General features: G+C 38.6%; 38 protein-coding genes and 2 pseudogenes. 24 read left to right on the top strand and 16 right to left on the bottom strand.

The genetic code is table 11. The features are described 5' to 3' along the window. Positions 1 to 769: 769 nt before the first annotated feature. Positions 770 to 2008, bottom strand: coding sequence for a HupE/UreJ family protein (locus HNP81_RS19230; RefSeq protein ID WP_182503698.1), 1239 nt, complete (start codon positions 2006 to 2008; stop codon positions 770 to 772). Between the two features lie 300 nt (positions 2009 to 2308). On the opposite strand from HNP81_RS19230, the gene HNP81_RS19225 reads away from it, so the two are divergent. After that, complete coding sequence (locus tag HNP81_RS19225; protein WP_182503697.1) at positions 2309 to 8017, top strand: Ig-like domain-containing protein; 5709 nt, start codon at positions 2309 to 2311, stop codon at positions 8015 to 8017. A gap of 454 nt (positions 8018 to 8471) precedes the next feature. Here the strand turns inward: HNP81_RS19225 and HNP81_RS19220 are convergent, their stop codons facing one another. Beyond that, complete coding sequence (locus HNP81_RS19220; protein ID WP_246399474.1) at positions 8472 to 8585, bottom strand: LuxR C-terminal-related transcriptional regulator; 114 nt, start codon at positions 8583 to 8585, stop codon at positions 8472 to 8474. Positions 8586 to 8811: 226 nt separating this feature from the next. On the opposite strand from HNP81_RS19220, the gene HNP81_RS19215 reads away from it, so the two are divergent. Next, positions 8812 to 9555 (top strand): SDR family NAD(P)-dependent oxidoreductase, encoded by a 744-nt coding sequence (locus HNP81_RS19215; protein WP_182503696.1) that lies wholly within the window; start codon positions 8812 to 8814, stop codon positions 9553 to 9555. A 121-nt stretch (positions 9556 to 9676) separates the two neighbouring features. Here HNP81_RS19215 and HNP81_RS19210 read toward each other — a convergent pair whose 3' ends face one another. Beyond that, positions 9677 to 11146: a LuxR C-terminal-related transcriptional regulator gene (locus HNP81_RS19210; RefSeq protein WP_182503695.1), complete on the bottom strand. Its 1470-nt coding sequence runs from the start codon at positions 11144 to 11146 to the stop codon at positions 9677 to 9679. Positions 11147 to 11673: 527 nt separating this feature from the next. Here HNP81_RS19210 and HNP81_RS19205 point away from each other — a divergent pair. Both HNP81_RS19205 and HNP81_RS19200 read left to right on the top strand, forming a co-directional pair. Further along, positions 11674 to 12951: an MFS transporter gene (locus HNP81_RS19205; RefSeq protein ID WP_182503694.1), complete on the top strand. Its 1278-nt coding sequence runs from the start codon at positions 11674 to 11676 to the stop codon at positions 12949 to 12951. Between the two features lie 48 nt (positions 12952 to 12999). Further along, complete coding sequence (locus HNP81_RS19200; protein WP_182503693.1) at positions 13000 to 13752, top strand: SDR family NAD(P)-dependent oxidoreductase; 753 nt, start codon at positions 13000 to 13002, stop codon at positions 13750 to 13752. 789 nt (positions 13753 to 14541) lie between these two features. Here HNP81_RS19200 and HNP81_RS19195 read toward each other — a convergent pair. Then, positions 14542 to 15246 carry a helix-turn-helix transcriptional regulator gene (locus HNP81_RS19195; protein ID WP_028394131.1) on the bottom strand — a complete coding sequence of 235 codons (705 nt, stop codon included), beginning with the start codon at positions 15244 to 15246 and terminating at the stop codon, positions 14542 to 14544. Positions 15247 to 15468: 222 nt separating this feature from the next. On the opposite strand from HNP81_RS19195, the gene HNP81_RS19190 reads away from it, so the two are divergent. The 9 genes and pseudogenes from HNP81_RS19190 to HNP81_RS24055 form a co-directional block, all read left to right on the top strand. Continuing rightward, positions 15469 to 15843 carry a RidA family protein gene (locus HNP81_RS19190; RefSeq protein WP_182503692.1) on the top strand — a complete coding sequence of 125 codons (375 nt, stop codon included), beginning with the start codon at positions 15469 to 15471 and terminating at the stop codon, positions 15841 to 15843. Positions 15844 to 16087: 244 nt separating this feature from the next. Further along, positions 16088 to 17437, top strand: a complete 1350-nt coding sequence (locus HNP81_RS19185; RefSeq protein ID WP_246399472.1) for a GntT/GntP/DsdX family permease — start codon at positions 16088 to 16090, stop codon at positions 17435 to 17437. A gap of 47 nt (positions 17438 to 17484) precedes the next feature. Then, complete coding sequence (gene dsdA / locus HNP81_RS19180) at positions 17485 to 18858, top strand: D-serine ammonia-lyase (protein WP_182503691.1); 1374 nt, start codon at positions 17485 to 17487, stop codon at positions 18856 to 18858. Between the two features lie 1083 nt (positions 18859 to 19941). Next, positions 19942 to 21876, top strand: coding sequence for a BglG family transcription antiterminator (locus HNP81_RS19175; RefSeq protein ID WP_182503690.1), 1935 nt, complete (start codon positions 19942 to 19944; stop codon positions 21874 to 21876). 210 nt (positions 21877 to 22086) lie between these two features. Further along, entirely contained in the window at positions 22087 to 22416 is a 330-nt protein-coding gene (locus HNP81_RS19170) for a PTS sugar transporter subunit IIB (protein WP_182503689.1), read from the top strand. Between the two features lie 44 nt (positions 22417 to 22460). Continuing rightward, the gene (locus HNP81_RS19165; protein WP_312859708.1) at positions 22461 to 22784 is read left to right on the top strand and encodes a PTS lactose/cellobiose transporter subunit IIA; all 324 of its coding nucleotides are present in this window, start codon (positions 22461 to 22463) and stop codon (positions 22782 to 22784) included. A gap of 77 nt (positions 22785 to 22861) precedes the next feature. Further along, entirely contained in the window at positions 22862 to 23950 is a 1089-nt protein-coding gene (locus HNP81_RS19160; RefSeq protein WP_182503688.1) for a DUF871 domain-containing protein, read from the top strand. 198 nt (positions 23951 to 24148) lie between these two features. After that, positions 24149 to 25426, top strand: a complete 1278-nt coding sequence (gene celB, locus HNP81_RS19155) for a PTS cellobiose transporter subunit IIC (RefSeq protein ID WP_182503687.1) — start codon at positions 24149 to 24151, stop codon at positions 25424 to 25426. A 28-nt stretch (positions 25427 to 25454) separates the two neighbouring features. After that, positions 25455 to 25808: pseudogene (locus HNP81_RS24055) on the top strand (hypothetical protein); the annotation flags it as partial. 322 nt (positions 25809 to 26130) lie between these two features. Here HNP81_RS24055 and HNP81_RS19150 read toward each other — a convergent pair. Beyond that, complete coding sequence (locus HNP81_RS19150) at positions 26131 to 26418, bottom strand: hypothetical protein (protein ID WP_182503686.1); 288 nt, start codon at positions 26416 to 26418, stop codon at positions 26131 to 26133. A 682-nt stretch (positions 26419 to 27100) separates the two neighbouring features. Here HNP81_RS19150 and HNP81_RS19145 point away from each other — a divergent pair. From HNP81_RS19145 to HNP81_RS19135, 3 genes are all read left to right on the top strand, one after another. After that, positions 27101 to 27808 (top strand): coiled-coil domain-containing protein, encoded by a 708-nt coding sequence (locus tag HNP81_RS19145; RefSeq protein ID WP_182503685.1) that lies wholly within the window; start codon positions 27101 to 27103, stop codon positions 27806 to 27808. Positions 27809 to 29221: 1413 nt separating this feature from the next. Further along, positions 29222 to 31576, top strand: a complete 2355-nt coding sequence (locus HNP81_RS19140; RefSeq protein ID WP_182503684.1) for an ABC transporter permease — start codon at positions 29222 to 29224, stop codon at positions 31574 to 31576. 151 nt (positions 31577 to 31727) lie between these two features. Next, the gene (locus tag HNP81_RS19135) at positions 31728 to 32495 is read left to right on the top strand and encodes an ABC transporter ATP-binding protein (RefSeq protein ID WP_182503683.1); all 768 of its coding nucleotides are present in this window, start codon (positions 31728 to 31730) and stop codon (positions 32493 to 32495) included. A 545-nt stretch (positions 32496 to 33040) separates the two neighbouring features. Here the strand turns inward: HNP81_RS19135 and HNP81_RS19130 are convergent. Then, positions 33041 to 33313: an Arm DNA-binding domain-containing protein gene (locus HNP81_RS19130; protein ID WP_220478656.1), complete on the bottom strand. Its 273-nt coding sequence runs from the start codon at positions 33311 to 33313 to the stop codon at positions 33041 to 33043. A gap of 516 nt (positions 33314 to 33829) precedes the next feature. Between HNP81_RS19130 and mtnK the strand changes: the two genes are divergently transcribed. Continuing rightward, positions 33830 to 35035 (top strand): S-methyl-5-thioribose kinase, encoded by a 1206-nt coding sequence (gene mtnK / locus HNP81_RS19125; RefSeq protein ID WP_182503682.1) that lies wholly within the window; start codon positions 33830 to 33832, stop codon positions 35033 to 35035. A 362-nt stretch (positions 35036 to 35397) separates the two neighbouring features. Here mtnK and HNP81_RS19120 read toward each other — a convergent pair whose 3' ends face one another. From HNP81_RS19120 to HNP81_RS19075, 8 genes are all read right to left on the bottom strand, one after another. After that, positions 35398 to 35625, bottom strand: a complete 228-nt coding sequence (locus tag HNP81_RS19120; RefSeq protein WP_246399470.1) for a LysR family transcriptional regulator substrate-binding protein — start codon at positions 35623 to 35625, stop codon at positions 35398 to 35400. Positions 35626 to 35725: 100 nt separating this feature from the next. Beyond that, on the bottom strand, positions 35726 to 36508 hold the full coding sequence (locus HNP81_RS19115; protein ID WP_182503681.1) for an alpha/beta fold hydrolase: 783 nt from the start codon (positions 36506 to 36508) through the stop codon (positions 35726 to 35728). Positions 36509 to 36656: 148 nt separating this feature from the next. Beyond that, positions 36657 to 36977, bottom strand: coding sequence for a hypothetical protein (locus HNP81_RS19110; RefSeq protein WP_028394120.1), 321 nt, complete (start codon positions 36975 to 36977; stop codon positions 36657 to 36659). A gap of 58 nt (positions 36978 to 37035) precedes the next feature. After that, complete coding sequence (locus tag HNP81_RS19105) at positions 37036 to 37251, bottom strand: hypothetical protein (RefSeq protein WP_182503680.1); 216 nt, start codon at positions 37249 to 37251, stop codon at positions 37036 to 37038. A gap of 21 nt (positions 37252 to 37272) precedes the next feature. Next, on the bottom strand, positions 37273 to 37800 hold the full coding sequence (locus HNP81_RS19100) for a tetratricopeptide repeat protein (RefSeq protein ID WP_182503679.1): 528 nt from the start codon (positions 37798 to 37800) through the stop codon (positions 37273 to 37275). A 198-nt stretch (positions 37801 to 37998) separates the two neighbouring features. Continuing rightward, complete coding sequence (locus HNP81_RS19095; RefSeq protein WP_182503678.1) at positions 37999 to 38178, bottom strand: hypothetical protein; 180 nt, start codon at positions 38176 to 38178, stop codon at positions 37999 to 38001. 107 nt (positions 38179 to 38285) lie between these two features. After that, a complete protein-coding gene (locus tag HNP81_RS24050; protein ID WP_246399469.1) occupies positions 38286 to 40070 on the bottom strand; it encodes a hypothetical protein in 1785 nt (594 codons plus the stop codon). Next, positions 40046 to 40282: a hypothetical protein gene (locus HNP81_RS19075; RefSeq protein WP_028394116.1), complete on the bottom strand. Its 237-nt coding sequence runs from the start codon at positions 40280 to 40282 to the stop codon at positions 40046 to 40048. The genes HNP81_RS24050 and HNP81_RS19075 overlap by 25 nt, the downstream gene beginning before the upstream one ends. Before the next feature lie 179 nt (positions 40283 to 40461). On the opposite strand from HNP81_RS19075, the gene HNP81_RS19070 reads away from it, so the two are divergent. The 6 genes and pseudogenes from HNP81_RS19070 (at position 40462) to HNP81_RS19045 (ending at position 45318) form a co-directional block, all read left to right on the top strand. Next, positions 40462 to 40629, top strand: coding sequence for a hypothetical protein (locus HNP81_RS19070; protein ID WP_182503677.1), 168 nt, complete (start codon positions 40462 to 40464; stop codon positions 40627 to 40629). A gap of 8 nt (positions 40630 to 40637) precedes the next feature. Then, complete coding sequence (locus tag HNP81_RS24765; protein ID WP_182503700.1) at positions 40638 to 40835, top strand: adenylyl-sulfate kinase; 198 nt, start codon at positions 40638 to 40640, stop codon at positions 40833 to 40835. Positions 40836 to 41139: 304 nt separating this feature from the next. Further along, positions 41140 to 42483, top strand: coding sequence for a phenylacetate--CoA ligase family protein (locus HNP81_RS19060; RefSeq protein ID WP_182503676.1), 1344 nt, complete (start codon positions 41140 to 41142; stop codon positions 42481 to 42483). 33 nt (positions 42484 to 42516) lie between these two features. Further along, a complete protein-coding gene (locus HNP81_RS19055) occupies positions 42517 to 43752 on the top strand; it encodes a phenylacetate--CoA ligase family protein (RefSeq protein WP_182503675.1) in 1236 nt (411 codons plus the stop codon). Positions 43753 to 43828: 76 nt separating this feature from the next. Then, positions 43829 to 44665 (top strand): annotated as a pseudogene (locus HNP81_RS19050) (bifunctional 3-deoxy-7-phosphoheptulonate synthase/chorismate mutase); the annotation flags it as partial. Between the two features lie 56 nt (positions 44666 to 44721). Further along, on the top strand, positions 44722 to 45318 hold the full coding sequence (locus tag HNP81_RS19045) for a 4-hydroxybenzoate synthetase (RefSeq protein WP_182503673.1): 597 nt from the start codon (positions 44722 to 44724) through the stop codon (positions 45316 to 45318). 122 nt (positions 45319 to 45440) lie between these two features. Here the strand turns inward: HNP81_RS19045 and HNP81_RS19040 are convergent, their stop codons facing one another. Next, the gene (locus tag HNP81_RS19040; RefSeq protein WP_028394112.1) at positions 45441 to 45719 is read right to left on the bottom strand and encodes a hypothetical protein; all 279 of its coding nucleotides are present in this window, start codon (positions 45717 to 45719) and stop codon (positions 45441 to 45443) included. Positions 45720 to 45873: 154 nt separating this feature from the next. Beyond that, positions 45874 to 46140 carry a hypothetical protein gene (locus HNP81_RS19035; protein ID WP_182503672.1) on the bottom strand — a complete coding sequence of 89 codons (267 nt, stop codon included), beginning with the start codon at positions 46138 to 46140 and terminating at the stop codon, positions 45874 to 45876. A 196-nt stretch (positions 46141 to 46336) separates the two neighbouring features. Between HNP81_RS19035 and HNP81_RS19030 the strand changes: the two genes are divergently transcribed. After that, positions 46337 to 47579: hypothetical protein (locus HNP81_RS19030; protein ID WP_220478652.1), on the top strand; the 1243-nt coding region annotated here is incomplete at its 3' end.

Genomic DNA, 47579 nt, shown 5'->3' with positions numbered 1-47579 from the left:
GAGACCGCCCGCGGAAAGCGAGTACCTGCAACGGAAATCAACCCGGGTTATTAGTGTAAAAATGATTGAAAAGCAACAAAGTATGTGAAAACAGCATAAAAATAAGAGGTTTTTCATGGGTTAAGAAAACTTACAAAAGCCTCTTTTTTTCATTTCTTGCGTTACGTGGTAAGAAACATTAATCGTATGGTTTCATTTTTCTGTTTGAGGGCAACTTTCTTGGTAAGTAAGTGGACATGCACGGTTAGTAATCTAAAAACGGTAAATTCCCGTTAAAGATGTTACAGTAAAATTTAAAAAAATCCTTGAAATACCGCACTCTTAGTACACACCGTTAAAGATAATACACACTCTCAGCTTACGTACGGCATGATGTAATAACGCCCTCAACCCTTGATATGAATGGGTTTGTTAGTGAAATATCAGAGATATGCTAACATATTAATAACAATAAAATTAAAGAAGCTTCTCATAAGTTGACTAAACTTGTGGAAGCTTTTTTCTTATTTCTTTCGTAAATGGGATATACATTATTGGTAATCTGATCATCTAAATGCTAGAGCCTTTCTATGATTTGCGCAAGAGTAATTTAATCTAATATAAAGCAATAACAAAAAATAGCTCTAACAAAATATCGAAAATTTACCATGTATAAGGGATTAGCCTTATTCGTATGTAAACCATACTGATGGAAGTTTCACTTTATATCAAAAAAGTGCCCGATTGTAATATGAAGTCGGGCACTTTCATATGTTTTCTCATCGTCCATTTAAAATAGTAGTCTTTCAATTAACCATGCTCCACCTAATAGGAAAGCAACGATGGAAACAATCATAATGATTTTCTTAGAATGCTTTGATCGATAGATGAAATATAATAGCGGCAATAGCAGTAAGACGATGGCCAGTTGGATTATTTCTATTCCAATATTAAAACTAGTTAAATCAATGGCTAAGCTACTTTTTGGTATATTCATCTCTTTGAGGATATCAGCAAAGCCCATTCCGTGAATTAGCCCGAAAACAAATGTTATGATCCAACGATAGCTAATCTTTTGACGAAAAATATTTTCCAAAGCTACATAACAAATACTAAGGGCAATGGCCGGTTCTACGAAACTTGAAGGGATGTCAATGATGCCTAATACTGTCAAGGTTAATGTAAAGCTGTGAGCAATCGTAAAAGCAGTAATGGTTGTTGCAATCTGCTTAAATGTTTGTCTGGCTATTAGAAGTGAAAGTAGAAATAGTAAATGATCATAGCCTGTTAGAATATGACTCATTCCAAGTTTCAAAAATGAAAGCCAGGAAAATGATGTTGCTGTATGGCTTGGGTTTGCTTGTTCAGATTGTTTTTGGTTAGGAGTTGGCTGGGCCACTTGCTCTCCAGGAGATGGTTGTTCTTGCTGAGCCACTTGTTCTCCATTGGATGACTGTTCCTGCTGAACTTCTGTAATCAACATCGTCCAAGTTCGGTTTTTCCCTTCTAATACGGCTTCACTTGTTTCACCTAAATATGATGCTGAAATGAGATTGATATAATTAGTCCCCGTATCATTGAAATAAAACCCATCATTAAAAACAAGTGTGTCGCCAGGAAAAAATACTGGAAAGGTCATAGTTGTAGAAAGAAATTCTTTATTTTCCTTCTTGATGATTTCCATTTTCTCAATCTTCGGTGTTTGTTCCTTATTCCCCTTATCAAGTGTAAGACCTTCTGTAATTAATTCTTCTAAATGGTGTTTTTCTTTTTCGATTTCTGATGATTCAAGAATCCAGTTTTTGTTTTTATCAATATCTGGTACTAATTCTAAGATGGATAATGTGTCGATAGAAAATATCATCTCTGTTTTGTTAGAATCCATTTTAATAGTTGTATAACTAGCACTATATGCATGTGCTGAAGTATTTGAAGGGAAGGAAATAAAGAAAAGGAATAAAAAAGTGAATAACATCAGAGTTAGAGATCTGACTTTCAAGAGTTGTTGAACTTTGTTAGCATGCGACAAAATATGAATCCTCCTAAATTTGCTATATTAACATATTTTTGTAGTAATAATGAAAACAAAAGTATGAACGAATTCACTTTAGATATAATCATATTTTGTTGGTGTTTGTATATAGAAATATTTAGCATTACGATTTTTACTTATTATCAACATTTATTTTACAATAGATTAATATTTTGTTATATAAAATTTTGTACACTTATGCTGTGAATGAAATGTAGGAATGAAGAAAAGGGCTATTCAAATAATCTTCTTATCTACATTACATGCAAAAATTTACAACAAAAGGGTGGTTAATGGATGATAACTAAAAATCGGACGTTCAGACGTTGGACAAGTATGTCTGCGGCAGCGTTTCTATTGATTAGCACATTTTTGCCAAGTGGTTTAATAGGCAAAGCACATGCAGAACAAGCTGATCATGTTGTAATTTCACAAGTATTTGGGGGAGGAGGTAATTCAGGGGCTCCTTACAATAAGGATTTTATCGAGTTATACAATCCTACAGATCAAGCAATTGACCTTGCAAATTGGTCAGTACAGTATGCATCCGCTGCTGGAACATCATGGACAGTGACTCCGTTAGATGGCACAATTCCGGCTCATGGCTATTATCTGATTTCGGAAGCAGGTGGTGCAAACGGTAGTGATATTCCAACTTCAGATGCTTCGGGCGCAATCGCTATGGCTGCGGGAGCGGGGAAAGTGGCTTTATTTAACGATCAAGTTGCCAAAAGTGGAGCAACACCAACTGGCGCAATTGATTTTGTTGGTTATGGTTCTACTGCAAACTCGTATGAAGGATCTGGAGCAACCAAGAATTTGTCAGCTACAAATAGCGCCCAACGCAGACCCTATGCAAACGTTGACCCATCTCTTGGAAAAGGGAATGCTTGGGATACAGATGACAATGCAGCCGACTTTTATGTAGGAGGTGTTGTTGAACCAAGAAACACTGCAAGCACTCCGGAAGTTCCTATGGTTCCGGCTATTAGTTTACAACCAAAAGGAATGAATATTCAATATGTACAACAAGGAACTGAAATAACTGTTAAAGGTGCAGCTGATGCAGTTGAACCAGGTTCAACGGTTAAGGTATATGAAAGTGCATCCAAAGGAACTGCGCTTGCGACAGCGACTGCAGAAAGTGATGGTTCTTTTGATATAAGCTTCTCATCTGATAATGCACTAACATCGGTATTTGTTTCTGCCTTGCAGGGCGAGATGGATGAAAGTGCTGCAATCCAAATAGATTCAGCAAAAGCAAGTGCAGCTATCGCGCAAGCAAAATTAAGTTACGTGATAAACAATGGTGTTGGTACTTTAATTGGTGGCGCAGGTGCTGCGGTAGCTAACTCGATTATCAATGTTTATCCGAATGATCAAGCTAGCGTTGCTGAAAGATTAGTTGCAACAGAAACGAAAGCTACTGCTTTAGGTGATTTTTCTATTACGATTAATGATGCTCCTGATACGGTTTATGTGACACAATTATCAAGCAGTGCTAAAGGAATCATGTTAGAAAGTGCCGCTGTATCTATCACAAAAGCTGATACGACTGTCCTTTCACAAATTAAAGACGTTCGGGAATCTGATGCTAAGGGTCAGCCTGTAAACCTAAATAAGTTCTTCACGGTTGAAGGGGTTGCCACAGTTGACACCCAAATTCTTGGAACTCAAAAGCAGAACTTTTATATTCAAGATGATACAGCAGGAATTAATATCTTTAGTGGTTCATTAGACGCAGGTTTTAAAGTTCTCAAAGGTGATAAATTACGTGTTACGGGTAAAGTACTTTATTACAATGGTCTATCAGAATTTGAACCTACCTCCATTGTGAAAATTAGTGAAGGTAATCCAATACCGGAAGCAAAAACTCTTACAATTAATGACTTAAATACGTATGCAGTGGCAGAGCCGCTTGAAGGTAGCCTAGTAACTGTAACAGGGAAAGTTTCAGCTGTGGCAGTTACTGGTGCAAACTATAATGTTACTTTTGTAGATGAAAATAATAAGGCAACCACATTGCGGGTTATGGGAGCAACTGGTATTAAGCCTGATACGGATCTTGTGATAGGTAAAAGTTATACTGTTACAGGTGTACTAGGACAATATACTACAAATGTGTCAGCCACTAACGGGTACCAGCTTTACCCTCGTGATGTGAATGATATTGCTCCGATTCTAGGTATTAAACATTCAGCGTTAACAGAAGTATACAAAGGCACAGATGTAGAATTTGAAGCAAATGCAGATGGAGAAGAATCGGTAACGGTTTACTACAGAGCAACTGGAACTGCTGAATATACTACATTACCGATGGGGAAAGGCAGTGAAGGACGTTATACGGTAACATTGCCAGTAGCTAATGTACCTCAAAATGGATTCGACTATTATATTGAGGCCAAAGCTGGAGAGCAGGTACAAACAGCTGGAACAAGTGAAGTGCCATATGCAGTAACAGTAATCGATGATACTGTTGGTCCAGTAATTAGCGGCGAAACACCGCAAAATGATACGAAAGTAGAAAGTCCACAACCTGAGATTTCTGCTTTGATTAATGACCCAAGTGGCATTAAAGAAGGTTCAGTTCACATGTGGTTGGATGGAACTGAGCTAGCAGCACCCGCTGCAACAATTAGCAATACACAAGTAAAATATACACCTGAAACAGATCTTTCACTTGGAACGCACACTGTGAAAGTTTCAGCAAAAGACGGAAGAGATAATCTGACTGAAAAAGAATGGACATTTGAAATCGTTCCACGTTTTACAGGTGGAAATCACTACCGTGGTACAACACACAACCACACTAACATCTCACATGATGGTACGGGTACACCTGAGGATGCTTTAAAAGCAGGTAAAGCCCACCATTACGATTGGTTTGCATTCTCAGACCATTCACATGATATTGACCCTGAAAAACTGGGTACAGATACTGTAGTCCGTGATGGGATGCAGGAGCGTACTGGTGGTGATCAGTGGCAATTAACAAAAGACCTTGCCAAACAATACACAAAAAGTGATTATGTTGTATTCCCAGCATTTGAAATGACCTCTACTACATGGGGACACTCAAACATCTTCGGTTCAGATAATTTTATCGACCGAAATATCAATGGTAAGCAGTACCAAGACTTAAGTCAGTATTACGCATGGGTAATGACATACGATGACATAGTTGGTCAATTTAACCATCCAGATATGTCTGCAAATGCTTTTAACAACTTTAAACCGTACAATAAAGACGTAGATAAATTATTTACGATGTTAGAAGTTGGAAATGGTTCTGGACATTATGGATATGCAAATGCTGAAGGTAAATTCTTCTCAGCATTAGATTTAGGCTGGCATGTTGCTCCAACTTATGGTGAAGACAATCATGAAGGAACCTGGGGCCAAGTAAATGCTCGTACTGTTATCGTTGCAGACGATCTTTCACAAGAATCACTTCTTCATTCTATGCGTAATATGCGTGTGTACATGGAAGAAGATCCAAACTTCACGTTGGATGTTTTAGCGAATGGATACTATATGGGTTCCACAGTGGATAGCAAAACATTAAAGTTTGACATTAAAGGAAGCGACCTTGTAGCTGAAGCACATAATGATAGCGACTATAAATATCTTCCGACTTCTTATAAATCAGATGATCGAATTGCAAAAGTAGAATTGATTTCAAACGGTGGAAAAATAGTGGATTCGATTTCTCCTATGGAAAAAGACTTCACATGGAACCCATCCTATACGGTAGAAGGCGGCCAGCAATGGTTTGTCGTAAAAGTTACACAAATGGATGGCGAACAAATTTATTCTTCACCAATCTGGTCAAAAGAAGAATCTGTCGATGTAAAAGTTAACGATATTAATATTGATGGTGGCGTTATTATTGGAGGGAACCCTTCTAAATTAACGGCAACGGTTGCAAATAACGGTACGGAAGCCATTAAAAACCTTAAGGTAGACTTCTACTACGATGAAGTAAAATCTGATAATTTTATCGGAACAAATAACATTTCATCTATTTTAACGAAGAGCTCAGCAACAGCAACAGCTACATGGACAAGCCCGATAAAAGGCGACCATCAGTTAATTGTTGTTGTCACATCAAATGATGGTATGGATATTGGTGATGTGAAATATTCGTTGCCAGTAAAAATTAAAGAGCCGCTGGGCATTAATGTATTAATCGATGCTGCTCACGGCAACGAAAATACAAGTGCTGACAGTGGATCGTATAAAGATAACTTAAAAGCTTTTACACTTATGCTTCAAAAAGAAGGATACACTGTAGCGGAAAATAAAGTAGCACTTACTGATGAAGTATTAAGTACTGTAAATGTATTAGTACTTACACATGCAAGAACAGCACTTACTGCTGATGAAAATGCTGCAGTAGCCAAGTTTGTGAAAAATGGCGGTTCCTTATTAATGGCTGAAAAAAGCAATAACGGTACAAACCCTACTATTAATAATGGATTGCTAACTGATATTGGCTCGGCTATCCGAGTAGGCAACGATGGGGTATTTGATGATAGTAAAGCCGGAAACTTCTGGAGCGATCCAAAGGTAAGCCCTTATGCAGTCAGAGTCCATCCAGGATTAGTTTCCAATTATATTACGGATCGCGTATCGTTTGTCGATTACTATAGCGGAACGAGCTTGTCTGGGGATAATAATCAGCCGCTAATAGAAAGCGGTACGGTTACAATCCTTGCGAAGGGAAATGAAACGACCTACCAAGGAAATATTAAAGGTGGATATACGTATGATGCTGTTTCCGATGAGACGGGCGGATCTGCTATTCCGTTAATCGCATCAGAGGAAATTAATAATGGGCGCATTGTTGTTTCTGGTATGAACATCTTTAATGACAAACAAATGGATGAATCTTATGAACCAAAAGGAAATGACGAATTTACACTAAATGCGTTAAATTGGTTAGCACATCGTGAAACAGAGGTTTCAAAGATTGCTGATGTTAGAAAATTAGCAGATGAAACAGATGTTGTTGTGGAAGGCACGGTCACTACTGGAGCAGGAGTATTCTTCGATGCCTTCAACCTACAGGATGAAACTGGCGGCATCATGGCATTCCAAGAAGTTCCAGATGGTTCTTTAAAACTGGGCGATAAAGTACGTGTTTATGGCCATATTAAGACTTTTGATAATAACAAAGAATTAGAGTTTACAAATTTCTCTAAAGATGTTATTAAAATCGGTACTGGTGAACCTCTTCAACCAAAGGTAGTTCCGACTGGCGAGGCAACATCCGCTGCCAACCAAGGGCTTCTTGTTAAGGTAAATGGAAAAGTTGTATCGCAGTTCGATGAAAATTCTTATGTCATCAATGATGGTTCTGGTGATGTGCTAGTATTTACAGATGGTTACATTGTGAACCAAAGCAATGTCCCTGTACCCGTTCTTGCAAAGGGTGACACGTTAGAAGCCGTTGGACTTTCAGGTGAATTTGCCCAAGGAACGCGGATTCGTGTAAGAGATACTAGGGAATTAATAGGTACTCGAGCATCAGGGTCTGATCCAACGGAATCAGACACAACAGCACCTATTGTTAGTGGAGTAGAAAACAATCGTTTCTATAATTATAATGTCACGATTACCTTTAATGAAGGTACAGCAAAATTAGATGGTAAAGAGTTTGCAAGCGGAACGAAGGTCACTGCAGAAGGAAGTTATACATTAGTAGTAACAGACGAAGCAGGAAATGTAACGACAATACAATTTACGATTGATAAAACAGCACCAAAAAAACCTAAAGTGGATAAAATAACTGCTGATACGACAAAGGTAACAGGTGAAGCAGAAGCTGGTACGATTGTTGAGGTAAAAGATGGCAACAAAATACTCGGCAGCGCCGTAGCAGATAAAAAAGGTCAATTCTCAGTTGAAATTGCTAAGCAAGAGGCCAAGAATGATCTTTCTGTCTATGCGGAGGATCAGGCTGGTAATATAAGCTCAGTTACAAAAGTAAATGTAAAAAAATAAGGCAAATGAAATTAGGCAGTCTATCAAGAAAAGGCTCAAAAGCTGAAAGCTTTTGAGCCTTTTTGTGCTGAAAAGTCGACTAACCCACTTTCACTGCTCTGGTTTCTTTCTACCGAAATATAGAGGGACTTATAGTGACTGCTAACATTTTTCTAACGCAATCTAATGAAAAACGATATATTTCCGTTAAAGATGTTACGGACAGAATTTAGCAAAATCCCGCTATACCGCACTTTTCTCACCTAGAGTTAAAGATATTACATACTCTCATCTTACGGGCGGCATGATGTGATCTGCCCTTTTGCTTGTTGCGGCATCAATGGCTTTACGAGTTGGAAAGCGTACCAATGTTCGTAATATTAGTACGCTGTCACCACTCTTTGAAGGAGAACCAGGCGCTTTATTTAATATTAATTATGATAAAGTGTATTGCTTAGAAATTAAGTTAGCAATCCTAGATGGAACCCAGATGACAAAACTGGGGACGATTTTTAGCTTTTAACTTTAACATAAGACTACTTATGTAGTCTCTAACTGTATGCTCGCTTAGATGGAGGAACTTCCCCATTTTTTTATTATCGAATTACCTATATATTGAGGATGTGAAATAAGGATTAACCATCAATATAAAGGATAGTTCTAGCTACTGTGAAATTGTAAAATTAAAAATATGAAGAATTTGTGACACTTTTCAAAATACGGAATCACTCTTGAGTAAATTTTTAAAATGAGGACAAAGTTTTAGCGCAAACAAAATATATTAATATTTTGCATAATCAAAGGGGGAATTACATATGACAAATTTAAGTGACAAGGTTGCAATTGTAACAGGTGGTGCTTCTGGTATCGGATTATCTACTGTGAAGGCTTTTGTAACTAAAGGGGTTAAAGTGGTGATCGCTGATTATAACGAACAAGGCGGTAAAGATGTTGAGCAAGAATTGAAAGCTACAGGTGCAGATGTTTTGTTCGTGAAGGTCGATGTTGGCGATGAAAAATCTGTAGAAAACCTAGTTTCTGAAACGGTTAAACATTATGGTCAAGTTGATGTATTGGTGAATAACGCTGGAGTAGCGGTAAAGGCCTCTACTCACGAATTATCATTCGAAGATTATGATAGAGTTATTCGAATTAACCAAGACGGTGTATTTTTTGGGATGAAATATGCAATTCGTGAAATGTTAAAAACGGGTGGCGGTTCCATTGTGAATACAGCTTCTATGTTAGGGCACGTTGGAAAATCAGGAGTGTTTGCTTATAATGCAAGTAAAGGGGCAGTTAATATTATGACTAAATCTGTTGCTCTTGAGTACGCAAAACATAACATTAGAGTAAATGCTGTTTGCCCAGGTTATGTTGAAAGTGGCTTGGTTAACAAAGAAGCACTAGGTGAAGCCTATGATGAGCTAGTTGCGAAACACCCGATTGGAAGACTTGGAAGATCCGATGAAATTGCACACGCAATAATATTCTTGAGTGAAAATGACTTTGTCACAGGTAGTTCTCTAATGATAGATGGAGGTTATACTGCTCAATAAGATAAAACAGGGAAATGGAAGAGTTGTGCAAATTCCGAAACATGTGTCACACAACTTCTATTAAAAAGGGCAGATCACTAATGAGTGGCTGCCCTTTTGCGTGTAAACGGTATTAATGGCTTTAGGTTAACAATCCTAGGCGGAACCCAGATGATACAACTTGGGTACGATTTTTAGCTTTTAACTTTAACATAAGACTACTTATGTAGTCTCTAATTGTATGCTCGCTTAGATGAAGGAACTCTCCCATTTTCTTATTATCGTATCCATCTGCTAGGAGAGTTAATACACTAAACTCACGATCAGTTAATTCGATATTATTACTTGGTGATACATTATGATCGAAATTCTTTAGAAATAATCCTATTCTATTGCAAACTTCCTCTATAAGTTGTAAATCCTCTTGCGTACAATCAAACTCTTTTCCCACCTGATCCAAAGTCACCCAACCGAGAACTTCTTTATAATGACATATTGGAGCAACAATGAGTGAAGATAGATTGAATAACTGAATCGTCTCATCTTTTACCGTATGTACGGGGTTTTTAATAAATATTGGCTTTCTTGTAATTAGCATGGTATGAAACAACTGATTCGGATATACGTATCCTTGTGTTTTTTGAACCTTTGATAATTCTTCACCAATAACACCTTTAAACTCATTTGACCAAGGGATATATGCATAGAAAACACATCTTTTATAGTTAAGCAGCCTTTCGCATTCCTTTATTATTTTTATGAAGTCATTGCTTCCAGAGTAGCTTATGAGTACTTTATTAAATTCATCTAGAATTTTAAGTTTATTTAGTAAAGTTTTTTCATATTGTGCATTATTACTAGCGAAAACATTAAAACGTAACAGATAATTTCTGATTGTTTCTTCTTGTTCCTTATCTAATGTTGTTTTCGGGTATAGATATATGCTAGTTTCACCAACATTTAAAGCTAGTGAATGCTCAGATAACTCGTTAAATTGAGCATTGTCTGTATCTAAAAGCGGATAAAAAGGAATTCTTCGGATCGTTTCTTGTTCTGTTCTTACCCAACCCAATATGACAGGGCTAGTTATATTATGATGCTGAACAAGAAAAAGTTGTTGAATTGGAAATAATTCCAAATATGAAAGTAACAAGCTCTGTGAAGAATGGGAATGAAAATCATCTGAAGTTTTAATAGCATTCTTCCAATTAGAAAATAGGTTAGAAATTTTTGTAGCAATAATAGGTAAGTAAAACATATAGGAATAAGCCTTTACGTCTGCAGAATTTTTTAATAAATTTGCAAAAGACTTTTCCAGAATAAGGTGTAATAGGTATAAAAAATGATGATTCAAAATCATTGAGTACGTTTGTATCCAAGTCTTTAAAAGGGTATCTAAGTCGATTTGGGCTTTGTTTTCATTTGGTTCAGTTAAAATTTGCAAAAATGAACTTGCAAGAAACTCAATAATAGATTGTTCTTCTTTGGATAGATTTAATTCTAATCTTATTTGCACATTAATACTCATTTGAAGTTGGGTTTTATTTTTTTTTAGAAAGATTTTAAATTCCTCAAATGATATATCGTTATAGGGAAATAAATCAGGTCGCATTGAATAAAGTATCTCCTTTAACGGATAAATTACCTATATATTGAGGGTGTGAAATAAGGATTAACCCTTAATATATAGGATAGTTCTAGGTGGCTGTGATATTGTAACATAATAATTGTGAACGATTTGTGACGACTTTCAATTCACGGAATCACTATTGAGTAAAATTTCATCGATTAAAGACCTTGGGATTAGTGGTTCTAAACATGAAAAGTATGGAGATCTCCCCTATTTCTGTATGGCAAATACCAGATAGGCCTTAGCGGGTGGGTGAGATGCCCTATTTCTATTATAAGGCAACATGCTTTGACATGTGAACAATATGCGATGGAGCCCAATCAAAATATTGTAAGCCCTTTATCAAATGACTTTAATAGAAGAAATTGAAGTGAATCCATATTCTAATTGAAAGATTTGTTACTATTATTCCCAATATGAGGTTAGCTTTATGAATAATATTTTTAGGGAGATGGAGTATAGGAAGAGGTTAACTTGATGGATAATGTTTTAGGGAGATGGAATTATAGATGGAAAAGGCATTAAATTCGAGTAAGAAATACAGCTGGGTTCTTTGGGGTATCATTGCGTTTTTGTTTTTTGGAAATTTAATTAATTTCTCCGGAAAAAATATAATCGGCCTTTCAGCGGATTTAATTATGAATGATCTTGGTTTGAATTCTAACCAATGGGGCTTAGTGGGAAGTGCTTATTATTGGTTGTTTCCGATTTCTGGGATTATCGGTGCTGCACTTTCTGATCGGTTTGGAACGAAAAAAATACTTTCCATTCTTATACTATCGTGGGGCATCATACAATTTGGGGCTCTAGCGATTAATGGATTTAGTGCGCTGATTCTATATAGAGTCCTATTAGGAATCTTTCAAGGTCCATTTGGTCCAGTTGCAATGAGTCATATCAATAAGTGGTTCCCCGCTGAAAAACGCGGAGTCGCAAGCTCTTTATTTACTTTAGGAGCAACAGCAGGAGGGTTAGTTTTAGCGCCTGTAATCATTGGACTTACAACATTTGGCTGGAAAGTTGCTTTTGCTGTATTTGGAGGAGTAAGTGTAATTTGGGTTCTCCTATTTATGTTTACTACAAAAGAAAGCCCTTCTAGTATAAAGCAAATGGCAGCAACAAAAAATCCGGTTGCAAATAGTGTCCAAAAGAAAAGTGGTAAAGAAGTAGTAAAGGCCATTTTTTCACCAACTTCTATTTTCACATTATTTCTGGCCTTCTCTACTTTTATATTTGTCGTATGGACGGCAATCTGGATGCCGAACTATTTAACTAAAGTAACAGGTCTGACTTCTAGTCAGATGGGAGTTTCTGTTTCAATAATTGGAATAAGTTCCGCTGCAATCATTTTTCTAGTGTCGATGGTTTCTGACAAAGTGCTAGCAAAAACACAAAATTGGCGTTTATCCCGTGTAATTGTGATTGGTGTAGCAGCCGCTATTGGCAGTCTGTTGGTTGCTAGTGTGGTGTTTATACAAAATCCTGTTTGGAATGTCATTGCATTTGGTACAGCATATGGTTTAACGGGTGCAAACTTTGCAATTGGACCACAAATTATGATGAGGCTAGTACCGGAGCGAAGTGGACTTATGGCAAGTATTTTAATGTCATTTCAAAATGTAGGTGGAATGATAGCTCCTGTAGCTACTGGATTTCTTATCGGCTTATCAAAAGAAAATATTATTCAAGGATATAATAATTCCATTTTAGTAGTGTCAGGTACAATCCTATTATGTTCAATATTATTCTTGATGTTTGTTAAACCGGATGTAAAAAAGCATGCTTAATTCTATTTTTTGATAAAGACATATAATTAAAGAGAGGAAGAGTTTATTATGAGATTACAAGACAAAGTTGCAATCATTACTGGCGGAGGAACTGGAATTGGTAAGGAGACCGCATTAAAATTTGCGAAAGAAGGGGCAAAGGTAGTCATTACTGATATTAATAAAGATGCGGCTATGAACACTGCTCAAGAGATTCAAGCAATGGGTGCTGAAGCCATTTTCATACAACATAACGTAAGTGATGAAGACGATTGGAAAAAGGTTGTTAGTGAAACAAGAAGCCATTTCAATAAAATCGATGTATTATTTAATAACGCAGGAATCTATATCATCAAACCTCTTACTGAAATAGAATTAGATGAATGGAATCGTTTAATGTCTATAAATGTAACAGGAGTTTTCCTTGGTATGAAGCATGTGATCCCTGTGATGGTAGAACAAAAGAAAGGTTCTATAATTAATGCTTCATCAATTGCTGGTTTATTTGGAGCTCCTGGACATGCTCTTTACGGGGCAAGTAAAGGTGCTGTTCGCATCATGTCAAAAGATGCGGCTATTGAATTCGCTGGCAAAGGTGTGCGTGTAAACTCTATTCATCCAGGATTTATTGAAACTGCAATGACAGACTATGCTTCAGAAGCAACTGGACGTACGACAGAGGAATTAAATAGCGCTTATCCACTAGGAAGAATGGGCAATACCGAAGAAGTTGCACATACAGTTGTATTCCTTGCATCTGATGAATCTTCTTTCACAACTGGGGCAGAGTTCGTTATTGATGGTGGAGCTACTGCAAGATAATTCGAGACGATTTCTTGACGTGAATACTCCCTTTATAGCTAAAGAAGGGGCTGTTCGATAAATCCTAAAAATAAAGCAGGTGGAGAAAAAACAGTCGTTTTTCTCCACCTGCTTTTGTATTTTTTGGATCATTTTCTGAAAGTAGCTCGTGAGCAAGCTTCTGGGAAGACTTATAGATTGTAAATGTTTGTAACTTAAACTAACAAGCAGGTCTCTTGAAGATAGTGTGGTATGTTAGAAGTAAATGATAAAGGAGATTATATATAGGAGATAAAGGGAAAATTCATTATCAACGGGGTACTGATGAACTAAGAATGAAAAATATCCGTGTCCATAAACTTGTTCAAGAATTTAATAATTGTACAATTGAAGATTTAAAAAGAAAAGAGAGCATTATTAAAGAATTTCCTGGAACCCTAGGGGGAAATCCGAGTATTTAGAAATAATTTACATAGTAGCTTTAGGTACAACATTCACGTCGGAGCCAATTTCTATGCGGGTTATAATTGTACCATATTTATATGGTTATATTATATCAGTAGCCATGGAAGAGCGTAACTGCCCGTGGGGCTTGACCCCGTCAACTAAACCGTTCGTACCCTACTGTAGAAAACATTGTTCAAGGTAAATAAAGGTATTCAATGTAACATGATGGTAAGCCGTATGCCTTTAGAGGGCACGTGCGAATTGATGAGTAGGGGGCCATGGAAATGCCCCCCTACTCTCTATAACAAAGAGTCAGTAACCTGCCCCATTTCCCGTTTCACCTCCTATATTTTCAAATAATGTTCAGTTCACCCCCTGCTTCATCTTCTGCAGTTTCGAACGATATCGATACACACTTGCCTCAGATACCATCAATTTATCAGCAATTTGGCTGATAGAACCTTTGATCTTAAAGATACCTGTACTTTCAAGCTTTTCAATTAACTCTATCTTTTCCTTTTGTGTTAGGCGCTCGGTTGGAATTTGTTTTTCTTCATAAAACTCTTTGATAACAGAATCCACGATGTCTTCCGGATTTTCAAAGAAGTTTTCCGTTTCGGTAGGGGCGGTATCAAGTGAAAGTTGAACGGTACTGAAGTCTGTAGGAGCTTCTGACTGTAATTTTAAACCGCCGCCAAAACCTAAACGAAGAATTTCCTGGCTTAAGTCAATAAGTTTAGAATTGTCGATATTAATACAAAGCATTCCTAATAAATTCCCTTTTTCTTTTATAAAAAAAGTGGAAGAATTTAATATCTTATTATTCTTCGTTTTACCCTTATAATTATAAACATAATCCTTTTCTTTCCATACTTCGCTTTTGATAAACTTAAGAGCAAGATCTGTTAAGGGAGACCCTACTTTCCTGCCGCTAATATGACCGTTCGCAATTGCAACAATGCAATCTTTTTCATCACTTACATCCTGCAGGGCGATTTCGCAGTTTTCACCCACCACCAATCCTAAAAATCCAACTAATTCTTTGTAATAATCCATAATTTTGCTCATATAGGATACGTCCCTTCTATATTTGGTAGAATCTATCATTAAGCTTGAGTGATGATATTGATATATTTATAGGTATCAACCATATAATACCATGTAATAATTCACTATTGTAATAAAAATTCTACTTGTTAATAAAAAAATATCAAAGTGATAATAAATTATTATTGACGAATAACAAGACACGAAATAAAATAAAGTCATAACAACTAAGGCGGTGAAAACATGAAGGAAATAATCAATACAACAAACGCACCAAGTGCTATAGGACCCTATTCTCAATGTGTTGTAAGCAAGGGGATTGCGTTTGTTTCAGGACAATTACCAGTGAACGCCGAAGACAATACGATCCCAGAAGGTGTAACTGAACAAACGAAACAGTCACTAAAGAATATTAAATTCATATTGGAGAGCGGCAACTATAGTTTAGATGACGTTGTGAAGGTAACCGTTTATTTAAAAGATATGAATGAGTTTGGCGCAATGAACGAAGTGTATGGGAATTTCTTCCAATACCCGTATCCCGCTAGAGTAGCTGTAGAAGTTGCTAGATTACCAAAGGATGTAAGAGTAGAAATTGATGCCATTGCGATAAAATAATTTACTATGAATCTTGTAATCTTTTGTTTAGAGAAAATGTATTAGCTTGAACCCTTTTAAATTTTGAAAGCCCTTTCGAAATAAAATATAGGTTATACTATTGGTTTAAAATGTAAGCATTTACATGTTTATATATTGATGAATGTAAGCATTTACATGCCTGCATGTTGATAAATGTAACTCCAAAATCTCGCTTAAGGCATACGTATTTAATAACGTTTTGTCCTTGAGCGAAACGAAAGGAATGAATACAAAAATGCAATCAGGTGCAATGATGATGCTGGTATTATTTTTATCTATTGTAATACTTATTTTTCTTATACTTAAACTTAAAGTCCATCCATTTATTTCTTTAGTTCTGGCGGGGATCTTTATTGGATTAGCTACAGGTATGCCCCTAACTGATATTGTTACTTCCATTGAAAGTGGAGTAGGTGGAACGCTGGGATCACTAGCTGTTGTAATCGGTTTTGGAACGATCTTAGGTAAGATGTTAGAGATATCTGGTGGTGCTGAGCGCTTGGCACGAACAATGCTAAATGCTATGGGAGAAAAACGTGCGCCTTGGGTTATGACACTTATAGGCTTAATTGCTGGAATTCCAGTATTTTTTGAAGTAGGTTTTGTTTTACTTTTTCCAATAATTTTCATCGTTGCGAGACAAGCTAAGGTGTCGCTTATAAGAATTGGAATTCCTTTGGCAATATCTCTGATGGTTGTACACGCCATGGTACCTCCACATCCGGCAGCATTTGCTGTTACCGAAATGTTGGGAGCCGATGTTGGGAAAGTTATTTTATATGCACTTCTTATAGGAACACCTACTGCAATCATTGCTGGGCCAATTTTTGCTAAGTTCATTAGTGGTAAGTGTAGGACCGAAGCATTTAATGAATTAGAGGTAAAAGCCCCAACGCCAGATGAGAAGCTTCCTGGGTTTGGAATTACTTTATTTACTATTCTTCTACCTTTATTCATTATGGTAGGAAAAACAGCAAGTGATTTATATCTTACAGAAGGTTCTTTTTCTTACAATCTTGTTAGATTTTTAGGTAATCCAATTATCGCTTTACTTATTTCAGTATTTGTAGCTTATTACACATTAGGACTTTCTCGTGGTCTAAAGATGAAAGAACTATTATCTCATTCTGAGGAAGGATTTAAGTCAATTGCATCCATTTTGTTGATCATTGGTGGTGGCGGTGCTTATAATGCGTTTTTGGTTGATAGTGGGTTAGGTACAGAGTTATCTAATATTATGCAATCATTAAATATGAACCCAATTATTTTGGCTTGGCTAGTAGCAGCAATTTTACACCTTGCTATTGGATCCGTTACGGTAGCCATGCTTAGTGCTGCGGGAATAATAGGTCCATTGTTGGCCGCTTATCCAACTTTGAGTCCAGAAATTGCAGTTCTCGCTATTGGTGCTGGAGCTATTGGATGGTGTCATGTTAACGATTCTGCTTTCTGGCTTGTAAAAGAATATTTGGGATTATCATTACCAGATGCGTTTAAGAGCTTCACTGCTGCAACTGTTCTTGCATCGATTGTTGCACTTGGAGGGGTATTACTTTTAGCACAATTTATATAAAAAATTATGAATAAGAAAAATAAATTATGGAAGGAAGATGAGTTGGAATGGAAAATAAGATAATTCAAGGAAGAACTATAAAGGAATGGGAAGAGCAGTATCCTCTAATGAGCAAGATTATTTCAACTGACGAAGTGTTTTGGACAAATTCTAAATATGAAAAGTTTGCAGATGCTACTAAAAAGATCTCTTTATCAGAGAAGGATGTAAGAGATGCAGAAGAAAGATTAAATAGATTTGCTCCATATATTGCTAAGGTTTTCCCAGAAACAGAAAAAACAAATGGAATTATTGAATCACCTATTGTTCCAATTCCTACTATGCAAAGTAAAATGGAAGAAACATATAATCAAGAAATCTTAGGTCAATTATTGCTCAAATGTGATAGTCATCTTGCTATCTCTGGGTCAATTAAGGCAAGAGGCGGTATTTATGAGGTTTTAAAACATGCAGAAGATTTAGCTATTGAGAATAACATGCTAACAATAAAAGATGATTATTCAAACATCGATAGTGATAAATTTAGAGAGTTTTTCTCGAAGTATTCAATTGCAGTGGGATCAACTGGAAACCTAGGCCTTAGTATCGGAATAATGAGTGCACAATTAGGGTTCAAGGTTTATGTTCATATGTCAGCTGACGCAAAACAATGGAAGAAAGACCTCCTTAGAAGCAAGGGTGTTACAGTAATTGAGTACGAATCAGATTATAGTAAGGCAGTAGAGGAAGGTAGAAAACAAGCAGAAGCAGATCCAAACATGTACTTTGTTGATGATGAAAATTCGACTAACTTATTTTTAGGATACGCTGTAGCAGCTTATAGATTAAAAAGGCAATTAGAAGAAATGAATGTAGTTGTTGATGAGGATCATCCATTATTTGTTTATCTTCCATGTGGAGTTGGTGGCGGACCTGGTGGAGTAGCATTTGGGCTAAAGTTAGTTTTCAAGGATAATGTACATTGCTTCTTTGCCGAACCAACACATTCCCCATGTATGGTTATAGGATTAATGACAGGTATGCATGATAAAGTATCGGTGCAAGATTTTGGAATCGATAACATTACTGATGCAGATGGACTCGCTGTTGGTAGGGCTTCAGGTTTCGTAGGGAAAACATTAGAAAACCTAATGAGTGGATCATATACTGTAAAAGATGAGGAGTTATATATACTATTAAGTATGTTATCCGACTCAGAAAATATTCAATTAGAACCTTCTGCATTAGCTGGAATCCATGGTCCAATTCAATTATTCAGAGATGAAGCTGGACAAAGGTATATAGAGAATAACAACTTAAAAAATAAAATAAAAAATGTTTCACATATCGCTTGGGCAACAGGAGGTAGTATGGTTCCAAAAGATGTAATGGAAACATATTATAAAAAGGGAAAAGAGGCATCCGCTACCCTGAATAATTAAAAGTTCATTTGTAGTAAGAAACTATCTCGAAATAGTAAGAGATAGTTTCTTTATATTTATAATAAATATTAGACTGTTCTGGAAGTTTGACACATCAAAAGGTTTATTATCTCGCATATTCTTAAAATTATGATATACGGAAGTAAATACATAAATGTTACCTATAAGAAGAGTTTTATGATAAATGGATTGATAATTTAATTAGGATTTTATACCTGTTTATCTTAGTGATATCAGGGAGTTTAACTTTTATAATCTCTTTTGTACCTGTTTTCTTTGATTTTGTTGATGTTAACAAAAAGCCATTAAATTTTGCTGTGTTGGTTTTATTATTACAAGCAGTATTCCATGGTCAAATAAAAATAATAGATATTTTAATCAAAATCCGTAACAGGAAGAATGTTTAAAGAAATTAAAGGAATATCCCATATTGCGTATATGTAATGGTAAACGGGAATTTTGATTGATTCCTTGAAGAATTAATTACTCATCAACACCCCGTGTGTTGCCACATACACTCCGTGCACGTGTAGTGTGTATAACAGCTTATTTTAAATTAAACAGTTATTTTATAAGGCTCAGTTTAACTACTGAGCCTTTGTATGGGTTAACCTATAAATTTACAATCATCAAAGATTCTACTATCTGAATTTGTCGACAAAATCTACTAAACTTCGGGGAGTGACAGGCACTCATGGCGAAAAAATATAGGTTTTGGCAGTATATTATTTGTATATCATCGCTTTACATGGAGAGGTGAGCGCGGTAGGCTATTCGCCTTTCGAAAGGAAGAGAAATTTCACACTTTCTCCCTTCTCAGGACACCAAGCTCATAAAGGCTCCGTGTCAAGGGACATATTGACTGTGTATATTTATCTATAACTTTAAATAAATATACTGTTCTTCAGTACTTGAATTGATTGCCAATACAGTGAAGAAAGGTAAAAATAGAATCGTTCAATTATTAAGATAAGTTTGATACAATAGAATCAAAAATTTATCTCTGACTATAATAGCAACAATAGTTGAAAGATAAACAAAAATAGGAGTAATGATAGTAGCATGCTAGAAGGGTTGATTTGAATGTTATCGTTAACCAAACGTCAAAAAAGTATTTTACAATTTCTAGCAGAATCCTCTGAACCCGTAACTGCTAAATGGATTGCTAAAGAAATGGGTATTAGTGACAGAACAGTTCGTAATGAAATTAAACAGTTGCAGCTTAACAGTTGTGGTATGTTAAGTATTCATATTGAATCGATACGGGGAAAAGGCTACCAATTGAAAGTGTTGAATTCCGAATTACTTTCAAAAAAATCTTCTCTATTATCTGAAGAAAATAACGAGTCAACTACTTACATGGAACAGGAAGACAGGGTTCGATATATAGTAACACGATTACTGCTGGCTCAGGATTTTATTAAATTTGAGACTTTAGAAGAAGAAATATTTGTTTCCAGATCAACGCTGCAACAAGACCTGAAATTAGTCCGAGAAATTACAAATAAATACAAATTGAAAATCATGAACCGTCCTCATTATGGAACAAAAGTAGAAGGGGACGAACATATGAAAAGGTCATGTTTGTCAAATTTGATCTTAAGAAAAAGTTGGGATATTACTTTGAAAGGTGACCCCTTTCAACTAGTAGAAAGCGTATTTTTTGAAAAAATAAAAGAGGTCCTGATAAAAAAGGTAAATGATCATCATATTAACATTTCGGATGTTGAACTGGGAAACTTGACTATTCATATTGCGATTGCATGTAAAAGAATACAAGAAGGCTTTATCATTGATCCATTGGGTGTTCACATAGGGAATGAACATGCAATTGAAAAAATGGTTTCAATGGAAATTATTAAAGAGGTCGAGTTCATTACTGGGTTAACTTTCCCAAAATCGGAAATCGATTATATTATTGTCCATTTATTAGGGACAAAATTATTAACCAAAGAGGAATTAACCAATTTTGGCGAATTTGATGAAGTAAATAATCTTGTGAATTGCATGATGGAAAAATTAAGGACTGAGTTTAATTGGGACTTCTATAATGACTTAGAATTTATAAAAGGGATAACCTTACACCTTCGGCCAGCCATGAATCGATTACGATATGGACTAAATATGCGAAATCCGTTATTGAACCAAACGAAGAAAAAATTTCCAAGTGCATTTGAAGGTGCTGTTGTTGCAAGTAAATGTATAGAGGACTACTTAAATAAAGAAACAGATGAAAATGAAATTGCATACATTGCCTTGCATATTGGAGCGGCCCTTGAACGGTTGAAGGAAAAACAAAAACAAGCAAAAAGGGTTTTAATTGTGTGTGCAACTGGTATGGGAAGTGCAAGACTTCTGTTTTATCATTTGCAAAATGTATTTAAAAGTGACATCCAAATAGTAGGTACAATCAATTATTATAATTTGGCCTCATATAATTTATCGGGGATTGATTTTATTATTAGCACCATTCCAATTAAGGAGAAATTAGGTATACCAGTTCTTGTGGTCAATACATTTTTAGAAGAGGAAGATATTACAAATATAAAGAAAAAATTAGTTTCCTCTAAAAGCAATATAAAGGATTATTTACATCCATCACGGATATTTATTCATCAAGAATTGGATACCAAGGAATATACGATTCGTTTCTTGTGTAATGAATTATATAAACAAGGTCTCGTTTCAAAAGATTATGTAGAACTTGTATTAGAACGAGAAAATCTGGCAACCACTTGTTTTGGCAATTTAGTTGCTATCCCACACCCAATTAAACCCATAACAAATAAAACATTTTGGACAGTATGTACGTTAAAATCTCCGATTCAATGGGATGAACAAAAAATGGTTCAATTTGTTTGTTTATTAAATATTGAAGAAGGTGGTTCTGATAATTTAAATCAAATGTATCAGCTATTAATTAATATTATCGAACATAAATCAACCGTTCAAAAACTAATTAAAAGCAGTTCCAAAGAGGAAATCGTGAAAATGATGTATGGGCAAATTCATAATTGAGCTGATTGCTTACAAAAGCAATTGGCTTTTTTTATTTTCAATTGCCGCCTTTAATTTACCTTTCAAAGGTCATCCATTTATGGAATTCCATTAAATGAGTACACCTTTCCGTTAGCTAAAGGAAATATCTAAACTTAAAAATAAAGCGCATTCATTTTACACTTAAAGTGTAAAGTAATTCACATAATAAAAGTAAAGGAGATATGAAAAATGACCACTAAGAAAATCCTACTTGTATGTTCTGCGGGAATGAGTACAAGTTTATTAATGACTAGAATGAAAAAATCGGCGCAGGAGAAAGGAATCGATGCTGATGTCATGGCGCTGTCTTCTAACGAAGCTACCAAGTTATTAGCAAAGGAGAAAGTAGATGTTTTATTGATTGGTCCGCAAGTACGTTTCATGAAAAGTAAATTTGAAAAAATAGTCGCCGATGCCCATATTCCGGTCGCAGTCATTGATATGAAAGACTACGGTAAAATGGATGGCGAAAAAGTGTTAGCCACTGCATTAGAATTGATTACAAACAATGAAAATTAATTGTTAGGACAAATCTAACAAGCTAAAAGGGCGGGGAACATCTGGTGGAGGAGCCAAAAAATTTAGAAGTTGTAATGGGTTTAATTATGCATAGCGGAAATGCCAAAAGTTTTGGAATGGAGGCTGTCCAGGCTGCCAAGGAAGGGAATTTCAAACAGTCCATCCAAAGACTTGAGGAAGCAAATGAGGAATTAGTAAAAGCACACCATGCACAAACTGGTTTGTTAACTCAAGAAGCTTCCGGGGAAAAATTTGAGGTTACGCTATTAATGGTTCATGCACAAGATCATTTAATGAATGCGATTACATTTTTGGATTTGGTGAAGGAACTAATAGATGTGTATAAAAAAGTGAATGTACCCGATTAAATATGGGGATTCAAACCAGTTTGAAAGAAGGTTGCGCTTTTTCAGAATTCCATTGAAAGAAACAGGAGGCATAAAACATGAAACGTATTGGCGTATCAATTTATCCGGCAAAGAGCAGCTTTGAACTTGACAAGGAATATCTGGACCTTGCCAGAAAGTATGGATATACAAGAATTTTTACAAGTTTGTTAGAAATTGACGGCGATCAAGATGAAGTTGTTAATAAATTTAAAAACATAATAGAATATGGTAATTCTATTGGTATGGATACCATCTTAGACATTAATCCCGAATTATTTGAGCAGTTAAATATCAGTTATAACGATCTTTCCTTTTTTAAAAAATTAGGTGCAGCAGGAATTCGTCTGGACCTGGGTTTTACCGGAGCAGAGGAAGCGAAAATGACAAAAAATCCATATGGTTTAATCATTGAAGTCAATATGAGCAGTGGAACTAGATATATAGATAATATTATGAGCTACCAACCTAATATTGAAAATTTATATGCTTCACATAACTTTTATCCTCAAAAGTATTCTGGGATTTCCCAGCGCCATTTTGAACAAACAACAAGTGTGTTCAATCAATATCATATCCAAACGGGGGCTTTTGTTACCTCTCAGGAGGGTAATCTGGGACCTTGGCCGGTTCAGACAGGATTATCTACGCTGGAACAACATAGAAATTTAACTATTCATACTCAAGTTACCCATTATAGATTAATGGGAACTATTAATGATGTATTAATTGGAAATGCGTATGCTACAGAAGAAGAATTAAGGGTTATGTCAGATGCGTATCTAAACACCCACCCGTCATTTGAAATTGAGTTTTCAACTAATGTTTCAGAGTTAGAAAAGAACATGATTCTCGATGAAGTTCACCAGTATAGAGGCGACCGATCTGAATACATGATTCGATCATCCTCCACACGTGTTAAATATAATAATGAGGATATCCCGGCCAATCATACCCTCCCTATAAAAAAAGGGGATATTTTGATCTGTAATAATCATTTTGGACAATATAAGGGAGAAACTCAAATCGCGCTAAAAGATATGGAAAATGAGGGAGATAGGAATGTGATTGGTCGTCTTACAGAAGAATCTATCTTTCTATTAGATTATCTAAAGCCATTGTCAAGCTTTATGTTTACCCTTTCATAAAAGAATATTATCGTATTTGTTCAAATGGCTGTGTTAAACATGGCTGTTGATTTGCGCTCCAGGAGCTTTGCTTTCTTTGGCGGAATCGGGCCCTGCCTTAGCGCCTTCAGGGTCTCTCCTGCCCCGTACTTCCGCATAAATCAACAATAGCCTTTGACACAGTCATTCAATTAGAAAACTTAAAAAGGAGTGAGTAAGTTGTTAGAAAAAGTGGAAGAGATTGCGGGTAGAATTGGTGGCCAAAGACATCTGCAATCATTACGGGATGGAATTTTATTAAGTATGCCTCTTATTATTATCGGATCCATATTTCTTATATTAGGAAATCTACCGATAAATGGTTACACTGATTGGTTGGCCGACATCGGGTTAGCCTCTATTTTTAGCAAAATCGTTAATGGGTCTTTTGGACTGATGGCGCTTGTTGCTGTTTTTGGAATGGCCCATAGTTTAGCTGAGTATTATGAAGTTGATGGCGTTTCCGCCGGAATTATAGCATTATCCAGTTTTGTCATCGTTACGCCAGACCTAGTTTCGAATGCAGGTTCTGGAATTTCCTATGCCTATCTTGGTAGCGGCGGCCTTTTTGTAGCCATTGTTGTAGGTTTGATATCTGCGGAAATCTTTAGATTCTTCGTCCAGAAAAATTTTACTGTAAAAATGCCGGAGGGCGTACCCATAGCAGTAGAGAAATCATTTGCTGCATTATTACCAGGATTAATGGTGATCGTGTTTTGGGGTCTAGTTTATTTATTCTTAGGACTAGCAGGTATTGATAACATTCATACTCTATTAACAAATACGTTAGGGAAACCACTTAGTGTTCTTGGTGGAAGTTTATGGGGCACATTGGTGATCATCGCACTAAATTCAATATTTTGGTTTGTTGGCATTCACGGTGCAAACACCATCAACCCGGTGATTCAACCGATTTGGTTACAAAATACAGATGCCAATCGACTGGCGTTTCAAGCCGGAAAGGAATTGCCGCATATTGTTACAAATGAATTTATGTTTAACTTTGTTTGGATAGGCGGTGGAGGAGCAACAATTGGACTGGTTATTTGCCTATGGTTATTTGCAAAAAGTAAAAATAATAAAGCAATGGGAAAACTCACGGTTGCACCAGGAATATTCAATATTAATGAACCAGCGTTATTTGGGCTGCCAATTGTCTTAAATTTCAAATTACTCGTCCCATTTATTCTGGCTCCAATGGCTGCTGCACTGATTACCTACTTTAGCATGGCTTCTGGCTTAGTAGCAAAACCGATCGGCATTGTAGTGCCATGGACAATGCCTCCAATCATTAGCGGGTATCTTGCAACGGGAGGTAAAATCAGCGGTGCAATTATTCAAATCATTACTCTTGCTGTAACAATAGTTATTTACTATCCATTTGTAAAACTTATGGATAAATCTCAGCTAAAAGAAGAAGCACAAGAGGAATCACATGAATTATCGAAAACGATATAAAGATCAATGCTAGATTCATTTTCAAGTACTAAATGAGATTAAGAATGCAGATTTTGCCTCCGGGGAAGCGGGCGTAGTAATAGGAAATAAGGCAGATGTCCTTATTGTCGATCCACCGTGCAAAGGCTGTGAAGAAGCCTTGCTTCAAACCATTATTGTTATGAAACCGAAAAAGGTCGTCTACGTCTCCTGCAACCCAGCGATATTGGTACGTGATTTAAGGATATAAGAAGACGGAAGATACAAAACACTTGAAATGCAGCCAGTCGATATGTTTCCGCAGATCAGTCATGTGGATAGCGAAACAAGTATAAAAGCAGGTGAAAATAATTCACCTGCTTTTAAGATTTTTACATGTATATCCTATTCTAACAATATTTAATTTCCAATTTAGTTTAGATTACATATTATTACATACTTTTACTCGGAAAATTTTATTAGTACTTTCTCCCGCATTCTTTTTATTTCATTGCCAAACCTACGGACTAAAGTGGAATATGCTCGTTTAGCATCTTGATCTTTACCTGTTCGATCTATGTAATTTAGGCTAAGCTCTTCATAGTTGTCGTTGTTCTTTGATTTGGTAAGGTCATCATACTCCTGCTTGTATCGAAGTAATACCTTGTGTATGAAACGGATTCGTTGCTGTTCTTTTAGCGGGTTAATTAGTTCATCTATATTATTGGATTGGTGAATCTCCCTAGTTAGTCCTTCACTTCATCTACATTTAAGTATATATACGGGATGTTATAATATCTTCTTTCAGCGAGAATTTCCTCATATCTTATAGGCGTGACTCCTGTAATTTCAACTTTTGAAAGACCATGCTCAATTAGTTTTCTAACAGTCGTTTCTAAATTAATTTCGTAGTCATCCTTTTCAGTTATTGACTTATTCATTTCTTCAAAAAGCTTTTCTTGTTTCTTCATAAGATATTGAATGTCTTCAAACTGCCTCTTTAATTTATTGTTTATATAATGAATTGAAGCCACTTTCCCAAGCCTCCAAGTTTATATTTTTTATCTAAGGATTAGTAACGGTTACAGCACTCAATTTGCTAACATTTTGCTAACACAATCTCATGAAAAACGGTAAATCGCCGTTAAAGATGTTACAACCAGAAATATCCAAAATGTTGATGTACCGCACTTTTTGCACTCAATGTTAACAATATTACACACTAATAGCTCACGGGCGGCATGATGTAATAAGGGATTTAAACCCCTTTTATATCGGGCTGTTAGACTGCCTGGGTTGGGTTTTGTGTGCATTCGTCAAAAAAGCGACAAACCTAACAAATGAAAAACTAACAATTAGAGAAGGTCTTCCATTAGTTTATCGAACTTTTGGGAGGCCTTTTCTTCCATGTTAGCCGTCACATGAGCAATTTATGGTTCCATGGTTGTGTTAATGGCTGTCTGAATCAGCAGGCGCAAGAATCTGCAAGCTCCTCCTTTGCCAAAAATTTAATCTCTTCTTCCTGACTTTCAATATCTTCTACTTTTACTTGTTACTTTGGGAATTGAAAATTTTCTGTAGGGTTCAGTTTTAACAGCCCCATTCAATAGAATTCCTCAAGAAGGGGGATCGGCTTTTTTTGTTTCGTATCGCTGGGCGACATAACTTGCAAATAAATCTAAAAACCTTCATATTTAATAGAGAAGGAGGTCCGATATGCGAAGTGATATACAACCGAATGAACGAGCTTTCTCTTCCAAGGAAGTGGCAGAAGAAGTAGGGATTGCAACTCCCACTGTTCGAAAGTATGGCCAAATCTTAGAGCGGAATGGATATGAGTTTTTGAAAGATGGCGATCGCCGTATCTTTATTCAATCTGACATCGGAGCGCTTATAGCGTTACGCGATACGGACAAGCCCCTAGACGATACAGCTAAAGACCTTGTGAATCAACAAAAAGAAAGATTAGAAGGATCCAATGAAACAGAGATTGCGATAACCGATACATATGAAAATATACCTCATGACCCCAATCAATTAAAAGAGGTCTTAATGTTTTTTGCCAATGAACTCGCAGCCACACGTGAAATGAATGTCCAACTGACAAACGATATGTTAGAGCTTAAAACAAAGGTTTCCCGACTCCAGCAAGATCATCATGTTATAAGTTCTAGTATTGGAAATTCAGCGCAAAAAACTAATGCTAAAATTGAAAAATTAACTGAACAACAAAATATCCATTACGAAACATTGCTGCAACAAGAAAAACAAAAAAGTGAACTCTTACAAAAAGAAATACAAAATATGCGGGACGAACAGAAGAAGGAATGGAGTTCACAAAATGATTTTAATAAACGTTTAGAAGAAGCGATACAAAAACCTAAAGGAAAATGGGGAGGGCTTTTCTCCATATTTCGAAAATAAGGTACTTTTTTAAGGTTTTTATGATTAACTGTGTAAAGATTTGTAGAAGGAAATTTTTGATGTAGAAAATTCAAGCGATATGCATCTAAACAATATACACAACTTGAAGCAAGCAAAAAGAATGTTTGATAAAATGGGAGTTGAGGCGGTTAAGAACCTCAATAAAAAACATGAGTCATCCCTAATAACGTTCGACAAAAAAGGATTGATCGGCTCTTTTTTTGTTTCGTATCGCTGGGCGATATACTCTTGCAATTATATCCCAAGAACCTTCATCATTAAGAAAAGAAGTCTGATATGCGACATGATATTTATCTGATGGACGAGCATTCTCTTCGAAGGAAGTGAGAATGCTACACCCACTGTTCAAAAGTATGGCCACGTTATAGAGTGAAAAGGATATGAGTTCTTATAAGAGGTTAATCCGCGTATCTTTGTTCAATCCGACATCGGAGTGCTTATAGCGTTACCCGATACGAACAAGTCCATAGACGATACAGATAAAGACTTTGTTAATCAACAAAAATAAAGATTAGAGCAACCAATGAAACAGAGATTGCGATACCTGATACATTTGAAAATTTACCCCTCCACCCCAATCAATTAAAAGAAAACACTATTTTTCAAATTTCAACAAATTCCCGGGAAATATCTACAAATTATGAGTAGATATCGGCAAAAATTAGCAGGATTTAAATAACCATTTGTTTTTACTGATAAGAAAGTAGACATACTATAGAATTCAAATTCTCAATGCTCATAATTTTGCTCATAGCTTTTTTATCATCTGTTTTAAAATATATTAAGTAAAAGATGAAAACACTATATTATCAATATCTTTATTAATCTGTTTTCATAAATAATATGCCTTGATAAATGGGCAGCATGATGTAGGCCAACAGGAAGTTGTTCACTCGGACGTTGCGGCAGGACCTCGCGTTTTTAGTCCGAGCTCCGCTGACAGCGTTTATTTTACAAGAAAAGTGAAATGCTAACATTTTGCTGACATAAAGGATTTAAGTGAAGCTTCTCATGGGTTTAATACTCGTGGGAAGTTTTTTTATTTGGTGACATGAAGATATACATCTTTCGTTATTTAAACATCTGAATGGCTAAGCCTGTCCATAATTTATTTTCTAATAACCTTCCATAGTCAACTTACTAAAATAGGGCTGAGGGCTTAGTAAAAAATTAGGCTCAAGCAGGTTTGTTCCAATAAATACCACATTGTATGATTACTTTAGTAAGTTCAATAATCATTCAGGTCAAGTCTATCTACTAAGGAACCAGCATGTAAGAACATTAATAATTCAAAAAATGAATGGAAATTCTCCCTCCTAAAGAAAGGAGCAAGGTTAATAGAGACAAGGATAAAATAGAAAAATTTTAGCGATGCAGGAAGGAGAAAAAATAATGTTTTTGAAAATAGTCAAGAATGATTTCCTCCGAAACAAAATTGTAACGATGACAGTATTTGTATTTATCACGTTGGCAGTTATTTTGGCTGCCAGTGCTATTAATAACATTGCCAATCTAATTCAGGCGATGTCCGATCTTCAGGAAAGAGCAGCTCCAGCTGACATTACAGTGATGCATGCAGGAGATTATGACCAGGCGGAAATCGACCAATTCACAGAACAATACCATGACCATATAGCGATGCAGGAGACGATGATTCTTCAGAATATTGATGGAAGCAATATTCATTTTGGCCAAAATCAAACGATGGCTGGAACTATACAAGATATTTCCTTTGTTGTCCAGAATAAGAAATTTGATTTTATATTGGATCTGGATAATGAAAAGCTGGATGTAAAGGAAGGTTTCGTTGCTGTTCCCATCTATTTCATGGAACAACATGACTTAAAAATAGGTGATACGATTACTGTGAAAAGCGGCGGGGATGAGAAAGAGTTTGTCATTTCAGATTATGCAAGAGATTTTGAGATGAACTCTTCCCTTACTTCTTCGAAACGGTTTGTGGTAAATCAAAATGACTATGATGAAATGCTTAAAATGCAGGCTGGGGAACTGGAATATCTGATCGAATTCATGCTGAATGAAAACGGGGATTCTGCTGCTGTTCAGACTGCCTATATCGAAGCGGGTCTTCCGGCAAACGGTCCAATAATCGAAGGAAAGATATTTACAATGTTTAATGCCATGTCAGATATGGCAGTTGCGATTGTCATTATATTTATTAGTATTCTGCTTATTGTGATTGCTTCGCTCTGTATCAGACTTACATTTCTGGCAACGATTGATGAAGATATTAGAGAAATCGGTGTTATGAAAGCAATGGGGATAGCCAAAAAAGAAATAAAAAAGGTCTATCTTAACAAATACAGAGTCATCTCAGTAGTAGCCGGTATTATCGGTTATTTGATTTCCTTTGTAGCGGTAAATCTGTTAAACGGTAATATGAGACTTTATATATCTTCCGATTTGTCAGGAAGCTTAAAATATATACTATCGTTTATAGCCCCATTACTTGTATATTTCATGATTGTGATGTACTGCAAGCAAGTACTGAAAAGAATCGATAAGATTTCTGCGGTGGAAGCTTTGCGTTCAGATATCATGGAGCACGGAAAGAACCGAAAATACAGTTTCCCGCTGCTTAAGAACAAATTATTCAGCACTAATATTTACATGGGGCTGAGGAATGTATTGAAACGATTCAAATTATACAGGCTGCTGTTTGTAATTTTTATCTTATGTACGTTTATTCTCATACTCCCCTTAAATATTTATAACACCATGAATTCACCGGAATTTTCCACATACATGGGAATAGGAAAATCCGACATGAGAATCGATCTTCGAAGGACAGATACGATTACCGAAGATTTTATAAAACTGGAGGAAGAGTTGAAAAATGATGATGATATTGAAAAGTTTGCACTTTACATCACAAGTTCTTACCCGGTCAAAAATGCGGAAGGTTCCTGGGACTATATTAATATTGAAACCGGAGATTTTTCCGTATTTCCATTAAAATATTTGGAAGGCAGAGCACCGGAGGGTGAAGGGGAAATCTCGCTTTCCTTTGCCAATGCCGAAAAAGTCGGATTAAACAAGAAAGTAGGAGATGAAGTAACCGTCAGGGTTGGCGGGGAAGAACAGACTTTATCAGTCACGGGTATTTATCAGGATATTACAAATGGGGGAAAAACAGCAAAGGCGCATAAGAGTCTTGGGGTAAATGAAGAGGCCGTTCTTTGGTGTATTGTGAGCATGGATATGGCTCCGGGCGTTGATAAACGCGTGAAAATGGACTACTACCAGAATACTTATGATTCTGCGCAGGTAAATGATATCAAAGAATATACGCATCAGACTCTTGGAAATCTCATTGAACAGATGAGCACAGTAGTAATGGGCGGAATCGCCATCGCGATCATCATAGCTGTATTAATCACGGCATTATTCCTTCGAATGTTATTATCAAAGGATATGTCTCAGATTGCCATCATGCGAAGTGTGGGATTAACTTCAAAGCAAATTAGTCATCAATATATGGCAGGAACGATGATGGTCCTGGTAGTGGGAATCATACTTGGCGTGCTGGTTTCGAATTATTTAGGGGAGTTTCTGGTAAGTATGGCCATGTCCTCTATGGGAGCGGCAAAAATTGAATTTGTCCATATTATATGGCAGACCGGGCTACTTTGTCCGTTAGCGCTGATTATAGCTGTTGGATTGACGATATTTATGTCCTGTAAGGTAGCCGTAAAAGATGACCTATCTGTCGTATTAAGAAGTTAACAGTACTGTAAGGCACGGGCAGGAGGCATTTTTGCTGATATGAAAGAAATCATCTGTGTATAGACGCCAACTGTTTTTCCTGAAAAAAGCATTCCAGGCCCCTCTGAGGAAATAGACTTTGATATTAATATTTGGCATGGGAGGAATATAGATGAGCAATATAGTAGAAGCAAAAAGTATGAACAAAAAAATAGCATTAGGAAAAGATAATGAGCTTCATATCTTAAAGGATGTAAACTTGGAGATAGAAGAAGGTGAATTCGTATCGGTCATGGGGCCATCTGGAAGCGGGAAATCAACACTGCTATATAATATAAGCGGTATGGATAGAATTACTTCTGGTAGTGTGAAATTTAAAGGCCGTGAAATCGGCAGTCTAAAAGAAGAAGAACTGGCGAAGATTCGACTGGAAACAATGGGATTTATCTTTCAGGATATTAATCTATTAAAGAATCTGTCATTGATTGAAAATGTTATGTTTCCTGCACTTGTATCAAAAGATGCGGATAAAAATGCGGTAAATCAAAAAGTAAAAAAACTGTTGAAAATGACAGGAATTGAAAAGCTTGCAGATCATAATATCACTCAAGGCTCTGGAGGACAGCTGCAGAGAGTCGGCATCTGCAGAGCATTGATAAATGATCCGGATATCGTATTTGGAGATGAACCGACCGGAGCATTAGATTCCAAATCGAAAGAAGAGATTATGTCAATTCTTGCAGAGATTAATAAAAAAGGGACAACGGTAATGCTCGTTACGCATGATGTAAAGGTGGCAGCAAAAACTGAAAGAATACTGTTTATGGTAGATGGAAATATTGTTGCACAGAAGAAAATGCGTAAATACGATGCGCAGCAAGACGATATTAAGCAAAGAGAAGAAAGCATTATGAAATGGTTAGTGGAAAATGGGTTCTAATTTTTCATTGGCACTTGCAAAAAGTTCATATGGGAATTGATAGGTAAGTTCTAAAGGAAAAGTTCTTAAGAATGTTTGTAAGGAAAGACATGTTAACATTTTGCTAACGCATTCAAGTGAAAAACGATAAAATCCCGTTAAAGATGTTACACTTCTCATTAGCAAAAACCATAATATACCGCACCTTTTGCACATTACGTTAAAGATATTACACCTCTCATCTTACGGGCGGCATGATGTAAAAAACATCATGAACCTAGTTAAAAGGTTTATTAAATAAAATTGCTTGAATAAATATGATAAATGAAATAAAGATTGAATTCTAATTATCACTAAGATCAGTTCGTCACACCCAATAAGAAAAAATCCAAAGGAGGGGTTGTGGTAAGTGAAGAGGTTATAAAATTATATAGAAATTGTGAAGCAAAAAGATATGTCTCCAATGAGTAATTTTTGCGAATGGATCTTTTGTTAAAAGTGAGATCATCTAAATTCGAGCTAGAACGACTGATAAAAAAAATAAAGATTACTAGATCCAGAGCTTATCAATAAATACCCATTCTTAAGCCAGTGTACTTATTAGAGGTGAAATGCTTCATTTCTTTTTCTCGAGCTCTCACACTGCTTATCTTCACACCGCTGCGGCTATACGTTTTTAACCAACCCTGGGCGAATTGATCAAAAGGCTTATCGGATTCTATGGTAAAAGTGCCATTTTGAATTTCTAATTCTACAAGGCGTGCTACTGCCTTTGCTTCTCGTTGTGTTTTAAAGCCGCGTTTAGATATCTCTTTACGTTTTTTTGTGAGTGGGTCCAGCCCTAAATAAATATGATTACTCTATGTTTTCCCTCGTTGTTTGAATTTTGTCATGTTAGTGGTCTGCTTTATTAGTAAATTTATGGCATACATGTTTACATTTGAAACATCCAAATTTGGAATTGCTATGTTGTGTACTTTGGAAGGAGGCCAATTTTAAACACCTCTATCTTTTTAAAAAAATATTTGTTTTAAGGGATGAAAAATTATTTAATGCTTCTTTCTATTAAGAACTACTCCTGTGCTTCCCTGAAGAGCCTCTATGGTGAAATCAAAATACTTCAACAAGCCTCCCTCGAAAATGTATTCTACGTCAGTGTTTAGGTAATCAGGAATCATAATGCATATATTTTTAGCATATTAATATATTAACGAGTTTACGCTGTTTTCTTAGCGGTCTGTCGCCAAGCCGCCGACATTACGGTGCGTCAATACGACCTTGCCATCACGGAACAGCTCCAGCCCGTGCTCGATATTCTAGGCTAAATAGGAATCGGTATTCGGAGGGATGCGGAAATGACAAATTATCACGCTTTAACGCAAGCGGAAGCGGTCGAGTATGCACACGGCATCGAGGATGTATTCCCGGATGGTGCGCAGCTCAAGTCACGGGAGATCGGCGACGGTAATCTTAACCTTGTGTTTCATATATCAGACCCGGCCTCAGGGCGAGCCTTAATTCTGAAGCAGGCGCTGCCTTATTTCAAGATGCTCGGCGAATCGGTTCCCTTGACGCTGGACAGAGTACGCATTGAATGCGAAGCATTGCGCATTCAAGGGGAGCTTTGTCCTAATCTGACGCCAAAGGTATACGCGTACGAGCCGGATTTGGCGTTGATGGTCATGGAGGATTTGAGCGATCACACCGTCATGCGCCGCGGACTGATGGAGCGGGGCTGTTATCCGTTGTTTGCTGAGCATATCGGATCATTCTTGGCACGGACGATGTTCTTCACCTCGGACCTGGCCATGGACCAACAGGAGAAGAAACTGCGGGTGAAATCGTTCATCAATCCGGAGCTTTGCAATATCACCGAGGATCTTATCTTATATGCTCCTTATACAAAGTCCCGGATGAACATTTTCGAGCCTCATATCCGTGATGCCGTTGAGCGCATTTGGGCGGATAAGGAGTTGCATCTCGAGGTTACGCTGATGAGGGAGAAATTTCTGACGAAAGCTCAGGCCCTGCTGCATGGCGATTTGCATACAGATAATATCTTCATCAAGCCGGATTCTACGAAGGTCATTGATCCCGAATTTGCTTATTACGGTCCGATGGGCTTTGATATCGGGACGGTTATCGCCAATCTGCTGCTAAACTATTCAGGCCAAGAGGGCTGGAGCACGGATGCGAAGGAGCGCACTGATTACCGCCACTACCTGCTGGGTACTGTGCACGAATTATGGACACAATTCGAGCTTCAGTTCCGCGAGCTTTGGAACGGGCATGCCGCCGACCGGTTGGCGAAGACCCGAGGATATCAGGATTTGTATGTGGCAAGACTGCTGCAGGACACAATAGGATTTGCTGGAGCGATAATGTTGTGCCGCGTCCATGGTTTTATCCACGTCGCGGACATCGACCACATCGAAGATGCGGCTGCCCGCGAACAGGCGCAGCGGATCGCGCTGGAGATTGGCGTGGCACTGATCAAACGAAACCGCTCCGCCCACTCTATTAAGGAAGTGTTGGATATCGCTTTAAAAGCTGTAAACTAAGGAGCCGAACTTATCATGACGAAAGAAGCTGGACATATCGGTGGTTGGGGAACAAAGCTGGCTGCAGTCGGTACGCTAAAACGGCGATCGCCTTAGGCAGCGATGACTCAGGGAAGAAATATGTTTTAACATTTGTCCCAGCCTGTAGACAAACCTTCCCAGCGGAAGGGGTCTACAGGCCTTTTCGTTGAAATAATAAATTGAGCGATAGCTTAATCCAGGCATTGAATGAGCTTATGCAAACTACTCGCTCTGAGAAAGGAGCATTCGGGTGAAACGATCAGCCGCTAAACGACAACTTGATGTCACAGCGGACAGCGAGGACGATGCTAGGAGGGAGCTCATCTCCAACTGAGGCTCGATTAGCTTACCACTTCAAAGCTCTCCGAGCGGGTAATGAAAACAGTCCCGTAACCTAAACTCGCAAACTCATTAAGCAAATCGATACTCCCCAGCTCTATATCTGGCTTCGCTGTGAAACCACTGGCCGCAAACCATTGCTCCACGAATAACCGTGAACTGCTCCCCGGAGATAATAGAAGGAAAGGCAGCTGCGCCAGTTCGCTCGTTGATAATGTACGACTTGCCAAATCTTGATAGGCTGCCCCTACTACGAAGGACTCATCTAATGAAAAGACGACTACTCATTCAAAATCAATAAGAGTCGTCTTTTTGTTGCGTTAATGCCGATCAATCTAAGAAACGATGGATTTCCTCCAACACCTTGCGCTGCTCCTGTGAAAAGACACCGTGTCCCGCATGGGGAAATAGAATCAGCTTGGAGCCTGGAATACGACGGTTCAGAATCTTAGGATGCTTCGAACTGAAGACCCAATCATCCTCGCCGTGAATAATAAGCGTTGGTGCCGAAATTTGCCCGAGCCGATGGTACGAATCGAAATTTTTGCTCGCCTCACGATGAATCTCCATGCTTCTAGGATTCGAAGGCGCGATCTGCATCCGTTCCACGAGCGAAGCGATCAAGTCCGGATTCTCCTGGATATAGGCTTTGGAGTAAAGCATATTTAGCGTGTTTTGCGGGGAATATGCAGCGTTCTTTCGCATCAGCCACTTGATCATCCGAAAAGAAGGCGGCACCCGTTTGACCCCGCAGGTCGTGGAACATAAGATTAATTTCGACACACGGCTGGGGCTTTCGATTGCAAGCTCCTGCGCAATCATTCCCCCCATGGATTGGCCTAAAATATGTGCCTTTTCGATATCAAGCGCGTTCATTAGCCCAATGACATCCTTGGCCATATCCGAGATGTCGTAAGCTTCTGTCGGAGCGTCGCTCCGGCCAGTACCTCGATGATCGAGCATGATGAAGTTGTACCTTTCGCTTAACGCGGCCTTGATTGCCGGGTTCCAAGAGTCCATGTTGCTGTCTTTTCCTGAAAGTCCGATCAAAGGAAATCCTTCCCCGATCGATTCATAACAAATGTTAATGCCGTTGACAAATATTTTTTTCAAAATTACCCACCTCCAGTTTCGTAATCTCTGGCTACGAATGAACGATATCCAAGATCAATATATTCTTCGGAAGTGAATAGAGTGAGGATGAAAGGGAAAGGTCCTCAGCCGATTAACGGCTTGAGTCTTTCCGCGTAGAACTCCTGATTTATTTTTCTTCCACCGATTTTTTCGTCCCCGTGGATTCCTCGGATATTTCCGAATTTTGTGCCTGTGGGGAGCTTTCCATTATGCGCTCCCGTCCTATCTCCATTAATTCTTGGCCAGTTCCTATGATACCGGTCTTCAAGGCATTGGTGAAAGTTCTGAATTCTAAACTGGACGGTTGCTTTTCATCGCGATTTTCATCGCTCGTCACATTCACAAGTTCTTTGCCAACGTTGGTAGCGCCGCTTCTCAAAGCAGCAAAGGCAAAATTAATGATCTCATTCTTTACTCCCTTGAAGACCCCTTTTATGCTATCTGACATGTGCCTCACCTCCTTTCCGATCCTGCGATTTACCCAGGTAAGGGGGATGATTCTTTCTCTAGTGTCGTATTTTCTTCTTGTGATGCTTACGGGGAACTTCTTGTTTCTTCTCCTCTTCCTTCTTGTTACCGATAATATAATCTTCAATTACCGTCCACGTCCGTTGGAAATACTTCTCTGGCAGCCTGTATGCGGAACTGCCGCGAAGATATTGGAACCTGCTGTCGTGCGGAGCGGCTGCTACCGCTTTGTCGAGTCTCTCATTGAATGTCAATGGTCTCCTCACTCTCTTTTCTTATGATTTTTTCTTCAGTTCCAATTGATTGAGACGCTGAACGACTGAATTTGCTTTGTCAGGTTTTTCTGCATTTTGGTAAGCTGCACTTAGGTTTCGCAGTACTTCACGTACTTGCTTTGGAGTAAGGTAGTTGGAATTCTCTTTATAGTGGTCAAGCAGGAAGTTGAAGTCCTCGATCGCCGTTCCCGAGCAATGGAAAAAGGACTCCGGCAGTCTCAGACAAATGTTCCCGCGCAACAACCGAATTTCTTTTTGGTTTGAGTCTAAAGATACGGCCCGATTCAATGAGTCTAATCCCTCTTGCGCCTTATCCGCTCTTTCCAAAATTTTAACTGCATCCCGGCCTAATAGAACGAGAGTACTGCCGTAATAGGCTTCAATTAGCGCATTCTCAGGCTCAGCCTCACGAAGCTTTAAGAGCATCTCGTTTGCTTTTATCACCGCTTTTTTGTCTCCGTCCACCCCATTATTATGGAGTATTTTCGCTTCCTCAAATTGTTTCCTATGGACGCTTTGATCTGCCATTCCTATGGACCTCCTATTGTATATATTGGTACTTCTCCAACCCGTAAAAGCAATATAAATAAATATACTTCCTGCATTTCCAACTTATTTGTTACGATATGTGCGATCCCTATATAGAGGTTGGATGAACTACCTAGTTTATTAAAAGTGTACGTTTGTCCGAGTCGAGTCTTTACATTCGTTCATTCCATAACAATTTTATTGTTCCTTGCAGAATCCGCTGGTACAGATGACACGCTTTCCGACCAGTTTCTGCCCTCCTCCGTAATTCATTTCATTGCTGACCCGGGTAGCACCGTTGATCAAAGCAGTTGCAATGATAGGCTCGGATTGTTTCCTTATTTTCTTAACGATAATCTTAAGAGCATCTTTTGACATGCGTGTCACCTCCTTCAAAAGAAACTTTCCCTCCCTATGGCCTGTTGCAGCATGAACTAGCGCCGTCCTATCTGATTGAGCTGATTGCGAGGAGTTTCTTCTTTCTATTACTCCTCCGCCCAGTTTAGGAGCTCGCTCCCGGCGGCACGAACGGCCCTTTTTATCAAAATTGATGTGGGACTCTCGGCGATCGGTATATGTTCAACGGCTGGTTTCCCTTCCAAAGACTTAAGCTTTATCTTGAGGAGATGCAGAAAATCAGGATCCTGGGTATCGTTTTTCAGTTTTTTCCAGCACATAATCGCAGCCTGATTTCGACCGATCCGGCAATATACCTCGCCAAGTTCGTAAATAAGCTGCAAGTATTTTTCTGTCTCAAGGAAGCCTTCTTCATGCATTTCCCGATCGATGAGAAAGGTGTAATCTTCAATCACCGTTTGGGCTCGGTGGAAATGCTCTTCAGGTAACCTATATGCGGCCCTGCCTCGCAGCAGTCGGATCCTGCTATCCTGAGGGGCGGCACTTACCGCTCCATCAAGAAGTTTAAGTCCTGCTTTCGACCCTTTCAATCTACTCAACGGTGATGTCTTATCCCGAGCGATTAGCAACATGGTGATGCCATAGTATGCATCCAGAAGCGGGTAGCCCGGATAGTCGGATCGCGCCTGTTCCAACAACTGATGCATGTCTTGAACGGCCTTTTTATTGCCTCCCAAGGCGTCCTTGTGTAGTGAAATAACCTGCTTAAGAAAAATCTCGATATCTTTCTCGCTTACATTCTCCAATTGTCTATTCAGCTGGGTTAATCGTTGCAATACTTCATTCGCTTCGCTCAATTTTCCCACATTTTGGTAAGTGGCACTTAGATCCTCCATAATTCCCCTGACTTGCATATTAGTAAGGTAACTGGGATCTTCTTTATAACGATCCAGCAGGAAGGAGAAGTCTTCGATCGCCGTCTGTGAGCAATGGAAGAAGGACTCTGGTAGTCGCAGACATACATTCGAACGTAACAACCGAATTTCCTTTTGGTTCGGGTCCATGGAAATTGCTTGATTCAATGAATCTAGTCCTTCTTGCGCTTTATCCGCTTTTTCCAGAGGCTGAACAGCATCTCGTGCTAATAGCGCAAGTGCGCTGCCGTAATAGGCTTCAATAAGAGCATTGTCGGGCTCGGCTTTACGAAGTTTTAAGAAAATCTCATAGGCGATTTTCACCGCATTTTTATCACCGTCTGCGCCTTTCATAAGAACCCTTTTTCCTTCCTCGAATTGATTCATATGAGTGTCGTTTTTTTTCTCTTGAACGGCGTCCTTGTGTAGTGGAATAACCTGCTCAAGAAAAACATCGATATCTTTCTCGCTTACATTCTCCAATTGTCTATTCAACTGGGTTAATCGTTGCAATACTTCATTCGCTTCGCTCAATTTTCCTACATTTTGGTAAGCAGCACTTAGACCCTCCATAATTCCCCTGACTTGCATATTAGTAAGGTAACTGGGATCTTCTTTATAACGATCCAGCAGGAAGGAGAAGTCTTCGATCGCCGTCTGTGAGCAATGGAAGAAGGACTCTGGCAGTCGCAGACATACATTGGAACGTAACAACCGAATTTCCTTCTGGTTCGGGTCCATGGAAATTGCTTGATTCAATGAATCTAGTCCTTCTTGCGCTTTATCCGCTTTTTCCAGAGGCTGAACAGCATCTCGTGCTAATAGCGTAAGTGCGCTGCCGTAATAGGCTTCAATAAAAGCATTGTCGGGCTCGGCTTTGCGAAGCTTTAAGAAAATCTCATAGGCGATTTTCACCGCATTTTTATCACCGTCTGCGCCTTTCATAAGAACCCTTTTTCCTTCCTCGAATTGATTTATATGAGTGTCGTTTTTTTCCATTTCAATTCCCCCCTCCCGACGAAAAATTCGGATCGATTCTTAACTAATGTCATTCCCGAACAACTGCCGGTGTCAAGCTTCTCCAAAGCGTTATTTTTAAAGTCCAGCAAAAATAGTCCACCCTGATCTGAACCACTGGCTGGAAAGCTTACCAGAAGACGTGTATTGAGATATTCAAAATCTTGGTTATTCTCCAATCCGAATAACAACACGAATCAATCCCCTCCTTAAAATAAAGGATTTGTGCTAGTTAAGATTTGTGCTAATTACGATATGTATGGTTTATATGATCAGTTTGGATGGAATACTCATTTTTATAAAATGTATGTTTATCCCAATCAAATCTAATTTTCCTTGCATTTCATAAAGAGTACAGGAGGGAGAAGAAAACATGAATGATGGAAAGCTAAATAAAGAAGAGAAAAAAGCAGAAAAAGCAAAAAAAAGAGAAGAGAAAAAAGCGGAAAAAGCAAAAAAAAGAGAAGAGAAGTTGGCAAAAAAAGAGAAGCAGGTTAAAGAGAAGCAGAAAAAAGAAAAGAAAGCACCAAAAAAAGATTGAAGTAAGATATTAATAGAGATGGATCAAAACTGTTCAAGGAAACTATTCGCAGTATATCGGAGATTACAAAGCCGTTTATTGATGCGGGAATGATTACGCCTTTTCGCGTGGACCATGCCCTCACTCGTTCATTACTTCTTGAAGGTGATTTTAATAAAATTTATGTGACGTGTTCGCTCGGCGAATGCGAAAGACGCGAACCTTAAGGTCTTGATAAAAAGGTCAAAGCAGGTGAAATCCTTGGAATTTACCGGTATATCCTATCCTAATGAATCCTAGTCCACAAGAGATCGTTATAGAAACCGATAAGCAAACGGTAGGAGATTTCGTTGCGCATATCCTGTACTGCTTTACATTTCTATAACTTGAAAGTTATCCGTTGGGACCGCCACAATCGATATTAGACTTCAGGTGGATGTAAGATGTTGTCCTATCTCAGGGCCATTGGTACATGCAGTTTAGGCCCCGTAGATTCTAAGAGTATCAAGAATACTGGAATGGAGGAAGTAGATGAAGTTTCAAACTCATAAGATGACAGTATCTATTGACGAACATTCATCCCATCTAGAACAATTCAAGGAATTTTATAAGCAATTGGATGATGAAGGAAAAACCATTGAAGTACTTCCTCATCAAAAAATAGAAGATTATCAGTTAAAAGCTGTTAACGCCACTCTTGCTCATGTGTGGAACCGAAATGAATACTACCGTTCGACGTTGGAAGAGGCAGGCTTCACAGAGCCTAAAATCGATAGTCTAGAACAATTAGCTTCCGTACCGATGCTGAAGAAAGATGTCATTAGAGGTGATAAACAAAAGATATTATGCGTCGATCCGAAAGAAATAGGTCAAGTTCATCTTACTAGCGGCACATCGGGTAAGCCAATATATACCTCTTACACATTAGCTGATCAATATGTATACGATCTGCTGCCGAAGTATTTGGAGCTGTTTAAGGAGTCGGACGATGATGTCGCAGCAATTGCGCTGCCTTATGAATTTGCGCTGCCCGGCCTTGGATTTCAGCGATTATTTCAATTTGCGTTTGGTACGGCGGTTCTATCGCTTGGCAAAGGAGGTTACATGGCACCTATCGATAAGTCGTTGGAATTAATGAAGGAATTTCAAGCCACAGTCCTTACTACAACCCCTTCTTACGCGGCACTCCTAGCAGAAGAAAGCGAGAAGTGCGGTATAAAAATTGGTGAAGATATTCCCCTGAAGAAAATTTGGCTTACTGGCGAAGGATGCTCATCCACCTTCCGCGAACGACTGGAAAAGTGGTGGGGATGCGAAGTCTCGTTCTTCTATGGCTCAACCGAGTGCGGAGTTGTCGGTGTAGAATGCAGTAAGCATAATGGGTATCACGTCATGGAAGGGCATGTGAAAGTTGAAATCGTTGATCCTGTTTCGGAGGAAGTGCTTCCATACGGTCGAACGGGAGAAATCGTTGTGACGACGCTGCTGCGTGAAGGAATGCCGATGGTACGCTACCGGACCGGGGATCTTGGCAACTTGCAAAAATCCAAATGCGATTGCGGAATCACAATGGACGTTATACAGCTAAGAGGCCGAATGGAGCACATGCTGCGCTTGGGCACCGAAGACTATTCTCCATTCTTGATCGAGCACTTTCTCATGGAGATTCCCGAAGTAGGTTTATGGTATCACCTTAAGCTGGATCAAGGAGTGCTCACAATCGAAGCCGAGAAATTTCGGACGAAGCTAAGTGACGAGCAATTGGCCGCAAAAATTCAAGAGCATATGGCTGATCGGATTGGGATACATTGCGAAGTTGTAATCAGACACGATATCCCTCGTACGTTCGGCAAAGCGACCAGAGTATTCAATTAGCTATATACAAAAAACGAGAGAGGAGATGCCTTAATGAGCGACATCGATATAGAGAGGGCGCGAAGGTTTCAGGAGATGTATATGCGTATTCTAAAATCCCCTCTGTACAAGAGGAAATTATCGGACTACGCTTTAAACGGCATTGGATTGAGTCACATCCAGACACTTCCGTTAACGACAAAGGGAGATCTGCGGAAAGCCGGCCTCTTCGGTCACCTCGCCGTCGATATGAAGGAAATCGCTCAATACCACGAATCGACCGGCACGACCGGAGAGCCCTCCGCTGCCTGGTTTACGCAAAAAGATTTGATGATTGGCGGAAGACAATTGAAGGAATGCGGTGTGCGTTTGACGTCTGAAGATCTGGTGCTGATCCGCTTTCCTTACGCAATGGCGCTGCCTGCATTCTTAATGCAGCAGGCAGCTTGGCAGTCAGGTTCTGGGGTCGTTCCCGCAAGCGGACGTACTGTAGTTACCCCTTACCCCAGAGTGTTAAGCCTGATGAAAAATCTTTCTGTCACGGTGTTGGCGGGACTCCCGCGTGAGATGGAACTGCTGGCCGAAGCGGCTCGTCTCGGCGGTTCTGAGTCGAGCAAGGACTTTCCGGCTCTGCGCGCCATATGCGTCGCAGGTGAATTAATGAGCGACAAGCGCAGGGAGCATATAGAAAAGCTGTGGAGCGTGCCTGTATTTAATATGTACGGTTCGACGGAAACTGCCAATATCGCTACAATGTGCGAGTATGGCACAATGCATATCGTAGAACAAGATTTTTTCGTAGAAGTACTGAATGAGGACGGTTCAAGCCCCGTTGCTTTTGGAGAAAGAGGGTTTGCGGCGATCACGACGCTTTCCCATCAGGGTTCTCCTCTGCTGCGATACTTTAATGAAGACATTATCTCTGTAGAGCCCTGTTTATGCGATTGCGGCCAAGCTGGAGCCAAGCTGGTTCATTACGGCAGAAGCAAGGATCGAATCCGTTTCGGAAACACCGTCCTAGACGCAATGGATATTCAGGATTCCGTATATTCGTTGTCTCCTGCTCCGGATGCTTGGAAGGTGCTAGAGGAGGAAGAGGGGCTGCACATTTTACTAGATTCGCATGATTCCGGGAACTGGTCAGAGGAAAATGTCCGTTCTCGATTATCTTCTCGACTTCAAGTGCCGGTCACCGTTGAAATCACAACGTTGCTCGATCGTGTTGATCTCATGAGTAACGTTCCATCGATAAAGCCTGTATATATCAAAAAGCGAAGTAACGGCGCATAGAAATAAATCCATTGAATTCGATAGCATAACGATAATTAGTTAGGAAGATTCCCATTAATTAGACTGAAAGGAAGGATTGTTCATCATGAGCGATAAGTTGCAACAAGAGAAACCACCTCTTCTCGTAAGCCGCCACCATAAAAGTGAGGATACGATTATTAATATTAAGGAAGCGGTGATCGGTGGTTCTTCGCATACGCTGATTGCAGGTCCCTGCTCGATTGAATCGAGAGCTCAGCTCGTAACAGTTGCTTCCGCTTTAAAGGAAGCTGGCTTAACGGTCTTACGCGGCGGGGCGTTCAAACCGAGAACTTCTCCTTACGATTTTCAAGGGCTCGGTGAAGAGGGATTAAAAATTATGAAGGATGTGGCGGATGAAATCGGATTGGTGACCATCAGTGAAATTATGAGCACCAATCAAATCGATACTGCCGCCCGTTATATCGATATCTTTCAAATAGGCGCGCGCAACATGCAGAACTACGACCTGCTAAAAGCCGTCGGCCAAACGAAGAAGCCCATACTACTGAAACGCGGCCTTTCCGCTACTTTGGAGGAGTTTATGCTCGCAGCAGAATATATTCTGCATCAAGGGAATGACCAGGTCATGTTAATCGAACGTGGTATACGCACTTTCGAGAAAGCGACTCGCAACACGCTTGATATTTCCGCTATTCCACTCTTAAAGCAGGAGACCCATCTTCCAGTGCTAGTGGATGTCAGTCATTCTACCGGGAGGAAAGATATTCTGCTGCCTTGTGCAAAGGCAGCGCTTGCCGCTGGAGCCGACGGGATTATGGTTGAGGTGCACCCGGATCCCTCAATCGCTCTCTCCGACGCAAAGCAGCAAGTCAACATTGATGAGTTTCATGCGTTCTGGAAGGGGCTCTGCAATTCCGGTTTGTACCATTAACAATTTTCATAACTGTCGAAGAGAGTCGCGAACAATTGTCTAATGGAGGTGAGAGTATGATAGACCCACAGTTTGAGCGAAAGGCGTCGGATGTTTTACACGGATTGATATTCGACTTTCTATTAGTAACGGATGGACGGACAACGGATCTTCTGGAAATGCTGTTGAACGAGAAAATTATTGTACATGTGATCCGGCAAGAACAAATAGGTGGGGAGGATGCAAACCTGATGGGTGAATCGTCGGGAGCTCCGTACTATATTCGAGAATCGGTTTTGATCGGCGAGAAAAGTCGATTTGTCATGTCGCACAACATTGCCCTTGTATATTCTAAGCATGTACCTCCCGATTTGTTCGAGAAAATTGCGCATCGACAAGAGGGAATTGGAAAAGCGATTAGCTCACTCGGAATGCGTACATTCCGAAAGGTGGCCGACTCCGGATTCATGAACGAAGCGGAAACGGTCGATCTTTTCCAACGGCCGATCAAGATCCACTTTCCTAATCTGCAAAATAAGGTACCTTACAAAAGATACTTCATTTATTTCGGACGTAATCCGGGGATTCAGATGCTCGAATATTTCCATCCGAGCATCATCAGACACCGTTTACAGCAAGAGATGACGAAAGAGCAATCGAACAAAGAAGAATAAGGTTCTGAAAGAAGAGTAACTGATCAATGGCTGGCTCTACAGGGAGAAACGCCTCCTTTAGAGTCAGCCATTGCTTTTGAATATGCAGGCCACAGCAGTGAATTATATGCTGACAGGCTTCCTTATTTTTTTCTCGATTTTGCTTTCATTTGTTTGACGATATCGACTCCGGAGATGACCATTTGTTCACCAGCATATTGTACGCCCTTCTTTACGGCTTCGAATAATTTTCCTGCAACGATATCGACTGGTTGATCACGATCTTCTACAGCTTCAATGAATTCTTGCTGGGCTACGTCTGCTCCGTTTTTGACTGCCATCGTGTAGTTAGCGGCAAAGTATCTAAATCCCCGATTGATTTCGCGAAAAATTCTCGAAAACTCTTGATTTTCCCTCGACAACTGTTTCACCTCCTTACTACATTTAGCCATTCTCGCTAGTTCTCACTTTTCTATTGGATTCGAGGCATCCATTGCCATGGTATGCTTTCGTTATCGAGCATTCGGGATGATCCATACGCAATAGTGTGAAAGCGGTTTGCCTTCCAAATGGAGTCTATATTTCCTGCTGCCCTTCATCATGAGACTGTATCGCTTCAGCCAGCCTCTTCTGCTCGTCGGATTCGGCTTTCAATACGGTCACAACCTCGTCATCCTGCATCGGAACGGATTCAATCGTTACCTTTCTTTTTTTGTTGCCGTCCCAAGATGTAAACAATGCAACGATAACGCCCGCCACTAGTACGAAAACAAACACGCCGCATAAACTCATACCCAGAATGAATAAAATTTTATCCCCCAAATCCATGTTCTTTGTTTTCATTCTACTTCCACTCCTTCTTTCACTCCTTCTATATAATAATAGTTCATTATATGTATAAATATCCCAGGTCATATAGGTAATGGACTATTATTCGATGAATTCCACTTCAGTCCAATCCAGATTAGCTAACTCACATAAACATATAAAGAGTCACCATGGGTAAAGTCATTAAACATATAAGAGGAGGTTCCAATCAATGGATCATATTCAGAGGAAAACTGATTCTAAGCCAGTCGCAGATGAAGAAGCACTTTCGACAGATTCGAAACAGGAGAGCAATTTGGAGTGGAAGCGGTTTATCCAAAAAGAGTTAGAGAAACCTGATTCTAATCCGTTCGCAGCTGAAGAAGCACTTTCGACAGATTCGAAACAGGAGGGCAATTTGGAGTGGAAGCGGTATATCCAAAAAGAGTTAGAGAAAGTAGAAAATCAGGAAAAGGATGCAGGGATTGAAGACTCGGAGACGACCTCGTCCGCTGAGAGGAAGTTTAATCTCAGTTCCCTTATCGAGAAGATACCTCTAGAAAAATTGATCGATAAGGGAATACGATTTATTAGTACGAAGATAGAACAGAACAAAACAGAAGAAGAAAAAACAGAAGCAGAAAAAACAGAGGTAGAAAAAACAGAAGTAGAAAAAACAGAGGTAGAAAAAACAGAAGCAGAAAAAACAGAGTCAGAAAAAACAGAGGTAGAAAAAACAGAAGAAGAAAAAATAGAGGTAGAAAAAACAGAAGCAGAAAAAACAGAAGCAGAAAAAACAAAGGTAGAAAAAACAGAGGTAGAAAAAACAGAAGAAGAAAAAACAGAAGCAGAAAAAACAGAGTCAGAAAAAACAGAGGTAGAAAAAACAGAAGCAGAAAAAATAGAGGTAGAAAAAACAGAAGAAGAAAAAACTGAAGTAGAAAAAACAGAGGTAGAAAAAACAGAGTCAGAAAAAACAGAGGTAGAAAAAACAGAAGCAGAAAAAACAGAGTCAGAAAAAACAGAAGCAGAAAAAACAGAAGCAGAAAAAACAGAGGTAGAAAAAACAGAAGTAGAAAAAACTGAAGTAGAAAAAACAGAAGAAGAAAAAACAGAAGCGGAAAAAATAGAAGCAGAAAAAACAGAGTCAGAAAAAACAGAATCGAAAAAAATGAAGCCGAAGAAAACAGAGTCAGAAAAAACAGAATCGAAAAAAATGAAGCCGAAGAAAACAGAGTCAGAAAAAACAGAATTGAGAAAAATGAAGCCGAAGAAAACAGAGTCAGAAAAAACAGAATCGAAAAAAATGAAGCCGAAGAAAACAGAGTCAGAAAAAACAGAATCGAAAAAAATGAAGCCGAAGAAAACAGAGTCAGAAAAAACAGAATCGAAAAAAATGAAGCCGAAGAAAACAGAGTCAGAAAAAACAGAATCGAAAAAAATGAAGCCGAAGAAAACAGAGTCAGAAAAAACAG

Origin of the sequence: Peribacillus huizhouensis, assembly GCF_014138605.1 — a bacterium.
Classification (GTDB): Bacteria; Bacillota; Bacilli; order Bacillales; family DSM-1321; genus Peribacillus; species Peribacillus huizhouensis.
This window is presented reverse-complemented; position numbering and strand designations above follow the sequence as displayed.

What these genes read in the sequence shown, in the direction of transcription:
- HNP81_RS19225 (WP_182503697.1), top strand. Translation starts at nt 2,309, where the DNA reads ATGATAACTAAAAATCGGACGTTCAGACGTTGGACAAGTATGTCTGCG.
- HNP81_RS19220 (WP_246399474.1), bottom strand. Translation starts at nt 8,585, where the DNA reads ATGGGGAAGTTCCTCCATCTAAGCGAGCATACAGTTAGAGACTACATA.
- HNP81_RS19215 (WP_182503696.1), top strand. Translation starts at nt 8,812, where the DNA reads ATGACAAATTTAAGTGACAAGGTTGCAATTGTAACAGGTGGTGCTTCT.
- HNP81_RS19210 (WP_182503695.1), bottom strand. Translation starts at nt 11,146, where the DNA reads ATGCGACCTGATTTATTTCCCTATAACGATATATCATTTGAGGAATTT.
- HNP81_RS19205 (WP_182503694.1), top strand. Translation starts at nt 11,674, where the DNA reads ATGGAAAAGGCATTAAATTCGAGTAAGAAATACAGCTGGGTTCTTTGG.
- HNP81_RS19200 (WP_182503693.1), top strand. Translation starts at nt 13,000, where the DNA reads ATGAGATTACAAGACAAAGTTGCAATCATTACTGGCGGAGGAACTGGA.
- HNP81_RS19195 (WP_028394131.1), bottom strand. Translation starts at nt 15,246, where the DNA reads ATGAGCAAAATTATGGATTATTACAAAGAATTAGTTGGATTTTTAGGA.
- HNP81_RS19190 (WP_182503692.1), top strand. Translation starts at nt 15,469, where the DNA reads ATGAAGGAAATAATCAATACAACAAACGCACCAAGTGCTATAGGACCC.
- HNP81_RS19185 (WP_246399472.1), top strand. Translation starts at nt 16,088, where the DNA reads ATGAATACAAAAATGCAATCAGGTGCAATGATGATGCTGGTATTATTT.
- dsdA (WP_182503691.1), top strand. Translation starts at nt 17,485, where the DNA reads ATGGAAAATAAGATAATTCAAGGAAGAACTATAAAGGAATGGGAAGAG.
- HNP81_RS19175 (WP_182503690.1), top strand. Translation starts at nt 19,942, where the DNA reads ATGTTATCGTTAACCAAACGTCAAAAAAGTATTTTACAATTTCTAGCA.
- HNP81_RS19170 (WP_182503689.1), top strand. Translation starts at nt 22,087, where the DNA reads ATGACCACTAAGAAAATCCTACTTGTATGTTCTGCGGGAATGAGTACA.
- HNP81_RS19160 (WP_182503688.1), top strand. Translation starts at nt 22,862, where the DNA reads ATGAAACGTATTGGCGTATCAATTTATCCGGCAAAGAGCAGCTTTGAA.
- HNP81_RS19145 (WP_182503685.1), top strand. Translation starts at nt 27,101, where the DNA reads ATGCGAAGTGATATACAACCGAATGAACGAGCTTTCTCTTCCAAGGAA.
- HNP81_RS19140 (WP_182503684.1), top strand. Translation starts at nt 29,222, where the DNA reads ATGTTTTTGAAAATAGTCAAGAATGATTTCCTCCGAAACAAAATTGTA.
- HNP81_RS19135 (WP_182503683.1), top strand. Translation starts at nt 31,728, where the DNA reads ATGAGCAATATAGTAGAAGCAAAAAGTATGAACAAAAAAATAGCATTA.
- mtnK (WP_182503682.1), top strand. Translation starts at nt 33,830, where the DNA reads ATGACAAATTATCACGCTTTAACGCAAGCGGAAGCGGTCGAGTATGCA.
- HNP81_RS19110 (WP_028394120.1), bottom strand. Translation starts at nt 36,977, where the DNA reads ATGTCAGATAGCATAAAAGGGGTCTTCAAGGGAGTAAAGAATGAGATC.
- HNP81_RS19100 (WP_182503679.1), bottom strand. Translation starts at nt 37,800, where the DNA reads ATGGCAGATCAAAGCGTCCATAGGAAACAATTTGAGGAAGCGAAAATA.
- HNP81_RS19095 (WP_182503678.1), bottom strand. Translation starts at nt 38,178, where the DNA reads ATGTCAAAAGATGCTCTTAAGATTATCGTTAAGAAAATAAGGAAACAA.
- HNP81_RS24050 (WP_246399469.1), bottom strand. Translation starts at nt 40,070, where the DNA reads ATGGAAAAAAACGACACTCATATAAATCAATTCGAGGAAGGAAAAAGG.
- HNP81_RS19070 (WP_182503677.1), top strand. Translation starts at nt 40,462, where the DNA reads ATGAATGATGGAAAGCTAAATAAAGAAGAGAAAAAAGCAGAAAAAGCA.
- HNP81_RS19060 (WP_182503676.1), top strand. Translation starts at nt 41,140, where the DNA reads ATGAAGTTTCAAACTCATAAGATGACAGTATCTATTGACGAACATTCA.
- HNP81_RS19055 (WP_182503675.1), top strand. Translation starts at nt 42,517, where the DNA reads ATGAGCGACATCGATATAGAGAGGGCGCGAAGGTTTCAGGAGATGTAT.
- HNP81_RS19045 (WP_182503673.1), top strand. Translation starts at nt 44,722, where the DNA reads ATGATAGACCCACAGTTTGAGCGAAAGGCGTCGGATGTTTTACACGGA.
- HNP81_RS19035 (WP_182503672.1), bottom strand. Translation starts at nt 46,140, where the DNA reads ATGAAAACAAAGAACATGGATTTGGGGGATAAAATTTTATTCATTCTG.